This window comes from Streptomyces sp. NPDC037054, from assembly GCF_055606745.1.
On sequence record NZ_JBVJSJ010000011.1, the window covers coordinates 57,672 to 115,342 of the forward strand.

At 73.4% G+C, this 57,671-nt stretch carries 39 protein-coding genes (2 of these 39 cut by a window edge); 31 read left to right on the forward strand and 8 right to left on the reverse strand.

Going from position 1 to position 57,671, the window contains the following annotated elements; translation table 11 throughout:
* A protein-coding gene (locus ACZ7D7_RS24860) for a trypsin-like serine peptidase (protein ID WP_470827063.1) crosses the window boundary here: on the reverse strand, window positions 1-979 show its 5' portion. It extends 227 nt beyond the left edge of the window; only the first 979 of its 1,206 coding nucleotides appear in the window; its start codon is at window positions 977-979; its stop codon lies off the left edge, out of view.
* An 85-nt stretch (window positions 980-1,064) separates the two neighbouring features.
* The gene (locus ACZ7D7_RS24865; RefSeq protein ID WP_470827064.1) at window positions 1,065-2,291 is read right to left on the reverse strand and encodes a trypsin-like serine peptidase; all 1,227 of its coding nucleotides are present in this window, start codon (window positions 2,289-2,291) and stop codon (window positions 1,065-1,067) included.
* Between the two features lie 235 nt (window positions 2,292-2,526).
* Between ACZ7D7_RS24865 and ACZ7D7_RS24870 the strand changes: the two genes are divergently transcribed.
* The 3 genes from ACZ7D7_RS24870 to ACZ7D7_RS24880 are packed head-to-tail and all read left to right on the forward strand — an operon-like array spanning window position 2,527 to window position 3,903.
* Complete coding sequence (locus tag ACZ7D7_RS24870) at window positions 2,527-2,850, forward strand: LysR family transcriptional regulator (protein ID WP_470827065.1); 324 nt, start codon at window positions 2,527-2,529, stop codon at window positions 2,848-2,850.
* Between the two features lie 47 nt (window positions 2,851-2,897).
* Window positions 2,898-3,116 carry an MbtH family protein gene (locus ACZ7D7_RS24875; RefSeq protein ID WP_470827066.1) on the forward strand — a complete coding sequence of 73 codons (219 nt, stop codon included), beginning with the start codon at window positions 2,898-2,900 and terminating at the stop codon, window positions 3,114-3,116.
* A 4-nt stretch (window positions 3,117-3,120) separates the two neighbouring features.
* Window positions 3,121-3,903 (forward strand): thioesterase II family protein, encoded by a 783-nt coding sequence (locus ACZ7D7_RS24880; protein ID WP_470827068.1) that lies wholly within the window; start codon window positions 3,121-3,123, stop codon window positions 3,901-3,903.
* A 114-nt stretch (window positions 3,904-4,017) separates the two neighbouring features.
* Here the strand turns inward: ACZ7D7_RS24880 and ACZ7D7_RS24885 are convergent, their stop codons facing one another.
* From ACZ7D7_RS24885 to ACZ7D7_RS24895, 3 genes are all read right to left on the reverse strand, one after another.
* On the reverse strand, window positions 4,018-4,977 hold the full coding sequence (locus ACZ7D7_RS24885; RefSeq protein WP_470827070.1) for a hypothetical protein: 960 nt from the start codon (window positions 4,975-4,977) through the stop codon (window positions 4,018-4,020).
* Window positions 4,978-5,047: 70 nt separating this feature from the next.
* Complete coding sequence (locus ACZ7D7_RS24890) at window positions 5,048-6,073, reverse strand: beta-ketoacyl synthase N-terminal-like domain-containing protein (RefSeq protein ID WP_470827071.1); 1,026 nt, start codon at window positions 6,071-6,073, stop codon at window positions 5,048-5,050.
* A complete protein-coding gene (locus tag ACZ7D7_RS24895; RefSeq protein WP_470827072.1) occupies window positions 6,070-7,224 on the reverse strand; it encodes a beta-ketoacyl-[acyl-carrier-protein] synthase family protein in 1,155 nt (384 codons plus the stop codon). Before ACZ7D7_RS24895 ends, ACZ7D7_RS24890 begins: the two co-directional genes overlap by 4 nt.
* A 278-nt stretch (window positions 7,225-7,502) precedes the next feature.
* Between ACZ7D7_RS24895 and ACZ7D7_RS24900 the strand changes: the two genes are divergently transcribed.
* Genes ACZ7D7_RS24900 through ACZ7D7_RS24920 form a run of 5 tightly spaced genes read left to right on the forward strand, consistent with a single transcriptional unit; the run spans window position 7,503 to window position 9,961 of the window.
* Window positions 7,503-7,754 carry an acyl carrier protein gene (locus ACZ7D7_RS24900; protein WP_470827073.1) on the forward strand — a complete coding sequence of 84 codons (252 nt, stop codon included), beginning with the start codon at window positions 7,503-7,505 and terminating at the stop codon, window positions 7,752-7,754.
* Window positions 7,754-8,113 (forward strand): DsrE family protein, encoded by a 360-nt coding sequence (locus tag ACZ7D7_RS24905; RefSeq protein WP_470827074.1) that lies wholly within the window; start codon window positions 7,754-7,756, stop codon window positions 8,111-8,113. Before ACZ7D7_RS24900 ends, ACZ7D7_RS24905 begins: the two co-directional genes overlap by 1 nt.
* The gene (locus ACZ7D7_RS24910; RefSeq protein ID WP_470827075.1) at window positions 8,113-8,523 is read left to right on the forward strand and encodes a hypothetical protein; all 411 of its coding nucleotides are present in this window, start codon (window positions 8,113-8,115) and stop codon (window positions 8,521-8,523) included. The genes ACZ7D7_RS24905 and ACZ7D7_RS24910 overlap by 1 nt, the downstream gene beginning before the upstream one ends.
* On the forward strand, window positions 8,523-8,936 hold the full coding sequence (locus ACZ7D7_RS24915) for a hypothetical protein (protein ID WP_470827076.1): 414 nt from the start codon (window positions 8,523-8,525) through the stop codon (window positions 8,934-8,936). Before ACZ7D7_RS24910 ends, ACZ7D7_RS24915 begins: the two co-directional genes overlap by 1 nt.
* Complete coding sequence (locus tag ACZ7D7_RS24920; protein WP_470827077.1) at window positions 8,933-9,961, forward strand: ApeI family dehydratase; 1,029 nt, start codon at window positions 8,933-8,935, stop codon at window positions 9,959-9,961. The genes ACZ7D7_RS24915 and ACZ7D7_RS24920 overlap by 4 nt, the downstream gene beginning before the upstream one ends.
* Window positions 9,962-10,036: 75 nt before the next feature.
* Here ACZ7D7_RS24920 and ACZ7D7_RS24925 read toward each other — a convergent pair whose 3' ends face one another.
* From ACZ7D7_RS24925 to ACZ7D7_RS24935, 3 genes are all read right to left on the reverse strand, one after another.
* Complete coding sequence (locus ACZ7D7_RS24925) at window positions 10,037-10,837, reverse strand: hypothetical protein (RefSeq protein ID WP_470827078.1); 801 nt, start codon at window positions 10,835-10,837, stop codon at window positions 10,037-10,039.
* A 157-nt stretch (window positions 10,838-10,994) separates the two neighbouring features.
* The gene (locus ACZ7D7_RS24930; protein WP_470827290.1) at window positions 10,995-11,192 is read right to left on the reverse strand and encodes a ferredoxin; all 198 of its coding nucleotides are present in this window, start codon (window positions 11,190-11,192) and stop codon (window positions 10,995-10,997) included.
* Window positions 11,193-11,197: 5 nt separating this feature from the next.
* Window positions 11,198-12,421, reverse strand: a complete 1,224-nt coding sequence (locus ACZ7D7_RS24935; RefSeq protein ID WP_470827079.1) for a cytochrome P450 — start codon at window positions 12,419-12,421, stop codon at window positions 11,198-11,200.
* Between the two features lie 304 nt (window positions 12,422-12,725).
* Between ACZ7D7_RS24935 and ACZ7D7_RS24940 the strand changes: the two genes are divergently transcribed.
* From ACZ7D7_RS24940 to ACZ7D7_RS25050, 23 genes are all read left to right on the forward strand, one after another.
* Window positions 12,726-20,402 carry an amino acid adenylation domain-containing protein gene (locus tag ACZ7D7_RS24940; RefSeq protein WP_470827080.1) on the forward strand — a complete coding sequence of 2,559 codons (7,677 nt, stop codon included), beginning with the start codon at window positions 12,726-12,728 and terminating at the stop codon, window positions 20,400-20,402.
* Between the two features lie 3 nt (window positions 20,403-20,405).
* On the forward strand, window positions 20,406-28,154 hold the full coding sequence (locus ACZ7D7_RS24945) for an amino acid adenylation domain-containing protein (RefSeq protein ID WP_470827081.1): 7,749 nt from the start codon (window positions 20,406-20,408) through the stop codon (window positions 28,152-28,154).
* Window positions 28,151-36,982, forward strand: a complete 8,832-nt coding sequence (locus ACZ7D7_RS24950; RefSeq protein ID WP_470827082.1) for an amino acid adenylation domain-containing protein — start codon at window positions 28,151-28,153, stop codon at window positions 36,980-36,982. The genes ACZ7D7_RS24945 and ACZ7D7_RS24950 overlap by 4 nt, the downstream gene beginning before the upstream one ends.
* Before the next feature lie 43 nt (window positions 36,983-37,025).
* Window positions 37,026-37,727 carry a thioesterase II family protein gene (locus ACZ7D7_RS24955; RefSeq protein WP_470827083.1) on the forward strand — a complete coding sequence of 234 codons (702 nt, stop codon included), beginning with the start codon at window positions 37,026-37,028 and terminating at the stop codon, window positions 37,725-37,727.
* A gap of 49 nt (window positions 37,728-37,776) precedes the next feature.
* A complete protein-coding gene (locus tag ACZ7D7_RS24960; protein ID WP_470827084.1) occupies window positions 37,777-38,601 on the forward strand; it encodes a mycofactocin-coupled SDR family oxidoreductase in 825 nt (274 codons plus the stop codon).
* Between the two features lie 30 nt (window positions 38,602-38,631).
* A complete protein-coding gene (locus tag ACZ7D7_RS24965; protein WP_470827085.1) occupies window positions 38,632-41,736 on the forward strand; it encodes an amino acid adenylation domain-containing protein in 3,105 nt (1,034 codons plus the stop codon).
* A gap of 24 nt (window positions 41,737-41,760) precedes the next feature.
* Window positions 41,761-43,530: a non-ribosomal peptide synthetase gene (locus tag ACZ7D7_RS24970; protein ID WP_470827086.1), complete on the forward strand. Its 1,770-nt coding sequence runs from the start codon at window positions 41,761-41,763 to the stop codon at window positions 43,528-43,530.
* Window positions 43,527-44,729 (forward strand): NAD(P)/FAD-dependent oxidoreductase, encoded by a 1,203-nt coding sequence (locus ACZ7D7_RS24975; RefSeq protein ID WP_470827087.1) that lies wholly within the window; start codon window positions 43,527-43,529, stop codon window positions 44,727-44,729. The genes ACZ7D7_RS24970 and ACZ7D7_RS24975 overlap by 4 nt, the downstream gene beginning before the upstream one ends.
* A gap of 227 nt (window positions 44,730-44,956) precedes the next feature.
* The gene (locus ACZ7D7_RS24980; RefSeq protein WP_470827088.1) at window positions 44,957-45,781 is read left to right on the forward strand and encodes an alpha/beta fold hydrolase; all 825 of its coding nucleotides are present in this window, start codon (window positions 44,957-44,959) and stop codon (window positions 45,779-45,781) included.
* Between the two features lie 16 nt (window positions 45,782-45,797).
* Complete coding sequence (locus ACZ7D7_RS24985; RefSeq protein WP_470827089.1) at window positions 45,798-46,799, forward strand: thioesterase family protein; 1,002 nt, start codon at window positions 45,798-45,800, stop codon at window positions 46,797-46,799.
* Window positions 46,800-46,827: 28 nt separating this feature from the next.
* Window positions 46,828-47,571, forward strand: a complete 744-nt coding sequence (locus ACZ7D7_RS24990; RefSeq protein WP_470827091.1) for a DsbA family protein — start codon at window positions 46,828-46,830, stop codon at window positions 47,569-47,571.
* A gap of 82 nt (window positions 47,572-47,653) precedes the next feature.
* A complete protein-coding gene (locus ACZ7D7_RS24995) occupies window positions 47,654-49,378 on the forward strand; it encodes a phytoene desaturase family protein (RefSeq protein WP_470827092.1) in 1,725 nt (574 codons plus the stop codon).
* Between the two features lie 147 nt (window positions 49,379-49,525).
* Window positions 49,526-49,783, forward strand: a complete 258-nt coding sequence (locus ACZ7D7_RS25000; protein ID WP_470827093.1) for an acyl carrier protein — start codon at window positions 49,526-49,528, stop codon at window positions 49,781-49,783.
* A 136-nt stretch (window positions 49,784-49,919) separates the two neighbouring features.
* Complete coding sequence (locus ACZ7D7_RS25005) at window positions 49,920-51,176, forward strand: beta-ketoacyl-[acyl-carrier-protein] synthase family protein (RefSeq protein WP_470827094.1); 1,257 nt, start codon at window positions 49,920-49,922, stop codon at window positions 51,174-51,176.
* Complete coding sequence (locus tag ACZ7D7_RS25010; RefSeq protein WP_470827095.1) at window positions 51,173-52,312, forward strand: beta-ketoacyl-[acyl-carrier-protein] synthase family protein; 1,140 nt, start codon at window positions 51,173-51,175, stop codon at window positions 52,310-52,312. The genes ACZ7D7_RS25005 and ACZ7D7_RS25010 overlap by 4 nt, the downstream gene beginning before the upstream one ends.
* Window positions 52,309-53,256 (forward strand): beta-ketoacyl synthase N-terminal-like domain-containing protein, encoded by a 948-nt coding sequence (locus tag ACZ7D7_RS25015; protein ID WP_470827096.1) that lies wholly within the window; start codon window positions 52,309-52,311, stop codon window positions 53,254-53,256. Before ACZ7D7_RS25010 ends, ACZ7D7_RS25015 begins: the two co-directional genes overlap by 4 nt.
* Window positions 53,257-53,310: 54 nt before the next feature.
* The gene (locus ACZ7D7_RS25020; RefSeq protein ID WP_470827098.1) at window positions 53,311-54,426 is read left to right on the forward strand and encodes a beta-ketoacyl synthase N-terminal-like domain-containing protein; all 1,116 of its coding nucleotides are present in this window, start codon (window positions 53,311-53,313) and stop codon (window positions 54,424-54,426) included.
* A 61-nt stretch (window positions 54,427-54,487) separates the two neighbouring features.
* The gene (locus ACZ7D7_RS25025; protein ID WP_470827099.1) at window positions 54,488-54,751 is read left to right on the forward strand and encodes an acyl carrier protein; all 264 of its coding nucleotides are present in this window, start codon (window positions 54,488-54,490) and stop codon (window positions 54,749-54,751) included.
* Window positions 54,748-55,149, forward strand: coding sequence for a 3-hydroxyacyl-ACP dehydratase FabZ family protein (locus tag ACZ7D7_RS25030; protein WP_470827101.1), 402 nt, complete (start codon window positions 54,748-54,750; stop codon window positions 55,147-55,149). The genes ACZ7D7_RS25025 and ACZ7D7_RS25030 overlap by 4 nt, the downstream gene beginning before the upstream one ends.
* Entirely contained in the window at window positions 55,143-55,625 is a 483-nt protein-coding gene (locus ACZ7D7_RS25035) for a 3-hydroxyacyl-ACP dehydratase FabZ family protein (protein WP_470827102.1), read from the forward strand. Before ACZ7D7_RS25030 ends, ACZ7D7_RS25035 begins: the two co-directional genes overlap by 7 nt.
* Before the next feature lie 44 nt (window positions 55,626-55,669).
* Complete coding sequence (fabG, locus tag ACZ7D7_RS25040) at window positions 55,670-56,416, forward strand: 3-oxoacyl-[acyl-carrier-protein] reductase (protein ID WP_470827103.1); 747 nt, start codon at window positions 55,670-55,672, stop codon at window positions 56,414-56,416.
* Between the two features lie 16 nt (window positions 56,417-56,432).
* Window positions 56,433-56,966 carry a YbaK/EbsC family protein gene (locus ACZ7D7_RS25045; RefSeq protein ID WP_470827104.1) on the forward strand — a complete coding sequence of 178 codons (534 nt, stop codon included), beginning with the start codon at window positions 56,433-56,435 and terminating at the stop codon, window positions 56,964-56,966.
* Window positions 56,967-57,151: 185 nt separating this feature from the next.
* Window positions 57,152-57,671 carry the 5' portion of an ATP-binding cassette domain-containing protein gene (locus ACZ7D7_RS25050; RefSeq protein ID WP_470827106.1) on the forward strand. 422 nt of this gene lie beyond the right edge of the window, so 520 of the gene's 942 nt are visible here — the first part of the coding sequence; the start codon lies at window positions 57,152-57,154; its stop codon lies off the right edge, out of view.

Here is a 57,671-nt window from a genome sequence, read left to right on the forward strand (position 1 = left end):
CCGGCCGGTCGACGCACTTGAACATCTTCAGGCCGTTGTACGGCGGCGCCGCCGGGTAGCCCCAGGCGCCCATCTGGCCGGCCTCGGTGGCCGACGGAGCGGTGAAGTCGACGTCCAGCGCGTTGCCGACCGTCTCCTCCAGGGACTTGGCGCCCTGCTCCGGCTTCACGTGCAGCACGGCGTAGTCGTACGCGGCGCCCGCGCCGCCCGTCTCCGAGCCGCCCTCGATCCAGCCGTTCGACGTCGAGGCCCAGTCCGCCCACCAGTTGCCGTACGGGGCGATCTCGGCGGAGTTCGCGTTGCCGAGGTCCGCCTCGGACTTGCCGAGGTCGTTGTACGCCGGCACGAAGACGATGTTGCGGTACCAGCCGCCGTTGCCGCCGGCGTGCACGCAGTGGCCGGCCGTCCACACCAGGTTGGACTTGCCCGGGTGGTTGACGTCCTTGATGACGGTGCCGGAGCAGACCATCGAGCCCTGCGGGCCGTCGAAGAAGACCTTCCCGACAGGCGCCGCGTGGTCGTGGTACGGCGTCTTCTCGGGCGTGGCCTCGACGGGCGCCGGGTCGGGGTCGCTGACGCCCTGGTCCGCGGCGGTGTCCTTCGTCGAGATCGTCTTGTCGGCCTCCTTCGCGGACTTCATCCGGTCGGGCTTCCACAGCCCTTCGATCACCGGGTTGACGAAGTCCTTGGCCTCACTGAGCCACTTGTCCTTGTCCCAGTCCTTCCAGCCGCCGTCCTTCCACTGGTCGGCGTCGATGCCGTGCTCCTTGAGCCGGTCCGCGAGGTCGGCCGGCAGCTCGGCCTTGCCGTCGCCGGCGTCGGCGGCCTGCGAGGTGGTGGCGTCGGGCTTGCCGCTCGCCGAGTCCTCGGTGCCGCCGCAGGCGGTCGCGGTGAGCGCCAGGGCCGCGACGAGCCCGGCGGCGGTGAGGACGGAGCGCCGCCCGCGCCCGGTGGCGACGGACGTACGTGTGGAACGCATCGTGAGATGACCCCCGTTGGAGCGTGCGTGTGTGCTGTGGTGGTTGCTTCGGTGCGACGGCCGGCGTGCGGCCGTACGAAAGGGCCTAGCGGCCCGCGAACTTGCCGCTGACGGAGTCGAAGACGCCCTTCGCCTCGTCGCCGAGCCGCGGTCCGGCCAGCCAGCCGCCGGTGATCGGGCCGATCGAGGTGTTGGACACCAGGGCGGGCCTGCCGTCCGAGCCCGTGGCGACCCAGCCGCCGCCGGACGAACCGCCGGTCATGGTGCAGCCGATGCGGTACATCGTCGGGTCGGAAGCGGTCAGCGACAGCCGGCCCGGCTTGTCCTGGCACTGGTACAGCTTCTGGCCGTCGTAGGGCGCCGCCGCCGGGTAGCCGGTCGCCGTCAGGCTCTCGATCTCCGGCACGGCCGGGGCCTTGAAGTCCACCGGGAGGGCCGAACCGACCGTCTCCTCCAGGGACTTGCCGTTGCCGCCCTTCTCCGGCGTGACGTGGATGACCGCGAAGTCGTACGCGGCGCCGTCGCCGCCGGTCGCGCCGCCCTGCTCGATCCACTGGTCGGAGGTCTGCGCCCAGTCGCCCCACCAGACGCCGTAGGGAGCGACCTCCTCCTTCTTGGCGTTCTGGAGTTCCTCGGCCGACTTGCCCGCGTCGTTGTACGACGGCACGAAGGCGATGTTGCGGTACCAGCCGCCCTCCTTGCCGGCGTGCACGCAGTGGCCGGCCGTCCACACCATGTTGGACTTGCCGGGGTTGGCCGGGTCCGCGACGACGGTCGCGGAGCAGACCATCGTGCCCTTGGGGGAGTCGAAGAAGACCTTGCCCGCGGTCGGGACGCCGGCGTGGTACGACGGCTGCACGGCGGACGCGCGCACGGGGTCCGGCTCGGGGTCGGTCACGCCCTGGTCGCCGGAGATGTCACCGTCGTCGACGCTCTGGTCGGGCTCCTCCGCGTCCCGCATGCGGTCCGGGTCCCAGAGGTCCTCGATGATGGGGTTGACGTAGTCCTGCGCCTCGCGGAGCCAGTCGTCCTTGTCCCAGTTCTTCCAGGCGCCGTCCCGCCACTTGTCGAGATCGATCCCGTGTTCCTTGAGACGGTCCTTCAGGTCGTCCGGGATCTTGATCTTGCCGTCGTCCGCGGCGGCGGAGGCGGAGGCGGAGGCCGCGGCGCTCGCGTCGGCGTCGCCCGACTCGCAGGCCGTGGCGGTGAGCACGAGGGCCGAGGCGAGCGCGAGCGCGCCCAGGGCGGGAGAGGTCCGGCGGCGACCGCCGCTTCCTCTGCGCGGTGTGACGGACGGCCGTATGGAACGCATGGTGCTGACTCCCCCTGATGTGGATCGGAACGGCCCACACACTATGCGGTCGCTGTGGGGGACTTCCGATGGAACGGCAACGGTTCGGCTACAGGCCCGACCCGGTGGAGGACCCCCGTGGCCCGTGCAGCTTCCTGAAAGACCCGGGGGAGGGCGAGTTGGGGATAGGTAGCGTGCTGCGTACGGCGGTTTTGTGGTCGGGTTCTGCCGTGGAATGACCACACGTGGGGGCAGGATGCACGAGCGCGAGTTCCGGGCATTTGTTGTGATCGCGGAAACCGGGCGCATGGATGTCGCGGCGCGGAAACTGGGTTATTCCCAGCCCGCCATCACCTATCAGGTAAAGCGTCTGGAAGAGTCCCTCGGTTTCAAGCTGTTCACCCGGCATCCCAGTGGTGTGCGGCTGACCGCGAACGGGCGGATGATCCTGCCGTCGGTCCGTGCGGTGCTCCTGCTGATCGAGAGCATTCGTGAGACGCAGAGCCTGCCCGGCGAATGCGGCGACCAGGAAATTCCGGAAGAGAAAGCTCTGCCCGTCCTCGGGCAGTACAGCGCCTGACGACGCCGGTCAGGGAACGACATGCGACCTTGCTTGGAGAGTGGACGATGAGCACCAATCCTTTCGAGGACAACGACGCCCAGTACCGCGTGCTGGTCAACGACGAGGGCCAGCACTCGCTGTGGCCGGCGTTCGCCGAGGTCCCGGCGGGCTGGACGGTGGCGCACCCCGAGGACAGCCGCCAGGCCTGCCTCGACTACGTCAACGAGCACTGGACCGACATGCGTCCGCTCAGCCTGGTCCGCCAGATGGAAGGCGCCAAGTAGGCCGGTGAGGGCGACGATCGTACAGACGGAGGCCGGTGCCGCCGTGCACCGGCCGCGGCCCCGGCCGCATGCCGAGCGGGTCCTGGTGTGCCTCAGCTACTGCGGCGGCGGCACGGCGCCCTTCCGGCAGTGGGCGGACGTCCTGCCGGACGACGTGGAACTGGCGCTGATCTGCTATCCCGGCCGGGAGTCCCGCTTCAACACCCCGTTCGCCCGGGACTGGAGGGACCTGCGCGACGACGTGGTGCGGGCCGCCGTCCGGTGCCTCGCCGACCGTCCCTACATCCTGTTCGGTCACAGCATGGGGTCGTGGGTGGCCTTCGAGACCGCGGCGGAACTCGAACGCCTCGGCCTCGCCGTGCCGTCGGCGCTGGTCGTGTCGGGCGGTGTGGCGCCGGGCAAGCGCCACGAGGTGCGCGACACCGTCCCGCGCTCGGACGACAGCGCCGACGCGCTGGTGCGGTGGATGCGTGACCTCGGGCAGATGTCCGCGGTCGTCGCCAACGAACCGGAACTCGTGAAGATCGCCGTGGATCTGCTGCGGGCGGACCTCGCGGTGTCCGAGTCCTACAAGTACGCCGAGGGCTCGCGGGTGTCCATCCCGCTGCGGGTGCTCTACGGCACCGAGGACGCCGCGCCGTTCGCCGACGTCGAGCGGCACTGGCGGCCCCTGACGGAGGGTCCGTTCCAGGCGGTGGAACTGCCCGGCGGGCACTTCTACACGCCCGACGTGTGGTCCAGGCTGCCCGAGTGGTGCACCCTGCCCGTCCCGGGCGCGGGCCCCTGAGGCCACCCGCTCGTCCCGCGAACGGCACCGCCGTGCGGCTTCCTCCACTTCCCGGGGAGGCAACCGCACGGCGGTGCCGCTTCGTTGGGGCACGTCCGGCCGGGTGGGACCGCGTCAGTCCTGGTCGCGCAGCGCGCGCCGGCGGTCGTGCAGGACCAGCAGCAGCACCGTGCCCATCAGCACGCCGAGGACCGCGCTGACGTCCCGCGCCAGCGCGCCCGCGATGGGGAGTTCGGGGGAGGGCTGCTGCATGTCGGTGAGGGTGAGCAGGTTGTAGACGGCGTACGAGAACAGCATTCCCGACGACACCCACGCCGCGGCCATCGGCGCGAGGAAGCCGCGCGCGCCGCGCTGCGAGGTGAGCACGAGGAGGCCCCACGCCCCGGCGAGCGCCCAGACGGCCGTGCTCACCGACAGCATGTGCCACCACAGGTCGCGGCGGTCCAGCTCGCCGGAGTCCAGGCCGAGGGTGCCGCCCGCCGCCCAGAAGATCTTGACGCAGGCGAGCAGGACACAGCCGACGGCGGCCAGCCTGGCCAGCGTCGTCTGCAACTGCCGTGTCCCGCCGACCGGTTCGGGACAGGCGAGCGGGCCGCCGAGGGCCTCCGGCCAGCGCGCCTTGGCGTAGCCGGCGAGGGCGACCGGCAGGCCGACGCCGACGCCGACCAGCGAGATCATCACGAGGATCTGCTCGTAGATCCAGAAGTCCGGGGAGCCGGCCTCCTGGTCGCGGTTCATGGCGGCCGGGCCGAGCACCGGCGCCAGCAGCAGCATCGGCACCAGCAGCCCGGTGCCCACCCACACCGGCAGGGCCACCAGCCAGGCGGGCAGCCGCTCGCCCCAGGGCCGGGAGAACGCCATGGCCAGCACGATGCCGACGGCGGCGAGGAACGCGGTCGCCGCGTTGATCGCCCGCCAGTCCGCGCCGCCCATTTCCTCGGTCGGAATGAAGAAACCGAAAGTCCAGACGATTTTGATAAGCAGGTACGGGGTCACCGCTATCGCGGCTCCGAGCCCGCCGATTCTGCGGAACCTGGTCAATCGGTCGGTCGGCTGTTCTGCCCTGACTGTCATGTCAAGCACGATATCGGGGCGTCGCTCGGCCGGTCAAAGTGCTCCGGGTATCGCTGCGAATACCCGGCACTCAGATGAATTCCCGCCCAACGGGCTCTCCCAGGCCTATTGCGGTGAGATGCCCGGTTTCCGATACGGATATCACCAGTGCGGGTCCGCCCGCGCGGGCCGCGCCGACGAGGTCGAGCACTCCCGACACCGCGCAGTGCCGCGCCTCCCGGATCTCGGCGGCCGAGTTGCGCACCGCGACCCCGGCGTCGGCGAGGGCCTTCGCGACGATGTCGCCGACCGCTGCCGCGAGCGGCACGGCGGCGGCCGGTCCGCCGACCACCAGCCGTACGGTGTCCGCGCCGCGGGCCAGCGCGGCGACCCGCGTCCCGGTCGCGGCGAGCGCGGCCGGGTCGGGCACGCCGTCGGGGCCCGGCGCGAGGAAGCGGGACAGCGCCCCGGTGACCACGGCGAGCGGGCCGGGGCCGTCGGCCGGGCCCTCGCCCGGGCCCTCGGCCGCGCTGCCGTTCACGTTGCCGTTCGCGCTGTCGGCCGCGCGCAGGACGAGCGCCGCGGCGGCGTCGTACTCCCCGGCGGCGCCGTGGTCCCGCGGCGCCTGGTCGGTCGCGGCGGCCACCACCCGGTCGGCGCGGCCGGTGCGCAGCGCGGTCACCGCGAACTGCACGGCCTCCAGACCGGCCGTCACCGGGTTGGTCAGCGTCACCGAGAACGCGCGGGCCCCGGTGCTGATGGCGAGCTGGCTGCCCGGCGTGTTCATCGAGAAGCCCGGCACCTCGGCGGGGCTGATGCCGTGCACGCCGTCGGTGGTCAGCACGGCGTCCATCCGCCGGTGCACGCGGGTGATCGCGTACTGCGTGCCGGTGACCACGCCGAACCGCTCGGCTTCCGCACCGGCCAGCGGCGGGTCGTCGTGCCGTCGGCCGAGCGCCTGGTTGCCGGCTGCCAGCAGGTACCGGGTGGCCGGGCTGAAGTACTTCCAGCCGCGCCGGCCCAGATGGGCGGCCGGGTCGAACCAGTGCGGGGCGTCGGCCGCGGTGGGCACGGGCTCCTCGGTGACGGCGGCGGCCGCCGTGATCAGGATCGTCATGCGGCGGCCCGCCAGGCGAGCACCGCGTTGTTCCCGCCGAAGCCCGTGCCGCTGACCAGCACCGAAGGACGGGCCAGCGGCACGGGGGCGTGCAGCGGGACCGTCAGCGGGCAGTCGGGGTCGAGGGTGGCGACATGGGCGTTGGGCGGCACGAGACCGTGGCGCAGGATGAGTGTGGCGATCACGCAGCCGAACACCCCGGCCGCGCCCGCCGTGTGGCCGGTGACCGCCTTCGGCGCGTAGCCGGGGACCGCGCCGCCGTCCCCGCAGGCGGCGGTCACGGCCGCGCCGATCGCGGTGGCCTCCACGGCGTCGTTGCCCGCCACGCCGGCCCGGTGCAGCACGGCGGCGCCCGGCGCCTCGGCGGCGCCGGCCAGGGCCTGGGCCGCCGACCGGCGCAGCTGCTCACCGGACGGCTCCGGGGCCATCGGGTGGTGGGCGTCGCAGGTCCAGCCCTGCCCGGCGAGTTCGGCCAGCGCGGGCCTGCCGCGCCGCCGGGCGGAGTCGGCGGACTCCAGCACCAGGGCGGCGGCTCCCTCACCGGTGACCATGCCCGCGCGGTCGGTGTCGAAGGGCCGGCAGCACTCGCCGTCCAGCAGCCCGAACCGCTGGAGCGTGCCGACGGCGACGCGCGAGAAGGCGTCTCCGCCGCACGCGACGACGACGTCGGCCTGGCCCGTCTCGATCAGCTCGACGGCCCAGCCGACGGCGTAGGCGCCCGCGGAGCAGGCGGTGGAAAGGGTCTGGCCGGGTCCGCCGATGCCGAACCGCGCCGCGACCGAGGCGGCGACGTGATGGGTGGCGGGGCGCGGGTCCCCGGCGCCGGGGCGCTCGGCAAGGTCGATGTCGCCCAGCGAGGTGCCCACGCTCAGCCCGGCGTCGAACAGGTCGTCGCGGCTCAGTCCCGCCTCCGCCACGGCCTCCGCGACCGCGGCCGTCACCAGCGCGCTGGTCCGCCCGGGCGGCGTGCCGTCGGCGCCCGCCGGGTCGGCGTCGCCGGACACCGCGTACAGATGCGGCCGGGTCGGCAGGCCGCACATCTCCGGCGCGGGCTCCGGGCGCCGGTCGGCGCGCAGCAGCCCCTCCCACAGGGCGTCGGTTCCGCTGCCGAAGCAGCTCACCGCGCCCAGCCCCGTGACCACCACCGTCACCTGTGCACCTCGCTGTTCGCTCTTTACCGACGCGCGGCACAATGGCCGACGCCTTTCAGGATGCATTCACGAAAGAACGGGCCCCGCGACCCTTGCAAGTACCTGCAGCAATCAGCCCGGCGCCTCGTCACGTCCGGAACGCTGACCTAGCATCGCCGAGGCTCAGAAGTTTCATGTGAGCTCAAGAGTTTTCACGCGATTTCCGGGGCTCGAAGAACGAGCGTCTCCGAGCGCCTCGAAACACATCGCGTGAATTGGCCCGAGGAAAGGGAATTCCGGTGAGTGCCGAAACCACGCTGGATGTGTCGGAGCTTCGGGAGCTGGTGGCGGACACGCTGGATGTCGAGGAGTCGACGCTGACCGACGACATCCTCCTCATCGAGGAACTGGGCGTCGACTCCGTCGTGGCCCTGGAGCTCGCGGTCACCCTGGAGCAGCGCTTCGGGATCAAGATCCCCGAGGAGGAGCTGGGCACGGTCCGCCGCTTCCCCGACATCCTCGACCTGCTGAGCCGGAAGCTGGGCGGTTGATGACCGCGCCGGCCACCCGCGGCACCACGCCCCGCCTCTCCTACCTCATGATCGAGAGCAAGGGGAACTGGGCGGGGCCCAACGCGGGCACCTTTCTCCTGGACGCCGCGGTGCTCGCCGAGGCCGGCCACCACGTGCGGGTCTTCCTCGTGGAGGACGGCGTGCTGACCGCCGTGGGCACCGCGTCCGCCGAGATCGAGCGGCTGGCCGCGGCCGGCGCCGAGATCCTCGTCGACGACTTCTCGGCGGCGCAGCGCGCGCTGTCCGCCACCACGCTGTCCCCGCACGCCAAGATCGTCGGCATGGACGTCGTCGCCGCCGCGCTCGCCGAGGACGACTGCCGGGGGGTGTGGCACTGATGGCCGGCATGGAACGCCGCATGTGGGACCTGCTGCTGATCCTGACGGCCGCCCCGCACTCCAGCGACGTCGTCACCTCGGCGCTGCGCCTGTCCCAGGCGACGCTCGACCGGGGCGGCTCGGTGCGCATCTGGGCGTGCGGCTACGCCACGATGCTGACCCAGGACACCTTCGGGGACACCAAGCTGCCCAACACGCGTGACCCGCAGGGCCATTACCCGTCCCCGTCGGCGATCGTCCAGCGGATGATCACCGACGCCGGGGGCCGCTTCGCCTGGATCGGCTGCACCGCGTGCACCGAAGAGCGCGGCGCCGTCCACCACGTCCCGCAGGTCCGGCACCGCTCCCCGCTGCGGCTCGCGGCGACCATCGCCGGCGCCCGGCAGACCCTTTACCTCGGAGGGGCCTGATGACCACCACCGCCCGCACCCGGCAGGGCCCGCCTGTGCTGTGCGTCCTGGACCGCGCCTACCGGGGCGCGGTCGAGGCGCAGTTCTTCCACGCCCTGTACGGACTGCTCGACCTGCACGACCAGTTCGAGCGGGTGGACGTCGCGCTGCGCGGCGCGGCGGTCACGATGGCCGTCGAGGAGGACGTGTACCGGCCGTCGGTGCGGCTCGGCACGATGGAGCTCGACACGCTGCCCGACTACCGCGGCTCCGTGCGCGACCTGCTCGCCGAGGACTTCACCGTCTTCGTGGACCGGGCCGCGGTGACGGCCCTCGGCTTCTCGCCGGAGCAGCTCGTGCCGGGGACCGTGTGCCTCGACTCCGCCGAACTGGCGCTGCGCTGGCCCGAGTACGACCAGGTGTGGTTCGTATGACCGGCGCCGCCTCCGTGACCCCGGGCGGGGTTCCCGCGTCCGGTCCGCGCACGTTCGCGGCGCCGCTGCGGGCGGTGGACCGGATCGAGGCGGGCGCCGACGGTCCCGAGCTGCGTTTCGCGCTGTTCAAGACCGTCGACCCCGAAGACCCGTACATGGCCGGGCACTTCCCCGGGCTCACGCTGCTGCCTGCCGTGTTCGTCCTGGAGGGGCTGCGGCAGGCGGTCACCTCCCTGGTCGGCGCCGACGAGCCGCTGAACCTGCTGGAGGTCCGCTCCGGGCGCTGGCTGGCGCCGATGCAGGGCGGTGACGAGATCCGCCTGGACGTCACCGCGGCCCCCGACGGCCCGGGCCGCTGGAAGGTGACCGCCGACGGCACCCGGCAGGACGGCACGCGCGTCGCGGCGGTGAAGGTGACGCTCGGCGACCGGGACGCGGTGCTCGCCGCGGGCCCGTCCGCCGAGGAGGCGCACCGGGAGCCGTCCGGCCCGTCCGCCGGTGAACGTGCCCCCGAGCCGGCCGGTGCGGTCGGGCCCGCCGGAGGAACCGGGCCCGACTACACCGGCATCCTGGACCTGCTGCCGGTGCGTCATCCGATGCTCCTGGTGGACCGGGTGGAGTCCCTCGACCCCGGCCGCGCCATCACCGTGGCCAAGGCGGTGTCCGGCTCCGAGCCCTGCTACCAGGGCCTTGACGACGGGCTGCCGCTGTCGCGCTACATGTATCCGAGGTCCCTGATGCTGGAGTCCTTCGGCCAGGCCTCCGTGCTGCTGTGGCTGTCCTCCGGCGCCGCCGCCGAGGGCGTGCGCGTGGCCGCGGCCTTCCGCGACTGCCGGTTCTTCGGCGAGGTGCGTCCCGGTGCCGTGCTGCGGCACGAGTCCCGGATCGACCGGCTGATGGCCGACAACGTCTTCGTGTCGGGCCGGACCTGGGACGGCGACCGGTGCGTGATGACGGTCGGCGCCCTCATCGGCTCCAGCCGGCCCCGCGCGCAGGTCGACCGCACGATGGCCGTCACCGTCTGACACCACCCCAGGAACCTCCCCAGCCCCGGCCCCCGCCCACCTCCCGGCGGGGGCCGGACCTGTGTGCGCGTGAGGTCAGGACGTCACGTACGCGCCGATGATCCCGCTGACCACCTCGGCGACCCGGCCGTCGCGCAGCATCTCGGCGTGCTCGACGTCGACGTCGACGTTCCGCCCGGCCAGCGCCGCGCCCTCGGAGGGCGTCCGGGAGCTGATGGCGGTGCCGGCGCGCCAGGCGACGGACGGGTCGATCTGCCGGGCGGCGTTCAGATAGGAGACGTAGGACCGGAACACGGCTACGAACTCGTCCAGCAGCTCGGTGTCCAGCTCCTCCCGCTCGAAGGCCGCGCCGGCCCGCTCCATGAAGATCCGGACCAGCACGTCGCCGTAGGCGGCGAAGTTACCGGCGTCCGCGCGTGCCGCGTCGGCCTCCTGCTGGGCGGCGGTCACCTCGTCGGGCGTCAGCACCGAGGCGAACTGGTTCATCATGGCGGCGAAGTCCCGGTACAGACCGGCCGGGGCGGGCACCTCGGGCTCGAACAGCACGAGGCGGGGCGCCTCGCCCTGCCGGGCGGCGATCCGCGCGGCGAGCTCACCGGCGAACACGCTGCCCGCGCAGTAGCCGAGCACGGCCCGCACGGTACGGCCGCTGCTCGCGGCCTCGCCGTCCCACAGCGCGAGGTAGTCCTCGGCCGGACGGCCGGTGGCGCCCGGCGGCTGCCGGGTCTCCCACAGGGCGAACGCCGGGTCGAGAGCCTTGGCGAGGTCGGAGAAGTCCGAGTCGGACCGCCCCGTGGTGGCGAAGTCGACGGCGAGCACCAGGTCGCCGCCCTGGCCGCCGGGGTTGAGTACTTTCCATCCGCTGAGCTGGGTCATGTGGGCTGTCCACTCCGGTCGGTCGGTGCGCGGTTCGGTGCGAGGCGCGAGCTGCGAGGTGCGAGGTGCGAGGGCGCCGTACGGGCCCTCAACGGCCGCGGGTCCGGCACCCCCGGGAAGGGGATGCCGGACCCGCGGCCCGGGGGACGGGGTCGGGCTAGCCGTCGATCATCCGGATGGCCTTCGACGGGCACAGGTACTCGACGACCTTGCGGGCGTCGTCCGCGGCCGGGCCGGACGGCGTCTCGTCCAGGAGCACGACCAGACCGTCGTCCTCCTGGTCGAAGACCGTCGGGGCGTGCAGCGTGCACAGCCCCGCCCCGATGCAGCGGTCCCGTTCGGCGATCAGCTTCATGCCGCTCACCAGCCGATGTTCAGCTTGTGCACCGGGGGCAGGCCGTCGATGAGCTCGATCGGCTCGTCGCTCTCGACCAGGTGCAGGTTCGGGAAGCGCTCGACCAGGCTGGTCAGACACAGCTCCAGCATCGCGCGCGCCACGTGCTGGCCGAGGCACTGGTGGACGCCGTAGCCGAACGCGAGGTGGTCGCGGGCGTCGCGGTGGATGTCGAAGACGTCCGGGTTCTCGTACTTCGACGGGTCGCGGTCGGCGAGGCCCTTGAGGACCAGGATGCCCTCGCCCGCCTTGATGGTGACGCCGTCGATCTCGACGTCCTCCAGGGCGACACGGGCGATGATCTCGTCGACGAGGCTGTAGTAACGCAGCACCTCGTCCACGGTCTTGGGCATCAGGCCCGGCATGTCGGCGCGCAGCTCCGCGAGCTGGTCCGGGTTCTCCACCAGCGCCTGGATGCCGAGCGCGATGCGGTTCACGATGAACTCGTAGCCCGCGAGGAGCAGCATCTTCGTCATCAGAGTCAGACCGTGGTGGTCGAACTCGTCCGTCTTGCCCGCACGCGTGATGAAGTTGCCGAGCATGTCGTCGGTCGGGTTGTTCTGCTTCTCGGTGACCAGCACCGCGAAGTACTTCATCAGCTCTTCGTTGGCGGCGAGCTTCTGGTCCATCGTGTACGAGTGGCGGGTGCCCACCATGATGGCCGCGTTCCGGGTGAAGATCTCCCGGTCGCCCTCGGGGATGCCGGCCAGCTCACAGATGACCTGGGCGGGGAAGGGCAGCGCCAGCGCCTGGACGAGGTCGGCGGGCGCGCCCTCGGCCTCCATCTTGTCCAGGTAGTAGTCGATCAGCTCCTGCATGCGCGGCTTGAGCTTCTCGGTGGCCTTGATGGTGAAGTCCGGCAGCGCCATCTGACGGACCCGGGTGTGACGCGGCGGGTCCATCGTCACCAGCAGGTTCTTGGCGTCCCGCGCGATCATGTCGAGCAGTTCCTGCGGCGCCGGGAACCGGATGGGGAACGTCGGGTGCGGCTCGACGCTGAAGCGGTTGTCGGCCAGCAGACGCTGGATGTGGTCGTGCTGCGCGACCAGCCACGCCTTGCTGCCGGACGGCATGGTCACCTGCGTCAGCGGGCGACCCTCCGGCAGTTGGTCGTACTCGGGCAGCAGCGGGTTGGGCCAGCCGCGAGGGGCGACGGGGCACGTCGCCACCTTGTCCACAGCGTCCGTCATGACGTTACCCCTTTATCTGTACGAGGTCATTTCCTGCGGGCCGATCCTAGGTACCGGCCCGCAATGGACGGAGCTGCTTGCCGCTAGCTGCAGACGAGTCGATTCGAAGAACCTGAATTCTCTTGGATGAGCGGGGTTTCCGGAAAATGCACCGGCCCGCGACAACGTTTATCGGGTCGTGTATCCGTTGAGCCAGTACGTCGAACACCAGTCGCTGAACCCCAGTTGAGCTAAGCCGCTGTGCCGGCCATTCATGCCCTGACCGAACCCCGGATCGGCCTGGCCCGAAGAAAACAGAGGACAGATGTCTGACTCGTCAGCCACGGTTCTGCCACTGACCGCCGGCCAGGCCGGAATCTGGTACGCACAGAGCCTGAGCGGCCCCAACGCGACCTTCCACGCCGCCCTCTACCTGGACATCGCGGGAGCAGTCGACCAGCCGCTGTTCGTGTCCGCCATGCGCCAGGTCGTCACCGAGACCGAGGCCCTGCGCGCCCGGTTCACCGACGACGGCACCGGCCCGGTGCAGACCGTCGAGCCGGTCGGCGACTGGGACACGCAGCCGCTCCACGTCCTCGACTTCTCCGCCGCCGACGACCCGCAGGCCGAGGCCGACGCCTGGATGTGGGCCGACGCCGACACCCCCGTCGACGTGCTCGAAGGGCCTCTGTACCGGTTCGCGCTCATCAAGGTCGCCGACGACCGCACCCTGTTCTACTACCGCTACCACCACGTGGTGATGGACGCCTTCGGCGCCAACCTCGTTGCCTCCCGCGTCGCGGAGATCTACACCCGGCTCGTCGCCGGCGAGGAGAGCACCGGTGAGCCGCTGCCCCCGCTGCGCGACCTGATCGACGACGAGAACGCCTACCGGCAGTCCGCCCAGTTCGAGGCCGACCGGGCCTTCTGGACCAAGGAGTTCGCCGACACCCCGGCCGTCGGCAGCCTCGGCGACCGGCCCACCGCGCTGCCCCACCGCCAGGTGCGCGGCAGCCGGCACGTGTCCCCCGAGACCGGCGCGGCCGTCCGCGACGCCGCCCGCACCGTCGGCGTCGGCTGGCCCGCCGCCGTCCTGGCCGCCCTCGCCGCGTACACCAGCCGCGTCACCGGCAGCACCGACGTCGTCATCGCGCTGTCCGTCGCCGCCCGCTCCAGCGCCGCCGGCCGCACCGTGCCCGGCATGGTCTCCAACGTGATCGGCGTCCGCCTGAACGTCCGCCCCGACATGACCGCGGGCGAACTCATCCGGCACGCCCACCGCCGCATGCGCGAGACGTCCAAGCACAAGCGCTACCGCTACGAGGACCTGCGCCGCGACCTGAAGCTGCTGGGCTCCGACGGCCGCCTCCTCGGCCCGCGCGTCAACCTGCACGTCGTCTCCGCGCCGGTCACCTTCGCCGGACTCGCCGCCACCCTGCACCCGCTGACGGCCGGTCACGACGACGACTTCTCCCTCATCGTGGTCGGCGAGCCGGACGGCGGCTTCCGCCTCGACCTGTCGGCCAACCCGGACGTGTACGGCTCCGGCGCCGCCGAGATGCACCACGCCTTCGTCACCCGGCTGCTCGGCGAACTCGCCGCCGACCCGGACCGCCCCATCGGCGCCCTCGACGTGGTGGACGACGAGACGCGCACCCGGCTCGTGGACCAGTGGGGCGGCGTCGCCGCCGAACCCCCGCAGGGCGAACGGTCCACGATCACCCGGCGGTTCGCCGCCACGGCCGCCGCCCACCCCGACCGCACCGCGGTGATCTCGCCCCTGCCCGGCGACCGCCGCACCCTGACCTACCGGGAACTGGACGAGCGCTCCAACCGCCTGGCCCGGCTGCTGATCGCGCGCGGCGTGAAGCGCGGCGACCTCGTCGCGCTCGCCATGCGCCGCACCGTCGACCTGCCCGTCGCCGTCCTCGGCGCCCTCAAGGCCGGCGCCGCCTACCTGCCGATCGACCCGGACTCGCCCGCCGACCGCGTCGCCTACATCCTCGGCGACGCCGCGCCCAGCGCGATGGTCACCGCGAACTCCGACATCCTCGCCCGCCCCCGCGGCGACGTCGCCTCCGTCGTCCTCGACGACCCCGACACCGCGGCCGCCCTCGCCGCCCTGCCCGCCACACCCGTCACCGACGACGAGCGCGGCGGCGCCCCGCTGCCCGACCAGGCCGCCTACGTCATCTACACCTCCGGCTCCACCGGCCGCCCCAAGGGCGTCGTCGTCGCCCACCAGAACGTCATCCGGCTCCTGGACCGCACCGAGAAGTGGAGCGGCTTCGGACCCGACGACGTGTGGGCGCTGTTCCACTCGTACGCCTTCGACTTCTCCGTGTGGGAGATCTTCGGCGCGCTGCTCACCGGCGGCGGCCTCGTCGTCACCCCCTACGACGTCAGCCGCTCCCCGCACGAGTTCCTCAAGTGCCTCGCCGACGAGCGCGTCACCGTCCTCAACCAGACGCCGTCCGCCTTCTACCAGCTCATCCAGGCCGACCAGGACGACCCCGCGACCGGCGACCGGCTCGCCCTGCGGTTCGTGATCTTCGGCGGCGAGGCCCTGGAGTTCGGCCGGCTCGCCCAGTGGTACGAGCGGCACGCCGAGGACGCACCGCGCCTGGTCAACATGTACGGCATCACCGAGACCACGGTGCACACCACCGAGCGGATGCTGACCGCCGCCGACGCCACCGCCGGCAGCGGCAGCATGATCGGCCTCGGCATCGACGACCTGCGCCTGTACGTCCTCGACTCCGCGCTGCGCCCCGTCCCGCCCGGCGTCCCCGGCGAGCTGTACGTCTCCGGACCCGGCTGCGCCGACGGCTACCTCGGCCGCCCCGACCTCACCTCCACCCGGTTCGTCGCCGACCCGTTCGGCCCGGCCGGACAGCGCATGTACCGCTCCGGCGACGTGGTCCGCTGGCCCATCGACGGCTCGGCCGAACTGGAGTACCTCGGCCGCTCCGACTTCCAGGTCAAGATCCGCGGCTACCGCATCGAACTCGGCGAGATCGAGTCCGCGGTGCTGCGCCACCCCGACGTCCGGCAGGCCGCCGTCACCGTCCGCGAGGACACCCCCGGCGACAAGCGCATCGTGGCGTACGTCGTCGGCGCCCGCGTCCCGGACGCGGCCGAGCTGCGCAAGCACGCCGCCGCCGAACTGCCCGACCACATGGTGCCGTCCTGGTTCGTGGAGCTCGACGCGCTGCCGCTGACCACCAACGGCAAGCTCGACACCCGCGCCCTGCCCGCCCCCGACCTCGCGGCGGGAACCGGCGGCCGGGCCCCGCGCACCCCCGAAGAGGAGATCTTCTGCGGCCTGTTCGCGGAGATCCTCGGCCTGCCGTCCGTCTCCATGGACGACAACTTCTTCGACCTGGGCGGCCACTCCCTGCTCGCGACCCGGCTCGTCAGCCGCATCCGCGCGGCCTTCGGCGTCGAACTGGCCATCCGCACCGTCTTCGAGGCGCCCACCCCCGCCGGGCTGATCGCCTGGCTCGCCGGCACCGGCAACGTGCCCCAGGCCCGGCGCCCGCTGACCGTGATGGACAAGCCGGAGGAGATCCCGCTGTCCTTCGCCCAGCTGCGGCTGTGGTTCGTCGACAAGATCGACGGCGGCGCGGGCACGTACAACATCCCGCTCGTCGTACGGCTGAAGGGCTCCCTCGACCGGGAGGCGCTGCAGGCCGCCATCGGCGACGTCATCACCCGGCACGAGAGCCTGCGCACCGTCTTCCCCGACCGCGACGGCACCCCGCGCCAGCACGTCCTCACGCCCGAGGAGGCGACGCCCGTCATGGGCGTCACCGAGATCGCCGCCGCGGACCTCGCCGACGCCATGGCCGAACGCGCCGGCATCGGCTTCGACCTGGCCACCGAGGCGCCCGTGCGCGCCCACCTGTACAGCGTCGCCGAGGACGACCACGCGCTGCTCATGCCCGTGCACCACATCGCCGGCGACGGCTGGTCCCTGGTGCCGCTCACCCGCGACCTGCAGACCGCGTACACCGCGCGCGCCCAGGGCAAGGCGCCCGACTGGCGGCCGCTGCCGGTGCAGTACGCGGACTACACGCTGTGGCAGCGGGAGATCCTCGGCGACGAGGACGACCCGAACTCGGCGATCTCCGGCCAGCTCGCCCACTGGAAGCAGTACCTCGCCGGGCTGCCCGAGGAGGTCACCCTGCCGCCGGACCGGCCCCGGCCGGCCGTCGCCTCCTACCGGGGCGAGACCCTGCGCTTCGAACTGCCGCCGCACGTCTACCGCCAACTGCTGCGCTGCTCCCGCGAGTACGACGTCAGCCCGTTCATGGTCGTGCAGACCGCGCTCGCCGCGCTGCTCAGCAAGCTCGGCGCCGGCGACGACGTGCCGCTCGGCATCTCCATCGCGGGCCGCACCGACGAGGCCCTCGACGACCTGGTCGGCTTCCTCGTCAACACCCTCGTGATGCGCACCGACCTCAGCGGCGACCCCGAGTTCGCCGACCTGCTCGGCAAGGCCCGCGCGGACGGCCTCGCCGCGTTCGCCAACCAGGACCTGCCGTTCGAGCGGCTCGTCGAGGCGGTCAACCCGGAGCGGTCGGCCGGCCGGCACCCGCTCATCCAGATCGGCCTCGGCTTCCAGAACAACGAGACGCCCGTCCTGGACCTGCCCGGACTCGACGCCTGGATCGAGCCGGCCATCACCCACACCGCCAAGCTGGACCTCCTCTTCGACTTCCGCGAGGTGCGCGGCGAGGGCGACACCGACGACCACATGGTGTGCGCCGTCGAATACGCGACCGACCTGTACGACCGCTCCACCGTCGAACTGCTCATCAGCCGCCTGGTCCGGATGCTCGACGCGGCCACCGGCCGGCCCGGCAGCCGCCTGAGCGAGCTGGACGCCCTCGACGCCGACGAGCGCCGCCGCGTCCTCACCGACTGGAACGACACCGCGCGCGCCGTCCGCACCGGCACGCTGCCCGAGATGTTCGCGGAGCAGGCCGCCCGCACCCCCGACGCCGTCGCCCTCGTCGCCGGCGCCGAGGAGCTGACGTACGCCGAACTCGACGCGCGGGTCAACCGGCTGGCCCGGGACCTCGTCGCGCGGGGCATCGGCGCCGAGGACCGGGTGCTGCTGGTCCTGCCGAAGTCCGTGGACCTGGTCGTCGCGGAGCTCGCCGTGGTCACCGCGGGCGCCGCGTTCGTCCCGGTCGACCCGAGCTATCCGCACGAGCGGGTCGCCTTCATGGCCGAGGACTGCGCGCCCGCCCTGCTGCTGACCTGCGCCGCCGTGGCGGACATGGCGCGGGAGGTGCTGCCGGACACGCCACGCGTCGTCGTCGACGACGCCGAGTCCGCGGCCCGGATCGCCGCGCTGCCCGCCGGGCCGCTGACCGACGCCGACCGGCTGCGGCCCGCCTGCGTCGACCACGCCGCCTACATCATCTACACCTCCGGTTCGACGGGCCGCCCCAAGGGCGTCGTCGTCACCCACCGGGGCATCGGCAACCTGGCCGACGCGCAGATCGAGCGGTTCGCCATCGAACCCGACAGCCGCGTCATGCAGTACGCGACGCCGAGCTTCGACGCCGCGGTCTCCGAGACCTGCATCGCGCTGCTGCGCGGCGCCGCCCTGGTGCTGCCGGTCGAGGCCGGCCTGCTGCTCGGCGACGCGCTGGCCGCGTTCCTCACCGAACACCGCGTCACCCACGCCACCATCGCGCCCGTCGCGCTGACCGGCCTCGACCCGGCCGCGGTGCCGGCCGGCCTGGTGCTCACGGTCGCCGGCGAGGCGTGCCCGGCGGAGCTGGCCGGGACGTGGTCCCGCGACCGTCGCATGATCAACGCCTACGGCCCGACCGAGACCACCGTGTGCGCCACGATGAGCGAGCCGCTCTCCGGCGCGGCCGTCCCGCCCATCGGCACCCCCATCTCCAACATGCGGGTCTACGTCCTGGACGCCCGGCTCAGCCCGGTCCCGGTCGGTGTGGCCGGCGAGCTGTACGTGGCCGGCACCGGCCTCGCCCGGGGCTACCTGGGCCGGCCCGGACTGACCGCCGAGCGCTTCGTCGCCGCGCCGTTCGGCGCGCCGGGGGAGCGGATGTACCGCACCGGCGACGTCGTGCGCCGACGCCCCGACGGGCAGCTGGAGTTCGTCGGCCGCGCCGACGACCAGGTCAAGCTGCGCGGCTTCCGCGTGGAACTCGACGAGATCGCCGGCGTCCTCACCGACCGCCCGGAGGTCGCCTCGGCCGCCGTCGTCATCCGCGAGGACCGGCCCGGCGACCGCAAGCTCGTCGGCTACGTCGTGCCCGCCCAGGCCGACGGCGAGGGCCGCGACGTCGGCCTGGAGACCGACCAGGTCGACAAGTGGCAGGTCATCAACGACGAGGTGTACGGCGCCACCGAGCAGGACGGCCCGCCGCTCGGCGAGAACTTCGCGGGCTGGCACAGCAGTTACGACGGCTCCGTGCTGCCCGAGGAGGACATGCGCGCCTGGCGCGCCGCCACCGTCGAGCGGATCATGGAACTCCGGCCGCGCAAGGTCCTGGAGATCGGCGTCGGCGCCGGCCTGATCATGGCGCCGGTCGCGCCCCACGTGGACCTGTACTGGGGCACCGACCTGTCCGGCACGGTCATCGAGACGCTGCGCCGGCAGACCGCCGCCGACCCGGTGCTCGCCGACCGGACCCGGTTCACCGCGAGCCCCGCGCACCTACTCGACGGGGTGCCCGCCGGGACGTTCGACACGGTCGTCATCAACTCCGTTGCGCAGTACTTCCCGAGCGTCGACTACCTCACCGACGTCATCGCCAAGGCGTTCAGCCTGCTCGGCGACACCGGCGCGGTCTTCCTCGGCGACATCCGCGACCTGCGGCTGCTGCGCTGCATGCGGGCCGGCGTGCACCGCGTCGAGAACCCCGGCGACAGCCCCGCCGCCGCGCGCTTCGCGGTGGACCGGGCGGTCGAGCGGGAGATCGAACTCCTCGTCGACCCGGGCCTGTTCGACACCCTCGCCGACGTCCTGGACGGCTTCGGCGGCGCCGACGTCCGGATCAAGCAGGCCACGTACGACAACGAGCTGAGCCGCTACCGCTACGACGTGGTGCTGCACAAGCGGCCCGGCGCCGCGGTCTCCCTCGCCGACGTGCCCGTCGTGTACTGGGAGGAGACCGGCGGCCTGGACGGCATCGCCGCCCGGCTGCGCGAGGAGCGCCCCGCCGCGGTCCGCGTCACCGGCGTCCCCAACGGCCGGCTCGCCCCCGACCTGGCGGCGGTCGCCGAGATCGACGGCGTGCAGGTGCCCGACGGCGTGGACGTCACCGCCCTGACCGAGGCCGGCTCCCGCAGCGGCTACCGGGCCCTGGTCACCTGGACGCCCGACGTCGCCGACGGCCGCCTCGACGCCGTGTTCGTGCCGGACACCGGCGCTGACGAACCGCTGCCCGCCTACCGGGACCTGTACCTGCCGGGCACGGCACCCGAGCGGTACGCCAACGACCCGCTCGCGGGCCGCAAGGACGGCGCCCTGGTCACCGCGCTGCGCGACGCGCTCGCCGCGCGCCTGCCCGACTACATGGTGCCCGCCGCGCTGGTCGTGCTGGACGCGCTGCCGGTCACCCCGAACGGCAAGCTCGACCAGCGGGCCCTGCCCGCCCCCGACCTGGCGGCCTCCACCTCCCAGGCCCAGCCCGCCACGCCCGAGGAGGAGACCGTCGCGCGGATCTTCGCCGAGGTCCTCGGGCTGCCCAGGGTCGGCGCCGACGACGACTTCTTCAAGCAGGGCGGCGACAGCATCGTCTCCATCCAGTTGGTCAGCAAGGCGCGGGCCGCGGGGCTCGGCCTCACCCCCCAGGACGTGTTCGCGCACCGCACCGTGCGCGGCATCGCGGCGGCGGCCACGAAGGTCACCGACGACACCGGACGGACGGATCCGGCAGCAGGCGACGAGTGGGACGTCCCCCTGGTCTCGCAGGACGAGCTGGACCAGTTCGCATCGGATTGGAGCGTTTAGTCAATGAGCACCAAGCCACCGTCGCCGGAAGTGCTGCCGCTCACCCCGCTGCAGGAAGGCCTGCTCTTCCACGCCCAGTACGACGACCAGGACGGCCCCGACGTCTATGTCATGCAGCTCGGCATGGACATCGACGGCCCGCTGGACGTCCCCGCGCTGCACGCCGCCGCCCGCGCCCTGCTGGACCGGCACGGCAACCTGCGCGCGGGCTTCCGCGACGAGGGCGCACGCCCCCTGCAGTTCATCCCGCCCTCCGTCGAACTGCCCTGGCGGGAGGTCGACCTGACCGGCCTGCCCGACGAGGAGCGGGACGCGGCGCTCACCGAGGTCACCGAACGGGACCGGGCCGCGCGCTTCGACATGCGCAAGCCGCCCCTGCTGCGGTTCACCGTCGTCCGCACCGCGCCCGCCCGGCACCGGCTGCTGCTGACCAACCACCACATCCTGCTGGACGGCTGGTCGGCGCCGGTCCTGGTGCGCGAGCTGTTCGAGCTGTACGCGGCGGGCGGCGACCCCGCCGCGCTGCCCCCGGTCACGCCGTACCGCTACCACCTGGCGTGGCTCGCCAAGCGGGACCGGGGCGCCGCCGTCGCGGCCTGGCGCTCCGCGCTCGACGGCCTCGACGGGCCGACGATGCTGGCCGCCATGCCCGACGACCGGTCCGCGTCGGTGCTGCCCAGCAAGGTCAGCGTCCACCTGCCCGCCGAGACCACCGACCGCCTGACGCGGCGCGTCCGCGAACTCGGCCTCACCCTCAACAGCGTGGTGCAGGCCGCCTGGGGCCTGCTGCTCGGCCGGCTCACCGACCGCACGGACGTCACCTTCGGCATGACGCTCGCCGGCCGCCCGCCGGAGATCCCCGGCGTGCACACCATGGTCGGCCTGTTCCTCAACACCGTGCCGGTGCGCGTCCGCGTCGAGCGCGGCGAGACGCTGCTCGCGCTGTGCCGCCGGCTCCAGGAGGAGCAGAGCCGGCTGATGGCCCACCAGTTCCTGGGCCTCGCCGAGATCCAGCGGGCCGCCGGCCACGGCGACCTCTTCGACACCCTCACGGTGCTGGAGAACTTCCCCGTCGACCCGGAGGCCCTCACCCTCCCCGGCGGACTGACCGTCGCCGGGGTCTTCTCCACCGACGGCGCGCACTACCCGCTCGCCCTCATGGTCATCCCCGGCTCGGAGCTCGAACTCCGCTTCACCTACCGCGCCGACGCCTTCGACCGCACCCGCATCGAGGCCTTCAGCCGCCAGCTCTCCGTCATCCTGGAGTCGTTCGTCGCCGACCCGGAGGCCGGCGCGGGCGAGGTCGACGTCCTCGACGCGGCCGAGCGGACCCGGCTCCTCGACGAGTGGAGCCCCCGCCCCACCCCCGGCGCCGCGCACACCCTGCCGGAACTCCTCGCGCGGCGCGCCGCCGAGACCCCGGACCACGAGGCGCTGGTCTGCGGCGACCTGACGCTCACCTACGCCGAACTCGCCGACCGCGTCGAGCGCGTCGCCGCCTGGCTGCGCGACGAGCACGGGGTGCGCCCCGAGGAACCCGTCGGCATCTCGATGGACCGCTCCGCCGAGTACGTCCTCGCCGTGCTCGGCGTGATCCGCGCGGGCGCCGTCTACGTGCCCGTCGACCACCGCTGGCCCGAGGCCCGGCGCGACCACGTCCTCGGCGACAGCGGCGTGCGGCTGGTCCTGGAGCAGGGCGACCTGCCGGAGACCCACCCGCTGCCCGAGGGCGGCGTGCCGATGCCGCCCGGCGCCGACCGCGTCGCGTACATCATGTACACCTCCGGCTCCACCGGCCGGCCCAAGGGCGTCGCCGTCACCCACCGCGGCATCGCCGACCTCGCCGCCGACAGCCGGTTCGCGAACGGCGCCCAGGAGCGGGTGCTGCTCCAGTCGGCGCACGCCTTCGACGCCTCCACGTACCAGATGTGGATCCCGCTGCTGAACGGCGGGACGCTCGTCGTCGGCCCGCCCGGCGACCTGGACATCGCCACCATCGGCCGCGTCCTCGCCGAGGACCGCATCACCGCCACCCTGTTCACCACCGGCCTGTTCCGGCTCATCGCCGCCGAGGCGCCCGAGACGTTCCGGCCGCTCCGCGAGGTGTGGACCGGCGGCGAGGCCCTGCCCGCCGCCGCGGCACGCCAGGTCCTCGACGCCTGCCCCGACCTCACGGTCGTCAACGCCTACGGGCCGACCGAGGTCACCGTCATGGCCGCCGCGCACGACCTGCCCGCCGGCCGGCCGGTCCCGGAGCCGGTCCCGATCGGCCGTCCGCTCGACGGCAAGCGCGTCCTCGTCCTCGACAGCGAACTGCGGCTCTGCCCGGTCGGCGTCGCGGGCGAGCTGTACGTCGCCGGCGTCGGCCTCGCCCGCGGCTACGTCGGCCGCGCCGACCTGACCGCCGAACGCTTCGTCGCCGACCCCTACGGCGAGCCCGGCGCCCGCCTGTACCGCACCGGCGACGTCGTGCGCTGGCGCCCGGACGGCCTGCTGGAGTTCGTCGGCCGCCGCGACAACCAGGTCAAGCTGCGCGGCTTCCGCATCGAACTCGGCGAGATCGAGGCCGTCCTCGCCGGCCACGACGCCGTCGGCCAGATCGCCGTCGTCGTCCGCGAGGACCGCCCCGGCGTCCGGCACCTCGTCGGCTACGCCGTGCCCGCCGCGGGCGCCCGCCTGGACACCGAGGACCTGCGCGCCTGGGCCGCCGAGCGGCTGCCCGACTACATGGTGCCGCGGCCGATCGTCGCCCTGGACGCGCTGCCGCTGACCACCAACGGCAAGCTCGACGTCAAGGCCCTGCCCGCGCCCGAGCACACCGCGGAGGAGAGCCGCGAGCCGCGCACCCCGCACGAGGAGCTGCTCGCCGGACTGTTCGCCGAGGTCCTCGGCCTCGAATCGGTGTCCGCGCACGACAACTTCTTCGAACTGGGCGGCCACTCCCTGCTCGCCACCCGGCTCGTCAGCCGGGTCCGCGCCGTGCTCGGCGTCGAACTGCCCATCCGCCGCGTCTTCGAGGAGCCGACCGTCGCCGCGCTCGCGGCCCGGCTCACCGACTCCCCGGCGGCCGCGCGTCCCGCGCTGCGCCCGGCCGACCGCCCGGAGCGGGTGCCGCTGTCCTTCGCGCAGCGCAGGCTGTGGTTCCTCAACCGCATGGAGGGCCCCAGCGCCACCTACAACATCCCGTTCGCCGTCCGGCTGTCCGGCGCCCTGGACGTCGCCGCGCTGACCGCCGCGTTCAACGACGTCGTCGGCCGCCACGAGGCGCTGCGCACCGTCTTCCCGGACGTGGACGGCGAGCCCTGGCAGCAGGTCGTCCCCGCCGAGCGGGCCGTCGTCGACATCGAGGTGTCCGACGTCGCCCGCGCCGGACTGTCCGCCGCCCTGCACGCGGCCGGCACGGCGGGCTTCGACCTCGCCGTCGACCTGCCCGTGCGGGCCTGGCTGTTCCGCGTCGCCGCCGGCGAGCACGTGCTGTGCGTCGTCGTCCACCACATCGCCGGCGACGGCTGGTCCCAGGCCCCGCTGGTCCGCGACCTGTCCGCCGCCTACCGCGCCCGCCTCGCCGGGACCGCCCCCGACTGGCGCCCGCTGCCCGTCCAGTACGCCGACTACACGCTGTGGCAGCGCGACCTCCTCGGCGACGAACAGGACGACACCAGCCCGGCCGCCGCGCAGCTGGCGTACTGGAAGGAGCAGCTCGACGGCTCCCCGCAGGAGCTCGAACTGCCCACCGACCGGCCCCGGCCCGCCGTCGCCGGCCACGACGGCGGCGCCGTCCCGGTGACCCTCGACCCCGCGCTCCACGAGAGCCTGCGGGCGCTCGCCGCGAAGACCGACACCACGCCCTTCATGGTGTTCCAGGCCGCTCTCGCCGCCCTGCTGTCCCGGCTGGGCGCCGGCCACGACATCCCGATCGGCACCCCCGTCGCCGGCCGGACCGACGCCGCGGCCGACGACCTGATCGGCTTCTTCGTCAACACGCTGGTGCTGCGCACCGACGTCTCCGGCGACCCCAGCTTCGTCGAACTCCTGCGCCGGGCCCGCGCCACCGCGCTGGGCGCCTACGCCCACCAGGACCTGCCGTTCGAGCGGCTCGTCGACCTCGTCGGCGCCGACCGCTCGCTGTCGCACAACCCGCTGTTCCAGGTGCTGCTCGCCTACCAGAACAACGACCTGCGCGAGGTCGAGCTGCCCGGCCTGCGGGTCACCCCGCACGAGATGCTGCTGCCGGTGTCCAAGGTGGACCTGGAGCTCACCCTCGTCGAGAACAGCGGCGGCGGCATCTCCGGCCTGCTCAACTACAGCACCGACCTGTTCGACCGGAGCAGCGCCGAGCGCATCGCCGAGCACCTGGTGACGCTGCTGCGGGCCGCCGTCGCCGACCCGACCCGCCCGGTGCGCGCCCTGGAGATCCTGCCCCCGGCGCAGCGCGAGCAGTTGCTGACCGGCTGGAACGACACCGCCCGCCCGGTGCCCGCCGGCACCGTCCCCGAGCTGTTCGCCGAGCGCGCCGCCGCCCACGCGGACCGGCCCGCCGTCGTCGGCGGCGGCGGACGCGTCGACTACGCCGGCCTCGCCGACCGGGCCAACCGGCTCGCCCGGCTGCTCGTCGAGCGCGGCGCCGGACCCGAGGACCGCGTCGCGCTGGTCCTGCCGCGGTCGGTGGAACTCACCACCGCCCTGCTCGCGGTGATGACCGCGGGCGCCGCGTACGTGCCGGTCGACCCGAACCACCCGGCCGACCGCATCGACTACATGCTCCACGACAGCGACCCGGTCCTCGTCGTCACCCTCACCGGCCTCGCCGACCGGCTGCCGGAGGAGGTCGCCGAACCGCTGTTCCTGGACAGCCCCGCCGTCGCCGAGGCCCTGGCCGGGCTGTCGGGCGCCGAGGTCACCGACGCGGACCGGCGCGCCCCGCTGTCCGTCGACCACCCGGCCTACGTGATCTACACGTCCGGGTCCACGGGCCGCCCCAAGGGCGTCGTCGTCGGCCACCGGGGCCTGGGCAGCCTGGCCGCCTGGCAGGCGGAGTACCTCGGCGTGACCGAGCACGCCCGGGTCGGGCAGTTCGCCGCGCCCAGCTTCGACGCCGCCGCCTGGGAGACGGTCATGGCGCTGCTCAACGGCGCCGCGCTCGTGCTCACCCCGGCCGACGGCCCGGTCCTCGGCGACGCGCTCACCGCCTTCCTGCGCGACGAGCGGATCACCCACGCCACCCTCACGCCGACGGCCCTGTCCGGCGCCGACCCGGACACCGCGCCGACCGGCCTCACCCTCGTCCTCGCCGGCGAGGCCTGCCCCCGCGAGCTGGCCGCCCGCTGGGCGCCCGGCCGCCGCGTCATCAACGCCTACGGCCCCACCGAGACCACGGTGTGCGCCACGGCGTCCGCACCGGTGGACGGCACGGTCACCCCGCCCATCGGCGGGCCCATCGCCAACACCCGCGTCCACGTCCTGGACGGCGCGCTGAACCCGTGCCCGATCGGCGTGGCCGGCGAGCTGTACGTCGCCGGTGTCGGTCTCGCCCGCGGCTACCTGGGCCGGCCCGGACTGAGCGCGGAGCGGTTCGTCGCCGACCCGTTCGGCGAGCCCGGCGCCCGCCTGTACCGCACCGGCGACGTGGTGCGCCGCCGCGCCGACGGCGCCCTGGAGTTCGTCGGCCGCCGCGACAACCAGGTCAAGCTGCGCGGCTTCCGCATCGAACTCGGCGAGATCGAGACGGTCGTGGCGGCCGGCGCCGGAGTGGAGTCCGCAGCGGTCGTCGTCCGCGAGGACAACGGCGTGCGCCGCCTCGTCGCCTACCTCGTGCCCGGCGACGGCACCGGCTGCGACCCCGACGCCGTGCGCGCCCACGCGGCCGAGCGGCTGCCGGAGTACATGGTCCCGCAGGCGTTCGTCGTCCTGGACGCCCTGCCGCTCACCGTCAACGGCAAGCTCGACGTCGCCGCGCTGCCCGCACCGGAGTTCGACGGCTCCGACAGCGGCCGGGCGGCGGCGACCGACGCCGAGAAGGTCATCGCCGACGCGTTCTGCGAGGTCCTCGGGCTGCCCGAGGTCGGCGTCGACGCGGGCTTCTTCGAACTCGGCGGCGACAGCATCGTCTCCATCAAGCTGGTCGGCCAGGTCCGCAAGAGCGGCCTGGTCATCACCCCGCGCGACGTGTTCGAGCACAAGACGGTCGCCGGACTCGCGGCCGTCGCCCGCAGCGTCGCCGACCTGCCCGAGCAGGACCCCGACGCCGGCATCGGCGAGGTGCCGCTCACGCCGATGACGCACTGGCTGCGCGAACTCGGCGGCCGCACCGAGCGGTTCCACCAGTCGGTGCTGCTGCGGGTGCCCGCCGGACTCGGCCTCGAACCGCTGACCGGCGCCGTGCAGACCGTGCTCGACCACCACGACGCGCTGCGGCTGCGCCTGACCGACACCGACAGCACCTGGTCGTACGAGGTGCAGCCGCGCGGCGCCGTGGCCGCCGCCGACCGCGTCACCCGCGTCGACGTGACCGGCGCCGGACCGGACGAACTGCGCGCCGCGATCGGCGAGCACGCCGAGGACGCGGTCGCCCGGCTGTCGCCGACGGACGGCGCGATGCTGCGCGTCGTCTGGTTCGACGCCGGACCGGACGCCCCCGGCAGGCTGCTGCTCGTCGCCCACCACCTGGTCGTCGACGGGGTGTCCTGGCGGATCCTCGTGCCCGACCTGGCCGCCGCCTGGCGGGCCGCCGCGTCCGGCGCCCCCGCCGCGCTGGAACCGGTCGGCACGGCGTGGCGCCGCTGGGCGCAGTGGCTCGGCGAACTCGCCGCGCAGCCCGCCCGCGCCGCCCAGGTCGCCTGGTGGACCGAGCAACTGCGGGACGAGGACGTGCTGGTGACCGACCAGCCCCGCGACCCCGCCACCGACACCATGGGCACCCAGGAAGCCCTCGCCGTGACCCTGCCCGAGCACGTCACCGAGCGGCTGCTGACCGCGGTGCCCGCCGCCGCCCGCTGCGGCGTGGAGGACGTGTTCCTCACCGCGTTCGCCCTGGCCGTCGCCGACTGGCGCAGGCGGCGCGGACTGGGCGCCGGCACCTCCGTCCTGGTCGACGTCGAGCGGCACGGCCGGCAGATCCCGCCCGGCCACGACCTCGACGTGTCCCGCACCGTCGGCTGGTTCACCAGCCTCGCCCCGGTGCGCCTCGACCTCGGCCCCGTGTCGTGGGGCGGCGTCTTCACCGACTCCGCCGCGCTGCACAAGGCCCTCTCCCGGGTCAAGGAGACGCTGCGCGAGATGCCCGACGAGGGCATCGGCTTCGGCCTCCTGCGCCACCTCAACCCGCGCACCCGCGACGAACTCGCCGCGTACCCCTCGCCCCAGTTCGGCTTCAACTACCTGGGCCGGACGGCGGTCGCGGACGAATCCGCCGCCTCCGACGACTGGACCATGTCGGCCGACGGCGAGGTGCTGCGCGAACTGGGCGGCGGCGACCCGGAGATGCCCGCACCGCACGCGGTCTCCCTCAACGTCGTCGTCGAGGACGGCGCCGACGGACCCCGCCTGGTCGCCAACTGGACCTGGCCGAAGCGCCTGCTGGCGGCGGACGAGCTGCGGCGGCTCGCCGACGGCTGGTTCCGCGCGCTCACGGCCCTCGCGGACCACGCGGCCGAGGAACAGCCCACCGGGCTCACCCCCTCGGACCTGTCACTGATCGACCTCGAACTCGACGACCTCGGGGTGCTGGAAACAGAGTGGAGGAAGACCCAGTGACCAGCAACGAACTCTTCGAGGACATCCTTCCCCTGGCACCGCTGCAGGAAGGGATGCTCTTCCACGCGACCTACGACCGGGACGCCCTGGACGTCTACACCGTGCGGCTGGCCATCGACTTCGAGGGCCCCTTCGACGTGGACGTGTTCCGCGACGCCGTGCGCGCGCTGCTGGTGCGCCGCGGCAACCTGCGGGCCGGGTTCCTCTCGGAGAACCTGAGCCGGCCCGTCCAGGTCGTCCCGCGCGAGTTCGACACCCCCGTCGTCGTGCACGACCTGTCCGGCCTCGGCGAGGCGGAGCGGGCGGCGCGGCTCGCCGAACTGGACGCGGGGGAGCGGACCGTACGGTTCGACCTGACGAACCCGCCGCTGCTGCGGTTCACCGTGGTGCGGCTCGCCGAGCGCGGCTGGCGGCTGATGTTCGCCTGCCACCACATCCTGCTCGACGGCTGGTCCATGCCCATCGTCCTCGGCGAACTGTTCACCCTGTACGCCTCGCGCGGCGACACCTCCGCGCTGCCGCCCGCCACGCCCTTCAAGCTGTACCTCGCCTGGCTGCGCAAGCAGGACAAGCAGGCGAGCCTCGACGCCTGGCGCGCGGCCCTCGACGGGCTCGGCGGCGCCACCCTCGTCGCGCCCGACGCCGACGACAGCGTCGACGCGCTGCCCGGCCGGATCACCCTCGACCTGCCCGCCGACACCAGCGCCCGCCTCGCCGCGCTCGCCCGCCGGCTCGGCATCACCGTCAACACCATGGTCCAGACGGCCTGGGGCCTGCTGCTGTCCCGGCTCACCGGCAGGGAGGACGTCGTCTTCGGCGCGACCGTCTCCGGCCGCCCGCCCGAGATCGACGGCGTCGAGACCATGGTCGGCCTGTTCATCAACACCGTCCCGGTCCGCGTCCGGACCGGTGCCGGCGAGTCCCTGCGCGACCTGCTGCTGCGGATCCAGGACGAACAGTCCGCGCTCCTCGACCACCACTACGTCGGCCTCACCGAGGTGCAGCGCGCCGCCGGACACGGCCGCCTCTTCGACAGCCTCGTCGCCTTCGAGAGCTACCCCGTCGACGCGGACTCCCTCCAGTCCTCCATCGGCGACCTCACCGTCACTGGCGTCAGTGGCGACGACGCCACGCACTACCCGCTGACCCTGATCGTCGTCCCCGGCGAGCGCATCCAGCTGCGCCTCGGCCACCAGGGCGGCCTGTTCACCGAGGACACCGCGGGCGCCCTCCTGGCCGGCCTCCAGCACCTGCTGGGGACCGTCGCCGCCGACGACTCCCGGCCCGTGGCCGACACCCTCGCGTCGATCGCCCTGCCCGACGGCTGGACCGTCGCCCGCCCCGCGCGGGAGACCACCGGCGGAGGCTCGGTCTCCGACCTGACCGTCGTCTCCGGCGAGGGCCGCGCCCCGCGCACCCCGCACGAGGAGGTGCTCTGCGGCCTCTTCGCCGAGGCCCTCGGCGTGCCCTCGGTCTCCATCGACGACAACTTCTTCGACCTGGGCGGCCATTCGCTGCTCGCGACCCGCCTGGTCAGCCGCGTCCGCAACGTCTTCGAGATCGAACTGCCGGTCCGCGCCCTGTTCGACGCGCAGACCGTGGCCGCGCTCGCGGAGCGCGTCGTGGACTCCTCGACCGGCGGCCGTCCGCCGGTGGTCCCGGCGGACCGCCCGGAGCGGGTGCCGCTGTCGTTCGCGCAGCGCAGGCTGTGGTTCCTGAACCGGATGGAGGGACCGAGCGGCACCTACAACATCCCGCTCGCGGTGCGCCTCTCGGGCACCCTCGACGTCCCCGCGCTGGAGTCGGCGCTGGCCGACGTGGTGGGCCGGCACGAGTCCCTGCGGACGGTGTTCCCGGACGTGGACGGCGAGCCCTGGCAGCGGATCGTCCCTGCCTCGGACGTCACGCTGTCCTTCCGCGTCGTGGAGGTCACCGAGGACGCCCTGGAGGGCGCCCTGGCGTCGGCCGCGTCCACGGGCTTCGACCTCGCCGTCGACCTTCCCGTGCGGGCGTGGCTGTTCCGCGTGTCCGACGCCGAGCACGTGCTGTGCGTCGTGGTGCACCACATCGCCGGTGACGGCTGGTCGCAGGCCCCGCTGGCGCGCGACCTGGGCGTGGCCTACCGGGCCCGGGTGGCCGGCGCCGCTCCCGAGTGGGAGCCGCTGCCGGTGCAGTACGCGGACTTCGCGCTGTGGCAGCGGAATGTGCTGGGCGGCGAGGACGACGAGAACTCGCCCATCGCCGGGCAGTTGGCGTACTGGCGCGACGTACTGGACGGCCTGCCGGACGAGTTGACCCTCCCCGTCGACCGCGTGCGCCCCGACGTCGCCTCCTACCGCGGCGGACTCGTCACGGTCGAACTCGGCGCCCGCCTGCACCGGGACCTCGTCGGCCTCGCGCGCTCGACGCGGTCGAGCCTGTTCATGGTGCTCCAGGCCGGTGTGGCGGGTCTGCTGTCCCGGCTCGGGGCGGGTACGGACATCCCGCTGGGCACGGCGATCGCGGGCCGTACGGACCAGGCGCTGGACGATCTGGTCGGGTTCTTCGTGAACACGCTGGTGCTGCGCACGGACGTCTCGGGTGACCCGGGTCTGCGTGAGTTGGTGGAGCGGGTCCGCGTGACGGACCTCGCCGCCTACGCCCACCAGGACCTGCCGTTCGAGCAGTTGGTGCACGCCCTCCAGCCGACGCGGTCGCTGGCGCGTCACCCGCTGTTCCAGGTGATGATCGTCCTCCAGAACAACGCCGAGGCCTCGCTCGACCTGCCGGGCCTGTCCGCCCGGCCCATCGACGGCGAGATCGGCGCCGCCAAGTTCGACCTCGGCTTCAACTTCATCGAGCGCAAGGACGCGACGGGCGCGCCCGCCGGCGTCGAGGTGACCGTCGAGTACAGCGCCGACCTCTTCGACGAGGACACCGTCGCCGTCCTCGCCCGGCGCCTGGTGCGCATGCTGTCCCTGGCCGTCGCGGACCCCGCCATGCCGCTGAGCGGCCTCGACCTGCTCGAACCGCGCGAGTGGCAGCAGCTGCTGCCCGGCCGCGACACCACCGAGCAGGCCGACGCACCCCACCGGCACGCCACCGTCGGCGCGTTGGTCGCGGCACAGGCGGCCCGCACCCCGGACCGTCCGGCGGTCGTGGCCGAGGACGCCGAGCTGACCTACGCCGAACTCGACGAGCGCTCCGGCCGGCTGGCCGCGCGGCTCGCCGGCCGCGGCGTGCGCCGCGGTGACGTCGTCGCGGTCGCCGTGCCGCGCTCCGCCGCGCTCACCGTCGCGCACCTCGCGGTGCTGCGGGCCGGCGCGGTCTGCCTGCCCCTCGCGCCGGACGATCCGGCCGACCGCATCGCCCGCGCCCTGGCCGAGACCGGCCCCGTGGCCGTCCTCACCACGCGCGAGGCCGCCAAGGGCCTGCCCGCGACGGCCGAGACGGTGCTGGTCGACGACCAGGCCGCCGACCTCCCGGCCGCCGCCACCGCCGACGCGGCGCTGCCGGACGCGCCGGCCTACCTGATCCGCACCACGGGCTCCGACACGGTCGTCGTCTCCCACCGGGCCGTCACCGAACGGCTGCTGTGGATGCGGGACACCTTCGGGCTCGGCGCCGACGACCGCGTGCTGCACAAGGCGCCCGAGGACCTCGACACCGCCGTATGGGAGCAGTTCGCCCCGCTGGTCGCCGGCGCCACCCAGATCGTCGCCGGGCCCGGCAGCCACCGCGACCCGGTCGGCCTGGCCCGGCTGATGCACCGCGCCGACGTGACCACCGTCCACCTCACGCCGTCCGTGCTGGAGGTGTTCCTCGCCGAGCCGGAGGCCGCCCGGTGCACCGGCCTGCGCCGCGTGCTGTGCGGCGGCGAGCCCCTGCCCGCCGGTCTGCGCGACCGCTTCCGGGCGCTGAGGGCCGACGCCGAACTGCACGTCCTGCACGGCCCGGTGGAGGCGTCGTTCCCGGCCCTGGCCTGGAACGGCACCACCGAGGCCGACCCCGCGTACCCGCCCGCCGGCCGCCCGGTCGGCGCCACCCGCGCCCATGTGCTCGACGCCCGCCTCGCCCCGCTGCCCGTCGGCAGCGCCGGCGAACTCTACGTCGGCGGCGAACCGCTGGCGTCCGGCTACCTGGGCAGGCCGGACCTGACCGCCGAGCGGTTCGTCGCCGACCCCTACGGCCCGCCCGGAGCGCGCCTGTACCGCACCGGCGACCTCGCCCGCGTCACCCGCGACGGCGTCATCGAACTCCTCGGCCGCACCGACGACCTGATCACCGTCGGCGGCCGGACCGTCGCACCCGGCGAGATCGAGACCGTCCTGACCGGACACCCCGCCGTCGGCGAGGCCGTCGTGACCGACCGTCCCGGCCCCACCGGCGCGACCGTCCTCGTGGCCCACGTCGTCCCCGCCGACCCGGCGGCCCCGGTGGACGCCGAGGCGCTGCGGGCGCACGCCGCGACCGTCCTGCCGGACCACGCGATCCCCGCCCACTGCGTGACGCTCGACGCCGTACCGCGCCTCGCCGACGGACGCGTCGACCGCGCGGCGCTGCCCGAGCCGGACGAGGCCGCCGGCCGCGCCCCGCGCAACGACATCGAGCAGACCCTGTGCGGACTCTTCGCCGACCTGCTCGGCAAGCCCGTCACCAGCATCGACGACAGCTTCTTCGACCTGGGCGGCCACTCGCTGCTCGCGACCCGGCTGGTCAGCCGCGTCCGCAAGACGTTCGGCATCGAGCTGCCCTTCCGGGACATCTTCGACGCGCAGACCGTCGCGGCGCTCGCCGAGCGCGTCGTCGGCTCCTCCGACGGCAGCCGGCCGCCGGTCCGCGCGGTGGCCGACCGCCCGGAGCGGGTGCCGCTCGCCTTCGCGCAGCGCAGGCTGTGGTTCCTGAACCGGATGGAGGGCCCGAGCGGCACCTACAACGTCCCGCTGGCCGTGCGCCTGTCCGGCGCGCTGGACGTGGCCGCGCTCGGCGCCGCGCTGGGCGACGTCGTCGCCCGGCACGAGGCGCTGCGCACCGTGTTCCCCGAGACCGACGGCGAGCCGTGGCAGCGGGTCGTCCCGGCCGCCGAGGCCACCGTGTCCGTCGAGGTCACCGACGTGACCGAGGACGGGCTCGCGGCGGCCCTGGCGTCGGCGGCGGCCACGGGCTTCGACCTCACCACCGACCTGCCGGTGCGGGCGTCGCTGTTCCGGGTCTCCGAGACCGAGCACGTGCTGTGCGTCGTCATGCACCACATCGCGGGCGACGGCTGGTCGCAGGCCCCGCTCGCGCGCGACCTGGCCGCCGCCTACCGGGCCCGCCTCGACGGCGCGACCCCCGGCTGGGAGCCGCTGCCGGTGCAGTACGCGGACTTCGCGCTGTGGCAGCGGGACGTGCTGGGCGGCGAGGACGACGAGAACTCGCCCATCGCACGGCAGTTGGCCTACTGGCGCGGCGTACTGGAGGGCCTGCCCGACGAGTTGAGCCTGCCGGCCGACCGGGCGCGCCCCGCCGTGGCGTCGTACCGCGGCGGCATGGTGTCCCTGGAGCTGGACGCCCGGCTGCACCGTGAGCTCGCGGGCCTCGCGCGCTCGACGCGGTCGAGCCTGTTCATGGTGCTCCAGGCCGGTGTCGCCGGTCTGCTGTCCCGCCTCGGGGCGGGGACGGACATCCCGCTGGGCACGGCGATCGCGGGCCGTACGGACGCGGCGCTGGACGATCTGGTCGGGTTCTTCGTGAACACGCTGGTGCTGCGCACCGACGTGTCCGGGGATCCGGGTCTGCGTGAGCTGGTCGAGCGGGTGCGGGTGACCGACCTGGCGGCGTACGCCCATCAGGACCTGCCGTTCGAGCAGTTGGTGCACGCCCTCCAGCCGGCCCGGTCGCTGGCGCGTCACCCGCTGTTCCAGGTGATGATCGTCCTCCAGAACAACGCCGAGGCGTCCCTGGACCTGCCGGGCCTGTCCGCCCGGCCCATCGACGGCGAGACCGCGGCGGCCAAGTTCGACCTCGGCTTCAACTTCGTCGAGCGGACCGACCTCGACGGCGCCCCGGCCGGGATCGACGTCTCCATCGAGTACAGCGCCGACCTGTTCGACGCGGACACCGTCCGGCTCATCGGCGAACGGCTCGCCCGCCTGCTCACCACCGGTGTCGCCGAGCCGGCGACCCCGCTCACCCGCATCGGCATCCTCGCCGACGACGAGCGCGAGCAGCTGGTGGCCGGCTGGAACGACACCGCCCGCGTCCTCGACCTGCCCCCGGTGACGGAGTCCGGCTTCGCGCCGGAGACCCTCGCCGGGCTGTTCGCCGCCCAGGTGGCGCGCACCCCGGACCGTCCGGCGGTCGTGGCCGAGGACGCCGAGCTGACCTACGCCGAACTGGACGAGCGCTCCGGCCGGCTGGCGGCGCTGCTCGCCGGCCGCGGCGTGCGCCGCGGTGACGTCGTCGCGGTCGCCGTGCCGCGCTCCGCCGACCTGACCGTGGCCCTGCTCGCCGCGCTCAAGGCGGGCGCCGCCTACCTGCCGGTGGAGACCGACTACCCGGCGGAGCGGATCGCCTACGTCCTCGGCGACGCCCGGCCGGCGGTCCTCCTCACCACCGTCGACGCGCTCGACACCCTGCCCGAGGACACCGAAAGCGGCGTCCGGAACCTCGTCGTGCTCGACGACCTGGGCGTCGAGCGCGAGTTGGCGGACGTCACGGCCGACGCCGTGCGCGCCCTGCCGGGCCCGCTGCCCGAGTCGCCGGCGTACGTGATCTACACGTCCGGGTCCACCGGCCGCCCCAAGGGCGTCGTCGTGCCCCACCGGGGCATCGTGAACCGGCTGCTGTGGATGCAGGACGCCTACGGCCTCGGCGCCGACGACCGCGTGCTGCAGAAGACCCCGTCCGGATTCGACGTGTCCGTCTGGGAGTTCTTCTGGCCGCTGATCACCGGCGCCGTCCAGGTCTCCGCCCGCCCGGGCGGCCACCGCGACCCCGCCTACCTGGCGCGGCTCGTCCAGGACGCCGGGATCACCACCGTCCACTTCGTGCCGTCCATGCTGGAGGTGTTCCTCGCCGAGCCGGGCGCCGCCCACTGCACCGGACTGCGCCGCGTGCTGTGCAGCGGCGAGGCCCTGCCGGCCGGACTGCGCGACCGTTTCCGGGCCCTGCTCGGCGCCGAACTGCACAACCTGTACGGGCCGACCGAGGCGTCCGTCGACGTCACCGCCTGGGACTGCGCCACCGACCCGGACAACCCCGTCGTCCCCATCGGCAGGCCCGTCTGGAACACCCGCACCCATGTGCTGGACGCCGCGCTCACCCCGGTCCCGCCCGGCAGCAGCGGCGAACTGTACCTCGGCGGCGTCCAGTTGGCGCACGGCTACCTGGGCCGGCCGGACCTGACCGCCGAGCGGTTCGTCGCCGACCCGTTCGGCCCGCCCGGAGCGCGCCTGTACCGCACCGGCGACGTCGCCCGCGTCACCCGCGACGGCGTCATCGAGTTCCTCGGCCGCACCGACGACCAGGTGAAGATCCGCGGTCAGCGCATCGAGCTGGGCGAGATCGAGCACGCCCTCACCCGGCACGCCCGCGTCGGCAGCGCCGTCGTCACCGCCCACCGCGACCCGTCGGGCGACACCCGGCTCGCCGCGTACGTCACCGCCGCCGACCCGGCCGACCCCGTGGCGGCGGAGGAACTGCGCGACCACCTCGCCGCGCTGCTGCCCGACCACATGGTGCCCGTGCACTACGCGGTCATCGACGCCGTCCCGGTCACCCCGAACGGCAAGGTCGACAAGAAGGCGCTGCCCGCGCCGCAGCGGCTCGAACGCGGCCCCGGTCGCGCCCCGCGCGACGCGACCGAGACGGCGCTGTGCGAGATCTTCGCCGAACTCCTCGGCCACGACCGCGTCGACATCGACGACAACTTCTTCGAGCTCGGCGGCCACTCGCTGCTCGCCACCAAGCTCATCAGCCGCGTCCGTGACCGGCTGGGCCTGGAGATGTCCGTGGTGTCGATCTTCGAGGCGCCGACGGTGGCCGCCCTCGCCGTCCGCCTCGGCCAGGACGGCACGGCCGGACCCACCGGCCCGCTGCTGACGCTGCGCCCCGGCGGCGAGGAGGCCCCGCTGTTCTGCGTGCACCCGCTCGGCGGCCTCAGCTGGCCGTACGCGGGGCTCGGCGAGCACCTGCCCGCCGGCATCGGCATCCACGGCCTCCAGGCCGTCGGCCTCGACGGCGACGCCCCGCTGCCCACCTCCCTGGAGGAGATGGCCGCCGACTACGTGGCCCGGATCCGCACCGTCCAGCCCGAGGGCCCCTACCGGCTGCTCGGCTGGTCGCTCGGCGGCCGGATCGCGCACGCCATGGCCGTACAACTGGAGGCCGCCGGGCAGGAGGTGGAGCTGCTCGCCCTGCTCGACGCCTACCCGAGCACCGAGGCCGACACCGGGACGGAGTTCTCCGAGCGGGAGTTCCTCACCGGCGTCCTGTCCGCCGCCGGACTCGACCCCGAGCGGCTCGGCGGACCCGTCGACATCCCGACGGTCATGGCCGCGGTCCGCTCCACGGGCAACGACCTGGCGGGCCTCACCGAGGAGCAACTGCGGCGCCTGCAGCGCGTCATGGCCAACAGCTTCCGTCTCGACGGGGCCGCGCTCACCGGCCGCTGCCGCGCGGGCGCGCTGATGTTCGCCGCGACCGTCGACCCGGCCGGCGACCCCGACCGGTGGCTGGACCACGTCGACGGCGGCCTGGAGACCCACGCCGTCGCCGTCTCCCACAACGACCTGATGCGGCCCGAGCCGCTCGCCGAGATCGGGGCGGTGCTGGCGAAGAAGCTGGCCCGCACCGACCGGGCCTGACCCGGCGAACCGCTCAACCGACAGCACAGAAAAGGAAAACACCATGTCAAAGACGGTCGTGCTCTGCGTGCCGTTCGCCGGTGCCGGCGCCTCGGTCTTCCGCCCCTGGGTGCCGCTGTCCCAGGACCGCTTCGACCTCGCCGCGATCCAGCTGCCCGGCCGCGAGCAGCGCTTCGCCGAGGAGCCCTACCAGGACGCCGTCGTCGCCGCCGACGGACTGCTGCCCGAGGTCCTCGACCGCGTCAAGGGCGCGGGACCGGTCGTGCTGTTCGGACACAGCCTCGGCGCCGTGCTGTCGTACGAGATCGCGCACCGGCTGACCCGCACCGAGGGCGTGGAACTCGCCGCGCTCGTGGTCAGCGGCTCGCCCGGCCCCTGGACCCGCCGCGAGAACGGCGCGAGCGGCCTCGACGACGACCAGTTCCTCGACCGCGTCAAGGAGTTCGCCGGCTACAAGCACGACGCGCTGGAGGACCCCGAGATGCGTGAGCTGCTGCTGCCGACGCTGCGCGCCGACGTCGAGATGCACGAGGCGTACGTGCCCAGCTCCGAGGAGCCGCTCGACGCGCCGATCGTCTCCGTGCGCGGCACCACCGACACCCTCGTGACCACCGAGCAGGCCATGGAGTGGTCCAAGGCCACCAGCAGGGACTTCCGGTTCGTGGAGGTCGAGGGCGGCCACATGTACCTGGTCGACAACCCCGAAGGCATCGTCGACGTGCTCGCGGACGCCTGCCCCGCCTGAGCCGGCCGGACGGGTCCCGGCGACCGCCCCCAACGTTTAAGGAGTCTTGGTGCGCCTGCAAGGAAAGACCGTCGTCGTGACGGGAGCCGCGCGCGGTGTCGGCCGTGCCTGCGCGCTGGCGTTCAGCCGGGAGGGCGCCGATCTCGCCCTGCTCGACGTGTGCGGCGACGTGCCCGGCGTGCCCTACCCGCTCGGTACCGCGAGCCAGTTGGAGCACACCGCCGAGCTGTGCCGGGAACAGGGCTCCGCGGTGCTCACGGCCGAGGCCGACATCCGCGACCTCGCCGCCCTGCGCAAGGTCGTGGACGAGGTGTGCGACCGGTTCGGCGCCATCGACGTCCTCGTCAACAACGCGGGCATCGTGGCGCCGTCCGGCCGGACCACCCACGAGATCACCGAGGACGAGTGGGCGGTGATGATCGACATCAACCTGTCCGGCGCCTGGCGCATGATGTCGCTGGTCGGCCCGCACATGGTCGCCCGGCGCTCCGGCAGCGTCATCAACGTCGCCTCCACCGCCGGCCTGGTGGGCTACCGCCACTTCGCCGGCTACACGGCCTCCAAGCACGGCCTGATCGGCCTCACCAAGGCCGCCGCGCTGGACTACGCGCCGCTGAAGGTCCGCGTCAACGCCCTGTGCCCGGGCTCCATCCGGGACGACAGCCGCGCCGAGGGCCGGATGCTCACCGAGATCGCCAGGTCGCTCCAGCTGCCGGTCGGCGAGCACGAGCAGACCTTCGTCCAGTCGCAGCCGATGAACGCGCTGATCGAGCCGGAGGACGTGGCGGGCGCCGCACTCTGGCTGGCCTCCGACGAGTCCAGGCAGGTGACCGGCTCCGTGCTGACCGTCGACGGCGGCTTCACCATCCGCTGAGCCACCACAACCACGTCTAGGGGACCAGTCGTGTCGATCTCTCAACAGGACGCCGTCGCGCCACTCACGCCGGAGCGGGACACCGTCCGCGCCGCCGAGTGGCTCTCGGACACCTACCGGTCCGCACCCGGCGCCGCGTGCCACGCCCTGCGGGTGCGCCTGGCGGACGGGCCGGCGGCTCAAGGCCCGTCGGCCGGCGGGCCATGGGCGGACGTGCTCGCCGAGCGGTTCGCCGCCCTGGCGGCCGAACTGCCCGCCGGCACCGGCCCGGCGGCGGCCTTCCGCACCTCCGCACGGCTGTGGACCGAGCGCGTGCCCGGCCCCGCCGACGCGCCCGCCGCCGCCCGCCGACGGGACCGCGAACTCGCCCGCCCGGTGGACGCCCCCGTCCGCGCCGTGCTGCTGCACTACGCGGACGGCGCCGCCGACCTCGTCGTGGTCGCCCACCGCGCCGCGTTGGGCGCCGACGCCCTGCGGACGTTCACGGCGCGGCTCCTGGGCGCGGCACCGCACGGGGCCGCTGCCGCCCCGGCCGCCGGGCCGGGGGAGGACGCCGCCCGTCCCGCCCGGGCCCCGGGGCAAGGCGAGGCGTCCGCGGCCGAAGGCTCCGGCGACCCCGCCCGGCACGCGGCCGAGCTCGCCGGTTGCGCGCTCGGTGCCGAGCTCGACTGGGGCCTCGGCCGTCCGCACGGACCCGACACCCCCGGGACGCGGACGCTGACCCTGCCGGCGGACCACCCGGCCGGCGACGCCGACACCTGGGCGGCCGCCCTCGGGGTCGTCCTCGCCCGCTACGAGGGCACCACCCGGCCCGTCCTCGCGACGACGCGGCCCGACCCCCACGGCGCCGCCGACCGGATCGCCCTCGTCCCCGTGGCCGCCGACGGCACGCACCCACTGGGCACCGTCGACAAGGAACTGCGTGCCGGTACGGCCGCCGGCCCCGCCCACCTCACGGACGAACTCCGGCGCGCGCTGACCGCCGCGGGCGTCGACCCTTCGGGCGCCGGCTCCGTGGGTCTCGTCCTCGCCGACCGGGACCCCGCCGATGGCCTGCCCGGCGCGGCGCACGCCGAGTACCGGCCGTTCCAGCGGCCGCCGTTCCCCGTGACCGTCACCGTGACCCGCGAGGCCACCGGTGAGCGGGCGCTGCGCTGCGACTTCTCCCCGCGGACCCTGGACCCCGCCATCGCCGACCAGTTCCTGCGGCACGTGAGCCGGGCGCACCGCACGCTCGTGGACGCGCCCGACACCCTCGTCGCGGACCTGCGGCTGTGGGACGAGGAGGAGGCGCGGCGCCTCGACGCCCTCGGCCGGCCGGGACCCGTGCCGGCCGTCGAACGGCGCCGCATCGACAGCGCCGTCACCGCGATCGCCGCCGAACGGCCCGACGCCGTCGCCGTCTGCTTCGAGGACACCCGCCTCACCTACGGCGAACTCGACCGCCGCGCCGACCGGTTCGCGCACGCCCTGCGCGCCCTGGGCGTGGCCGACCGCGACCGCGTCGGCGTGTGCCTGGAGCGCTCCGCCGACCTGATCGTCGCCCTGCTCGCGGTGCTCAAGGCGGGCGCCACGTACGTGCCGATGGACCCGGCCTACCCGCAGGACCGGCTGTCCTACACGACGTCCGACGCCGGCCTCACCACCGTCATCACCGAGCTGGCGGACTTCCCCGGCGGCGACACCGCCCGCGTCGTCTCCCTGGCGGGCCTGGCGGAACTGGCCCCCGCCGAGTGCGACGGACCCCCGCCGTCGGAGACCGGCGCCGACGACCCGGCGTACGTCATCTACACCTCCGGCTCCACCGGCCGCCCCAAGGGCTGCGTCATCCCGCACGTCAACGTCCTCGGCCTGATGGCCGCCACCACCGGCGACTTCGGACTCGGCGCCGACGACGCCTGGACGCTGTTCCACTCCAGCGCCTTCGACTTCTCGGTCTGGGAGATCTGGGGCTGCCTGCTCACCGGCGGCCGCCTCGTCGTCGTGCCCTACTGGGTGTCCCGCTCCCCGGAGGACTTCCACGCCCTGCTGCTGCGCGAGCGGGTCACGGTGCTCAGCCAGACCCCGTCCGCGTTCGCGCATCTGGTGGAGGTCGAGCGGGACGGCGCCGACCCCGTCCCCGTACGCCTGGTGATCTTCGGCGGCGAGGGTCTCGACCCGCGGATGCTGCTGCCCTGGTTCGACCGGCACCCGGAGACCGCCTGCCGGGTCGTCAACATGTACGGCATCACCGAGACCACGGTCCACGTCACCGCCCAGACCGTCACCCGCGCCGAGGCCCTCGCCGGGTCCAAGTCGGTCGGGCCCGCGCTGCCCGGCTGGTGGGTGCGCGTCTGCGACCCCGAGGGCCGGACCCTGCCGGTCGGCGTGGCCGGCGAGATCTACGTCGGCGGCGCCGGCGTCGCCGCGCACTACCTGAACAAGCCCGAACTCACCGCGCAGCGCTTCCTCACCGACCCGCGCACCGGCGAGCGCATGTACCGCAGCGGCGACAAGGGACGCCTGCTGCCCGACGGCCGCCTCGAACACCTCGGCCGCCTCGACAGCCAGGTCAAGCTGCGCGGCTTCCGCATCGAACTGGACGAGATCCGCTCGGTGCTGCTGGACGACCCGCAGGTCTCCGCCGCGGCCGTGGTCCTCAACCGGGCCGACCCGGACGACGCGGCGACCGCCCAGCTCGACGCGTACGTGGTCATGGACGGCGACGACACCGCCTCCGTGCGGCAGCGCGCGAGCCGGTTCCTGCCCGAGTACATGGTCCCGTCGACGGTCACCGCGCTGGACCGGATGCCGCTGACCACCAACGGCAAGCTCGACACCCGCAAACTGCCGAAGCCCGCACCGGCCGCGCAGGTCACCACCCCCGAGCAGCCCGTCACCTCCGCCCCCAAGGAGACCGCACCCCAGGCCCCGGCGGGAGGCGGCACGTTCGAGGACGTGCTGCTGGAGGTGTGGCAGGACGTCCTCGGCGTCCCGGTCGGCCCCGACGACAACTTCTTCGACCTCGGCGGCAACTCGCTGCTCGCCATGCGCGTCGGCGCGGCGCTGCGCCGACGCGGCGGCCCCACGGTGGCCATGCGCGACCTGTACCTGCGTCCGACGATCCGCCAACTGGCCGCGGACCACGCCGGATGACTCCGACAGCAAGAGGAACCCACCATGGCTGAACCGTCCCTGCCCGACCTCTTCCAGGCGCAGGTGGCGCGCACCCCGCACGCCGTCGCCGTCCGCGACGGCGACCGGGAACTGGACTACACCGAGCTCAACCGCCGGGCCAACCTGCTGGCGCACCACCTGATCGCGCGCGGCATGGGCCCGGAGCGGGTGGTCGGCGTGCGCATCCCCAGGTCGGCCGACCTGGTGGTGGCCCTGCTCGCCGTCCTCAAGGCCGGTGCCGCCTACGTGCCGATCGACAGCGACTGCCCGGCCGAGCGCCTCGCGTTCATCACCGAGGACACCGGCCTTCAGCTGATGCTCCTCCAGGACGCCGAGGCCGCGTCCGAGGGGCCGTCCACCGTCGCCGTCCCCGCGGTGATCGCCGCGGCCGAGGCGGCCGGCGGCCCCGCGCACGACCCGACCGACGCCGACCGCCCGGCGCCGCTCGACGCGCACAACCTGGCGTACGTCATCTACACCTCCGGCTCCACCGGCCGCCCCAAGGGCGTCACCGTGCAGCACGACACCCTCGTGCGCTACCTGGAGTTCGCCTGCGCCGCCTACCCGGGCCTCGCCGAGGAGGCGCTGCTGCACTCCCCGGTCGCCTTCGACCTCACCGTCACCGCGCTGTACGGGCCGCTCCTGCTGGGCGGCCGCATCCGGGTCGCCTCCCTCGACCGGGAGCCGGAGGAGCACGAGACGGCGGCCGGGCGGCCGGGCTTCGTCAAGGCCACCCCCTCCCACCTGCCGCTGCTGACCGCGCTGCCGAGCAGCCTGTCCCCGACCGGCGAACTGGTCGTCGGCGGCGAGATGCTGATCGGCGACGTCGTGGACCGCTGGCGCCGCACCCACCCCGGCGCGACCGTCGTCAACGAGTACGGCCCCACCGAGGCGACCGTCGGCTGCTGCGTGTTCTCCATCCGGCCCGACGACGAGGCAGAGCCCGGAGCCACCCCCATCGGCCGGCCGACGCCCGGCACCGAGCTGTACGTCCTGGACGAGCGGCTGCGGCCCGTCCCGGCGGGCACCGAGGGCGAGTTGTACATCGCGGGCGGCCAGGTCGCGCGCGGCTACCTGGGCCGGCCCGGACTCACCGCGGAACGCTTCGTCGCCGCACCCGGCGGCACGCGGATGTACCGCACCGGCGACATCGCCCGCATGCGGCCCGACGGCAACCTCGAATACCTCGGCCGCACCGACGACCAGGTCAAGATCCGCGGCTACCGCATCGAACTCGGCGAGGTCACCTCCGTGGTCGCCGCCCAGGACGGCGTGCGGCAGGCCGCCGTCATCGCACGCGAGGACGCCTCGGGCGACCGGTACCTCGCCGGCTACGTCGTCCCCGAGGACGGCGCCGCCCCCGACCCGGCCGCGCTGCGCGAGGCCGTCGCGCGGACCCTGCCCGCCTACATGGTGCCCTCCGCGGTCATGGTGGTCGGCGAACTCCCGCTCACCTCCAACGGCAAGCTCGACAAGGCCGCCCTGCCCGAGCCGCCGGCCGGGGACGGCCCCACCGGCGCCGCGCCCCGCACCGAGGCCGAGACGCAGCTGTGCGCCCTGTTCGCCGAGATCCTCGGCGTGCCCGCCGTCCACCTCGACGACGACTTCTTCAGCCGCGGCGGCGACAGCCTGCGCGCGGCCCGGCTCGCCAACAAGGCCCGCAAGTCCGGCTGGACCTTCGGACTGCGCGACGTCCTGGAACTGCGCACCCCGCGCGCCCTGGCCGAACACGCCGCGGGCACCGGCGCCGTGGCCGAGGGAGCGGTGTCGTGACCGACCGCCATGTGGTCATCGTCGGCGCCTCGGTCGGCGGCACCCGTGTGGCCGCCGCCCTGCGGGAGGCCGGCCACGCGGGGCCCGTCACGCTGGTCGACCCCGACCCGGACGCGCCCTACGACCGTCCGCCCCTGTCCAAGCAGATCCTCGCCGGGGAGTGGGACGCCGAGCGCGCCTCGCTCGGCGACCCCGGACAGTGGGGCGCCACCCGGCACGTCGCCGCCGCGGCCGGCCTCGACCCGGCGGCGCGCGTGCTGCGCCTCGACGACGGGACCCGGCTCGGCTACGACCGGCTGGTCCTGGCCTGCGGCGCGGCGCCCCGCACGCTGCCCGGCATGCCGCTCGGGGGAGTGCACGTACTGCGCACCCTCGCCGACAGCCACGCCCTGCGGGCCGACCTCGAACGGATCGGCACCGGCCGGCTCGTCGTCGTCGGCGGCGGATTCGTCGGTGCGGAGGTGGCCTCCACGGCCCGCGCCCGCGGCATCGACGTGACCGTGGTGGAGGCCCTGCCCGCACCGCTGTCCGGGCTGCTCGGCGAGGACGTCGCCGCCGAACTCGCCCTGCTCCACCGGGACAACGGCGTGCGGCTGCTGTGCGGCACCTCCGTCGCCGGGCTCGACGGCGGGACCGCCGTCACCGGCGTCACGCTCGGCGACGGCAGCACCCTGCCCGCGGACGCCGTCGTGGTGGGCATCGGCGTCCGGCCCAACACCGACTGGCTGGCCGACTCCGGCATCGTGCTGGACACCGACGGCGGTGTGCTGTGCGACGAGTACTGCGCGGTCGACGCCGACCACACCGTGTACGCCGTCGGCGACGTCGCCCGCTGCCACGACCCGGTCGCGGGCCGGCACGTCCGCGTCGAGCACTGGACCAACGCCGTGGAGCAGGCCGGCGTCGTCGCCCGCGCCATCGCGGGTCCCGACCCGGAGCCGTACCGGCACGAGTACTTCGTCTGGTCCGACCAGTACGGCGGGAAGATCACCCTGCTGGGCCGGCCCGGCCCGGGCGACGAGGTCGACGTGGTGCGGGCCGACGGGCCCAGGCGCCGGTTCGCCGTCGCCTACCGGCGCGCGGGCCGCCTCGGCGCCGTACTGACCGTGAACTGGCCGAAGGCCCTGGTGGTGGCCCGCCGGTCGATGGCCCTGCGGGGCGACGCCGACGAGGTCGTCGGCACGTGGGAAAACTTGTAGTCGCAGCTTGCTGAAACGCCCCTTTCGGCGGGCCGCAATTCCTGGATGATTTGAGTGTGCGGCACGTCAATAGACGTGTCCGCGCAGCGGATTGCATATCGCTGCAAAATCCCCGGTCGGCACTCTGTCGGCCCGGACAAGGTTGCTAGCGTGGCGGAAGTTGCCGGGCTGAATTCTGGCCCCGGCAATACCCTTTGCTGCCCGAATTTCTTCGAAAGGGATATCCGGTGCTCCAGGAAGCCCATGTCGAGCCGCTCGTGCTCCGGCAGCGGTGCGTGTCCGCCGAGGCGGACGCGCGCGCCCTGCTGCTGCACGGCCTCGGCAGCAGCGAGAGCTCCTGGGACGCCTTCGTGGAGCACCGGCCGCCGGGACTCGAACTGTGGACCGCGGCCCTGCCCTGGCGGGCCGGCGGCACGTTCGCCGTCGCCGAACGCGACGACGCCACCTGGATCACCGAGGCGATCGCCCGGATTCCCGGCGGCGTGGACGTGGTGATCGCGCATTCCTTCGCGACGGTCCTGCTGCAAACCCTGCTCGCCGACATCGCGGCGGCCGGCCGGGACCCGCGCGAGGAACTCGGCATACGCGCCGCCGTCCTCGTCTCGCCGTTCCACCGGCAGCGGGCCGAGGAGTTCAGCTGGGCCGAACTGCCCGTGTTCCTCGACCTGTTGCGCCTCGGCGCCGAGGACGGCATCCAGGCCCGGTCCCGCAAGCCCCTCGACCCCGGGCTGCGGGCCGAGATGGCCGAGCGGTCCCTGGACGCGCTCGGACCCCACTGGGTGGTCCGCCACCTGCACGCCTACCTGCGCACCCCCTTCCTGCCCGTCGGCCTGGTGGACCTGCCCGTCCACGTCGTCGTCGGCGCCGAGGACCCGATCGCACCGCCGGCCGAGGGCACGGCCCTCGCGGCCCGGCTCGGCAACGCCACGCTCGACCGGATCGACGGCTGCGGTCACACCCCGATGGCCGAGCGTCCGGAGCGGTTCTCGCTCGCTGTCCAGCAATTCCTCACCACCGTGTCGGCGGGTCACCCCCCGACGGCGGTCAACTGAGTACGGGAGTACATCGATGGCCACCCTGACCGATGTCGAGATCAAGAAGCTGCTGACCGAGCCGAGTTCGGTGACCATGCGTCCCCCCTACGAGGGCGGCAACATCAACACCGCGATCGGCTTCAAGTGCGACAACTACATGCTCGAAGCCGCGGTGCTCGACCACTTCCGGGCCGTCGGCCTCGGCGCCACCGAGCTGTACCTCGTGCACGGCGTCAACTTCGACGTGGTCGGCGTCGACACCCGCCTGCACACCGTGCTCACCCTCGACGACGACGTCCTGATCGAGGTCACCCCGAAGACCAAGGACACCGACCGCGAGATGGTCTTCGCGGTGGCCGCGATCGTGCAGCGCGACGGCGCCCCCAAGAAGGCCGTCACCTCCAAGCTGCGCGTCCTGCTGCGCCGCGACCCGGCCATCCCCGACCCGGCGCCGCTCCCCGCCGAGCTGGAGCGCTTCGTCGTCGACCGGCTCGCCACCGCCGAGCCCACCGAGCTGGCCAGCACCCCGAGCGACGACCTCAACGGCGCCTTCCACCGCGGCGAGGACGCCGACACCGACCCGGTGCTCGCCGAGATCATCGGCGACGACAACGCCGTCGGCTGGAAGTGGCGGGTGCCGTACTACTACTGCCACTTCACCGAGCGCATGCAGATGTCCGGCTACCTGCGCCAGATGGAAGAGGCCAAGCACCTCTTCGTCGCCTCCCGCGGCATCAGCATCAAGCGCCTGCTCGACGAGCGCGGCTGGATCCCCGTCGTGACGTCGAACAAGCTGCGCTTCACCGACGAGACGATCATGGAAGAGGACCTGTACACGGTCTACACCGTGGAGTCCGTCTTCAAGGACATGCTCTACACCTCCCGCATGGACTTCTACGTCGTGCGGGACGGCAAGCTCGTCAAGACTGCCACCGGCGAGATCACCCACGGCTACTGCCACAAGGAGACCCCGGACTCGGAGTGGCAGATGGCCGTCTTCGACGACGAGGTCCTGCGCGCCATTCGCGGCGAGTGACCCCCGACCCCACAGCCCGGAGGACCTCATGGCTTCCCGTCGCCGGCCGCGCTGGTACTTCTCCCTGCGCAGCCCGTATTCCTGGCTCGCCTACCGCGACCTGATGGACACCCACCCGGAGGTGCTCGACGCCATCGAGTGGCTGCCCTTCTGGGAGCCCGACGAGGAGACCACGCGCCTCCTCGCCGACGAGGGCGTCACCCTGCCGATCGTCGCCATGAGCCGGGCGAAGAACTTCTACATCCTTCAGGACACCCGGCGCCTGACGACCGAGCGCGGCCTGACCGACATCACGTGGCCGATCGACCGCGACCCGTGCTGGGAGGTCTCCCACCTCGCGTGGATCGCCGCCGAGGACGAGGGCCGCGGCAAGGACTTCGTGGCCGCCGCCCACCGCGCCCGCTGGCAGGAGGGCAAGAACATCTCCGAGCCGGAGGTCATCGCGGCCATCGCGACCGACCTCGGCCTGGACGCCGAGCGGCTGTCCACCGCGCACCAGGACCCCGAACTGCGCAAGCGGGGCGCCGCGTACCTCGCGGAGTCCGCCCACGACGGGCTGTTCGGCGTGCCGTTCTTCATCAACGGCCGCGACAAGTTCTGGGGCGTCGACCGCGTCAACGCCTTCGTCAAGGCCTTCCACGCGAGCGAGGAGGCGGACCGCGCCAAGGCCGCCAAGAAGGCCGCGGCGGCCGTCGAGGCGCCCGACCCGGCCACCCACGCCGACCTGCTGGCCGCCGGCGGCGACCAGGGCCACGCCGGCGGCTGCGGCTGACCACCGCGTGACGGACACCAACCCCGGGCCGGACACCGCGGCCCGGGCACCCCACCCTGCGGCGAACTACGAGGAGACGACTGTGGACAGCGACGCGCGCGGCATCGGGCGCGGCACCGACTGGGACGCCGTCGTGGTCGGCGCCGGCCTCGGCGGCCTGACCACCGCGGCCTATCTGGCGGCGGCCGGCAAGCGCGTCCTGGTGCTGGAGCAGTTCACCATCGTGGGCGGCAACAGCCACGTGTTCCGGCGCCGCCGCGCCTACGAGTTCGACGTGGGCGTCCACTACCTGGGCGACTGCGCGCCCGGCGGAGTCATCCCGAGCATCCTGTCCGGGGTGGGCCTCGCCGACCGCGTGGACTTCCTGGAGATGGACCAGAGCGGATTCGACCTCATCAGGGTGCCCGGGGTGTCCGTCGACATGCCCGCGGGCTGGGAGGAGTACCGGCGGCGCCTCACGGCGGCGATGCCCGAGGAGGCCGCCGGGCTCAACACCTTCGTCGACGTCTGCTCGGCGCTCGGCGAGGAGCAGCGCGCCGCGCTGTTCGAGGCCCACCAGTGGGCGCCGCAGGACATCGCCGCCCGCACCACCACCATCCGGCAGTGGGGCAGGCGCACGCTGGACGACCTGTTCCGGCACTGCGGACTGTCCGCGCGGGCCCGCACGGTGCTCGCCGCGCAGGCCCCCAACTACGGCCTCACCCCCAAGCAGGCCACCGTGGCGCGGCACACCAGCGTCACGGACCACTACCTGCGCGGGGCCTACTTCCCGGCGGGCGGCGGCCAGATGCTCTCCGCCGGCCTCGTCGAGGTGATCGAGGCGCACGGCGGCGAGGTCCGCACCCGCAGCCGGGTGCGCCGCATCCTCGTCGACAACGGCCGGGTCACCGGCGTCCACCTGGACAGCGGCGAGATCGTCACCGCGGACCTGGTGGTGTCCAACGCGGACTACCCCCGGACCGTGCTCGAACTCGTCGGCCGCGAGCACTTCCAGAAGTCCCTGGTCACCCGCACCGAACAGGCCCGCATGGGCATGCCGTGGCTGGTGCTCTACCTCGGCCTCGACACCGACCTGCGGGACCGGCCCAACGCCAACCTGTGGTGGTACGACACCGACGACATCGACGGCTACTTCGACGCCGTGAGCACCGGCGGCACGAGCGAAGTCCCCTTCCTCTTCTGCTCGTTCGCCTCGCTCAAGGACCCGGACAACCCCGCGATGTGCCCGCCGGGGCACGCCAACCTCCAGGTCATGACGCTGTGCCCGCCCGACTACGCGTGGTGGGGCGTCACCGAGGGACCGGCCGACGGCGGCGACTACCGGCGCAACCCGATCTACCTGCGCCGCAAGCGGGAACTCACCGAGGCCACGCTGAACGCCGCCGAGAAGGCCCTCGGCCCGCTGCGCCCGCACATCACCCACCTGGAGGCGGCGACCCCGCTCACCCACGAGCGGTACACCTTCTCCACCGGCGGCACGCCCTTCGGCATGGCCGAGTGGGGCGGCACCGCCCGCCCCGGCACCGCCACCGCCATCGCCGGACTGCACGTCGTCGGCGCCAGCACCCAGGCCGGCAACGGCATCGCCGGCGTCATGCTCGGCGGCATCAGCTGCGCCGCCGACATCCTCGGCGAACCCCTGCTGGCCGCCGCCCGCGCCGGCACGGTGTACGGCGACCCCGACCTGTTGCCCGACCGCCCGGACGGCTGGGACCCCCGGGAGGTGTGCCGGGGAAGCGCCCGGCGCGCCACCCCGAAGCGGCCCTTCCGGCTCCGGCCCGACAGCTCCTCCGGCGCGCGGCAGTGACCCTGCGCGCGAACCGCGAGTGAACCCGCGCGCGACACACACCCACCCGCGCGCACCCAGACGTGCGGCCCGGCGGGCCAAGGCCCCCGGCCGTCACGAACCACCCTTCCCTGCACTGGGGACCACGGAAAGAACAGAGGGAATCACATGACCACCACGATCGACGCCGGTCAGCAGGCTCGCATCAAGGAGATCGTCTGCGACGTCCTGGAGCTCGAGGAGGACGAGGTGACCGACAGCAGCCTCTTCAAGGAGGACCACGGCGCGGACTCGCTGCGGGCCATCGAGATTCTCGCGGGCCTCGAGAAGGAGTTCAAGGTCACCATCGAGCAGACCGAGCTGGAGCGCATGGTCAACCTCGACGGCGTCTACGCCGTGGTCGGCGAGGCCATCGCCGCGAAGTAACACCCGGGACGCCGAGCGACCGGAGGGCCCCGGAACCCGTCGGCCCTCCGCTGCTCGGCCCGCCGTTCCGGCACCGCCGGACAGGCCCCAGCCGCACGTCCTCATCCAGGCGACCACGCCGTACCGAGGGAGATTGATGTCAGTGAACGTTTCCGACGCGACGCGTGACGACGCGGCCACCCGGGTGGTGCTGACCGGGTTCGGCGTGTTCTCCAGCATCGGTGTGGGCGCCGATGAGTTCGCCGAAGGGCTGCGGGCCGGCCGCAGCGGCGCCAAGCCGATCACGCTGTTCGACACGGAGGGCTTCGCGCACGCCAACGGCTGCGAGATCACCGGTGCCGAACCGGAGCGGTGGATCCACAACCTGCCCACCGAAACCCTGGGCCGCGCCACGCAGTTCTCCGTGGCCGCCGCCCGCATGGCCGTCGAGGCCGCCGGCGCCGACCTGGAGGCCCTGCGCGCCCAGCGCGGCATGATCTCCATCGGCACCACCGACGGAGAGTCCTACGAGCTCGACCACCTCGTCGAGACCGAGGTCAACTCCGGCCCCGCCGCCATGGACCCGACCGTCACCCGCCGGGTCCACCCCAACCGGCTGTCCATCGCCGCCGCCCAGGAACTCGGCCTGTCCAACGTCGAGGCGGTGACCATCGCGACCGCCTGCTCCGCCGGCAACTACGCGATCGGCCAGGGCTTCGACGCCATCCGCAGCGGCGAGGTCGACTACGCCCTGTGCGGCGGCGCCGACGCCATGTGCCGCAAGACCTTCACCGGCTTCTACCGGCTCGGCACCATCGCCCCCGACGTGTGCCGCCCCTTCGACGTCGACCGCAAGGGCATCCTCACGGGCGAGGGCGCCGGCGTCCTCATGCTGGAGAGCCTCGCCTCCGCGAAGGCCCGCGGCGCCCGCATCTACGCCGAGGTGCTCGGCTACGGCATGAACTGCGACGCCTACCACCAGGTCGCCCCGAACCAGGACAGCGTCGCCCGCTGCATGGAGATCGCCCTGGAGAACGCCGGCGTCAAGGCGTCCGAGGTCGACCTGATCTCCGCGCACGGCACCGGCACCAAGGCCAACGACGTCACCGAGTCGCGCGCCATCCACGACGTGTTCGGCGACACCGTGCCGCGCACCGTCTCGCTGAAGTCGATGCTCGGCCACACCATGGGCGCCGCGAGCGCGCTGGCCGCCATCGCCTGCGCCCTGTCGATCCACCACGGCTTCATCCCGCCGACCATCAACCACCGCGAGACCGACCCCGAGTGCGAGATCGACTGCGTGCCCAACCAGTCGGTCGAGGCGGACCTGCGGATCGTGCAGAACAACGGCCTGGCCTTCGGCGGCAACAACTCCATCGTGATCCTCGGCAAGTACCAGGAAGGTGTCCGATGAGGATCCCGATCACCGGAGTCGGCGCCGTCGCGAGCGTCGGCCGCGACGCCGACGAGATCTTCTCCAACCTGTGCGCCGGGCGCGGCGGACTCGGCCCCATGCGCGGCTTCGACGGCGACCTCTACAACGGCAAGCAGCTGTTCGAGATCGACGACCGGCCCGAGCCGGGCGCCGACCGTCCGCTGCGCGCCACCGAGTTCCTGCTGGAGGCCGTCCGCCAGGCCGCCGCCGACGCCGGACTCGGCGACGACCTGTCCGGCATCCCGGTCCTGGTCGGCACCGGCCTGCGCGAGCTGCGGTCGGCCGAGCTGTGGTGGCGGGACGGCGCCGAATTCGGCGCCGACCGGCTGCACTTCGGCACCGCGCTGCGCGAGCGGTTCGGCACCGCCGACACCCTCACCGTCTCCAACGCGTGCTCCGCGTCGCTCTACACCCTCGCGCTCGGCGCCGACCTGCTCGCGATGGGCGAGGCCGACACCGTCATCGTCGCGGGCGTCGACGCCATCACCGAGAGCATGCACGGCCTGGCCGACCGGGTGCAGCCGAACCCGCCGACCGCGCTGCGCACCCTGGACGTCAACCGCAAGGGCACCATCCTCGGCGACGGCGCCGCCGCCGTCGTCCTGCGCGGCGAGCACGTCGCCTGGCCGGGCGGCCGGCTGTGGGGCAGGCTCCGCGGCGTCGGCATGACCTGCGACGCCAAGCACCCCACCGCGCCCGACCCCGAGCAGGTCGCCGAGGCCATGCGCCAGGCGCACCGGCTGGCCGGCACCCGCGTCGAGGACGTCGACATGGTGATGCTGCACGGCACCGGCACGCCGCTCAACGACCTGGTCGAGATCACCGCGTACGGCGAGGTCTTCGGCGAGGCGGCGAGCGGCCCGGTCGTCACCGGCATCAAGCCGATGACCGGTCACACCAGCGGCTCCGCGGGCCTCATGAGCCTCGTCACCACCCTGCAGACGATGGCCACCGGCAAGGTGCCGCCGCTCGTCAACCTGGAGGAGCCCATCGAGGAGGCGGCGGGGCTGCGCCTGGTGCGCGGCCAGGAGGCCAAGCACGACGTGGCGCTGGCGCAGGTGCACGGGTTCGGGTTCGGCGGCGTCAACGCCGTAGCGATTGTCGAGGGATCATGATGATTACCGTCACGGGAGTCGGTGTCGCCCTGCCGGGCGCCGACTCCGCGACCGCGCTCGCGGCGGCCGTCGCCCCGGAGGGGGCCGTCGAACCGGCCGCCGTCCTGGGCAAGAAGGGCCTGCGCTACAAGGACCGCGCCACCCAGCTCGGCCTGTGCGCCGCGCTGCGCGTGCTGACCGACTCCGGACTGCTGGTCGACGGCGAACTCACCGTCGACGGCACCAGGACGGCCGTCCTGGTCAGCTCCAACCTGGGCAACGTCGACACCGTCTGCCGCGTCGTCAAGACCATCGCCGACGAGGGCACCCACGGCGTCAGCCCGATGGACACCCCGAACGCCTCCAGCAACATCGTCGCGTCCGAGATCGCCATCAGGTGGGGGCTCAAGGGCCCCAACCTGATGCTGTGCAACGGGCCCGCCTCCGGTCTCGACGCCGTGCGCTGGGGCACCGCCCTGCTGCGCTCGGGCCGCGCCGACCACGTCGTCGTGGTCGGCGTCGAGCCCGACAACGAGATCGCGCGCGGCCTGGTCGGCGGCCCGCTGGTGGACGGCGCCGCCGCCCTGCTGCTGGAGACCGAGGAGGCCGCCGCCGCGCGCGGCGCCACCGTCCGGGCCGTGGTCGGCGCGCACACCAGGGGAGCGGACGTGGCGGCCACCGTCGCCGAGCTCGCCGAGGCCGAGCGCGAGCCCACCGCCTGGTTCGCCCCGGCGGACGCCGCTCCCGTCCTGCCGAAGGGCCGGCCCGTCAACGATCTCGCCGCCGTGTGGGGCGAGTTGTCCGGGGCGCTCGGCGTCGTGCAGTGCGCGGCGGCGATCGGCGCGTTCGACGCGGGCGCCGACGGCCCGATGTGGCTGGTGGCGGGCACCGACTCCGACGACGGCGTCGCCACGCTCGTGCTGCGCCCGCCGGTCCCGGCTCCCGCCGAGCCGGCCGCGGTCTGAGCGGCACCGTCACTTCGAGGACACGAGCACAACCGAGCAGAACGGAATGTGAGCATGACCCTTACGGCGAGCGCGCCGGCGACGGCGACCCGGCCGGTGATCACCGCGTGGTCCGCGGTGTCGCCGTTCGGCATCGGCAAGGACAGCTTCGTGGCCGGCATGCTGGCCGGACAGGACGCCGCGTCCGAGCTGGACGCCGAGAAGTGGGCGGCCCCGGACAGCCGGGCCGCCCTCATCCCCGGCTTCGAACTGCGCGAGGTCCTCGGCAAGAAGGGCACCCGGTCCATGGACCGGGTGACCGGACTCGCCGTCACCGCGGTCCGTGACCTGCTGCGCGACTCCGGCGACCGGCGCACGGGCTCCGACGAGGAGACCGCCCTGGTCCTCGGCACCACCACCGGCAGCGCCCAGAGCATGATGGACTTCACGCGGGCCTCCCTGGAGGGCGACAAGCCCTTCTACGTCGACCCGTCCCTGATGCCGAACGCGGTGATGAACTGCGCCGCCGGCCAGTGCGCCATCTGGCACAACCTCAAGGGCCCCAACACCACGATCGCCGGGGGCCGCATCGCCGGGCTCTCGGCGCTGAGCTACGCCGCCGGGCTGCTCGCCTCCGGCCGCGCCACCACGGTGCTGTCCGGCGCCGCCGAGGAGTTCTCCAACGCGCGCGCCTGGCTGGACCACCACCGGCGCGGCGAGGACGGCGCGGGCGCGCTGCTCGGCGAGGGCTGCGCCATGTTCATGCTGGAGTCCTCCGACACCCCGGGCGCCTCCGAGCGCGCCCTGGCCGAGGTCCTGGCCGTCGAGTCGCGCGTGTACTTCGACGACGACCCGAGCCAGGCCCTCGACGCCTGCCTCGACGGCGTGCTGCGGCGCGGCGGCATCGAGGCCGGCGACGTGTGGGCGGTCTCCGCCTCCGCGCTCGCGGGCTCCGTCGGCGAGCGGGAGCGCGAGGTGCTCACCGCCCGCTTCGGCGCCGAGGCCCTCGACCGGGCCCCGGCCATGTCCACCGTCGGCGACACCGCCGCGGCCTCCGCCGCCTTCCAGATCGGCGCGCTGCTCGGCGCCGCCGAGCGGTCCGCGGTCCCCGCGGGCTCCGTCGTCCTCGTCTCCTCCGTCGACGACAACGGCGTCGTCGCCTGCGCCGCGCTGCGCATGACGGCGAACTGACCGACGCACACCTCCTGTTCCGACGACCACCCTGCTTTCAGCGACGTAAGGAAACACAGACATGCCGATCGACGCGGTCGCCGAACTCGACCGGGAAGAACTGCGCCAACTGCTCGCCGAGACCATCGACGCGGACGTGGCCGACGTCCAGGACGACACCGACTTCGTCGAGTCCCTGGGAGTCGACTCCCTGATGGCCCTCGAAGTGGTCGTCGTGCTGGAACGCAAGTACGGCATCAAGTTCGCCGAGACGGAGATGCGCTCGGTGCGGACCCTCGGCAGCGCCTACGACGTCGTGCGCGGCAAGCTGGCGGAGCGTTCGTGACCAGCACCGTCCTCGCCACCGCGCGGCCGGTCCGCGAGCCCGCCCGGGACGAGAAGTCCGGCGGCTGGACGGCCGGCTTCGCGGTGGCGGTCGCCGAGCACGAACCCGTCTTCGCGGGGCACTACCCGGACCTGCCGATCTTCCCCGGCGTCTGCGTCATGGAGTGCGTGCGCCGCGCCGCCGAGTCCGCGCCGCCGCCCGAGGCGGGTGAACTGCGGCTCGCCGCCGTGGAGTCCACGCGGTTCCTGGCCGCCGTCCACCCCGGCGACGAGATGGCGATCGACGTGACGTGGACCGAGCGCGCCGAGGGCTGGCGGTGCGCCGCCAAGGTGGCGACGGCGAACGGCCAGACCGCCACCCTCCGGCTGCGCTACCGGCAGGAGGCACCCGCGTGCTGACCCCCGCCGACGTCCGCGCCGCACTGCCGCACCGCTATCCGATCCTGCTGGTCGACCGCGTGCTGGAGATCACGGACGACCACATCCGGTCCGTGAAGGCCGTCACCCTCAACGAGCCCTGGTACGCGCGGCTCGGGGAGCCGGCCGGCCTGGACGACCTGGCCTACCCGGACTTCCTGCTGATCGAGTCCTGGACGCAGACCGCGGGCATCCTCGCCAAGCGCCTCGCGGGCGCCGCGGCCGACGGACAGACCATGCTGTTCGGCTCGATGCGCGGCATCGAGTTCCACCGGAAGGCGCTGCCCGGCGAACTCGTCGAACACCACGCCCGCCTGGAGCGTGCCGTGGACGACACGATGATCTTCGAGGGCGAGAGCACCGTCGGCGGCGAACCGCTGCTGACCGTCGGCCAGATCACCATGGCCTTCCGCCCCGGCGAGGCCCTCGCACCGCCCGCCCCGCAGCTCACGCACTGAATGACCCGGCCCGGTCCGGGCCGGCCGACAACCTACGGAGTGTCATGACCGAGAACACAGCGCCGGTCGCCCTGGTGAGCGGCGGATCACGCGGGATCGGCCGTGCCGTGGTCCTGCGGCTCGCGGCCGAGGGATACGACGTCACCTTCTGCTACCAGTCCAACGAACAGGCCGCGCTCGAACTCGAGAAGGAGGCGAGCGAACTCGGCCGCCGCGCCCTCGCCGTCCGCGCCGACGTCACCGACGCCGACTCCGTGCGCGACTGGGTCGCCCGCGCCGAGGGCGAACTCGGCCCGATCGACGTCGCGGTCAGCTCGGCCGGCATCACCCGCGACAACCCGCTGGTCCTGATGTCCGACGACGACTGGCACAAGGTCATCGACACCAACCTCGACGGTGTCTACCACGTGTGCCGCGCGGTCATTTTCGAAATGATGAAGCGCAAGTCCGGCACCATCATCAACATTTCCTCCATCGCCGGCGTCTACGGAAACGCGACGCAGTCGAACTATTCCGCCTCCAAGGCCGGAATCATCGGATTCTCCAAGGCGCTCGCCAAGGAAGTCGGACGCTACAACATCAGGGCGAACGTGGTCGCGCCCGGATACATCGAGACCGATATGACCGCCGAGCTTTCGGAGAAGGTCAAGAAGGACGCCGCGAAGTCCATTCCGCTGCGCCGTTTCGGCCAGGCCGAGGAAGTCGCCGATCTCGTCGCCTACTTGGCGAGCGACCGTGCCGCGTACATCACCGGATCGGTCTTCCAGATCGACGGCGGTCTGACGGTCTGATGACCCGGGAGACGAGATGACCCACGCCGGGCAGCCCGCGGGCGCCCTGCTGGACGACGACCTGACGACCTACCGGCGGCTGCGCGCGCTGGCCGACCAGCACGTGGCCGCCTACCGCCTCATCGAGCACGAGCCCGAGGGCCGGACCGAGGTCGTCAGCGCGATGCGCGGGCACTCCCTTGCCCAGAGCGCCAAGTGCCTGGTGGTGGCGGTACGGCCGACCAAGCGCACGTGCCGGTACGTGCTGGCCGTCATCCCGGGCGACCGGCGCCTGGACCTGCAGCGGGTCGCCGAGTGCGCCGGCGGACGCAAGGCCGGATTCGCCGACCGGGAGACCGCCGAGCGCCTCGCCGGCTCGGTCAGCGGCTCGATCATTCCCTTCTCCTTCCATCCCGACCTCGAACTCGTCGTCGAAGAGGATCTGCTCCGCAACGACGTCCTGTTCTTCAACGCCGCCCGGCTGGACCTGTCCATGGCCCTCGCCACCGAGGATTACCTGCGGATGGCCCGGCCGCGCACCGCGCGTATCACCGAATCGAACGGCGTGTGAGCGCCGGAACATCCCCCACGTGGGCAACTGCCCTATTTCAGCAACCTGCAGACAAGCCGCCTCCGTTCTGATACCGCCCTAGCATCACGAAGCAGCGGTTGAGGAAATTCCCCTTCATATCCGAACCATGGCCTGCCACCGGGCCGCCGGAGAGAGCAACGGAGGCCAAGCACGTGGCCAAACCTATGATTGAGGCAATCGACGTAACGAAGTCGTTCGGTGACGTCGTCGCACTGGACGGTGTGAACGTCTCGGTTCCCGAGGGTTCGATCCACGGCTTGCTCGGGCACAACGGCGCCGGCAAGACCACCCTCGTCCACATCCTGTCCACGCTCCTCGAACCGACCTCCGGCTCGGCCCGCATCTGCGGCCTCGACGTGTCGGCCGACGCCCAGGAGGTCCGCCGTCGCATCGGCCTGACCGGACAGTTCGCCTCGGTGGACGAGCAGCTGACCGGCCGGGACAACCTGATGCTGATCGCGCGGCTGCTCGGCGCGTCCCGGCGCCAGGCCGCGGTCCGCGCCGAGGAACTGCTGGAACTCTTCGAGCTGTCCGACGCCGCGAAGCGCCTGGCCTCCCAGTACTCGGGCGGCATGCGCAGGCGCCTGGACATCGCGGCCAGCCTCGTCGGCACCCCGCAGGTCATCTTCCTCGACGAGCCGACCACCGGCCTCGACCCCAACTCCCGCATCGGCGTGTGGGAGA

Coding starts and splice junctions, on each gene's coding strand:
- ACZ7D7_RS24865 (WP_470827064.1), bottom strand. CDS start 2,291: ATGCGTTCCATACGGCCGTCCGTCACACCGCGCAGAGGAAGCGGCGGT.
- ACZ7D7_RS24870 (WP_470827065.1), top strand. CDS start 2,527: ATGCACGAGCGCGAGTTCCGGGCATTTGTTGTGATCGCGGAAACCGGG.
- ACZ7D7_RS24875 (WP_470827066.1), top strand. CDS start 2,898: ATGAGCACCAATCCTTTCGAGGACAACGACGCCCAGTACCGCGTGCTG.
- ACZ7D7_RS24885 (WP_470827070.1), bottom strand. CDS start 4,977: ATGACAGTCAGGGCAGAACAGCCGACCGACCGATTGACCAGGTTCCGC.
- ACZ7D7_RS24890 (WP_470827071.1), bottom strand. CDS start 6,073: ATGACGATCCTGATCACGGCGGCCGCCGCCGTCACCGAGGAGCCCGTG.
- ACZ7D7_RS24905 (WP_470827074.1), top strand. CDS start 7,754: ATGACCGCGCCGGCCACCCGCGGCACCACGCCCCGCCTCTCCTACCTC.
- ACZ7D7_RS24910 (WP_470827075.1), top strand. CDS start 8,113: ATGGCCGGCATGGAACGCCGCATGTGGGACCTGCTGCTGATCCTGACG.
- ACZ7D7_RS24915 (WP_470827076.1), top strand. CDS start 8,523: ATGACCACCACCGCCCGCACCCGGCAGGGCCCGCCTGTGCTGTGCGTC.
- ACZ7D7_RS24920 (WP_470827077.1), top strand. CDS start 8,933: ATGACCGGCGCCGCCTCCGTGACCCCGGGCGGGGTTCCCGCGTCCGGT.
- ACZ7D7_RS24925 (WP_470827078.1), bottom strand. CDS start 10,837: ATGACCCAGCTCAGCGGATGGAAAGTACTCAACCCCGGCGGCCAGGGC.
- ACZ7D7_RS24930 (WP_470827290.1), bottom strand. CDS start 11,192: ATGAAGCTGATCGCCGAACGGGACCGCTGCATCGGGGCGGGGCTGTGC.
- ACZ7D7_RS24935 (WP_470827079.1), bottom strand. CDS start 12,421: ATGACGGACGCTGTGGACAAGGTGGCGACGTGCCCCGTCGCCCCTCGC.
- ACZ7D7_RS24940 (WP_470827080.1), top strand. CDS start 12,726: ATGTCTGACTCGTCAGCCACGGTTCTGCCACTGACCGCCGGCCAGGCC.
- ACZ7D7_RS24945 (WP_470827081.1), top strand. CDS start 20,406: ATGAGCACCAAGCCACCGTCGCCGGAAGTGCTGCCGCTCACCCCGCTG.
- ACZ7D7_RS24955 (WP_470827083.1), top strand. CDS start 37,026: ATGTCAAAGACGGTCGTGCTCTGCGTGCCGTTCGCCGGTGCCGGCGCC.
- ACZ7D7_RS24970 (WP_470827086.1), top strand. CDS start 41,761: ATGGCTGAACCGTCCCTGCCCGACCTCTTCCAGGCGCAGGTGGCGCGC.
- ACZ7D7_RS24985 (WP_470827089.1), top strand. CDS start 45,798: ATGGCCACCCTGACCGATGTCGAGATCAAGAAGCTGCTGACCGAGCCG.
- ACZ7D7_RS24990 (WP_470827091.1), top strand. CDS start 46,828: ATGGCTTCCCGTCGCCGGCCGCGCTGGTACTTCTCCCTGCGCAGCCCG.
- ACZ7D7_RS25000 (WP_470827093.1), top strand. CDS start 49,526: ATGACCACCACGATCGACGCCGGTCAGCAGGCTCGCATCAAGGAGATC.
- ACZ7D7_RS25005 (WP_470827094.1), top strand. CDS start 49,920: ATGTCAGTGAACGTTTCCGACGCGACGCGTGACGACGCGGCCACCCGG.
- ACZ7D7_RS25010 (WP_470827095.1), top strand. CDS start 51,173: ATGAGGATCCCGATCACCGGAGTCGGCGCCGTCGCGAGCGTCGGCCGC.
- ACZ7D7_RS25015 (WP_470827096.1), top strand. CDS start 52,309: ATGATGATTACCGTCACGGGAGTCGGTGTCGCCCTGCCGGGCGCCGAC.
- ACZ7D7_RS25020 (WP_470827098.1), top strand. CDS start 53,311: ATGACCCTTACGGCGAGCGCGCCGGCGACGGCGACCCGGCCGGTGATC.
- ACZ7D7_RS25025 (WP_470827099.1), top strand. CDS start 54,488: ATGCCGATCGACGCGGTCGCCGAACTCGACCGGGAAGAACTGCGCCAA.
- fabG (WP_470827103.1), top strand. CDS start 55,670: ATGACCGAGAACACAGCGCCGGTCGCCCTGGTGAGCGGCGGATCACGC.
- ACZ7D7_RS25045 (WP_470827104.1), top strand. CDS start 56,433: ATGACCCACGCCGGGCAGCCCGCGGGCGCCCTGCTGGACGACGACCTG.